Origin of the sequence: Methanosarcina sp. DH2 (assembly GCF_020804225.1) — an archaeon.
GTDB lineage: Archaea > Halobacteriota > Methanosarcinia > Methanosarcinales > Methanosarcinaceae > Methanosarcina.
Genome location: NZ_WJBI01000005.1, coordinates 129,294 through 186,964 on the forward strand (window position 1 = coordinate 129,294; position 57,671 = coordinate 186,964).

Annotated in this window: 45 protein-coding genes (1 of these 45 only partly in view); 17 read left to right on the forward strand and 28 right to left on the reverse strand. The window is 41.6% G+C overall.

Features of this window, described 5'->3' with window-relative positions; translation table 11 throughout:
- Nucleotides 1-119 precede the first annotated feature (119 nt).
- On the reverse strand, nt 120-1,979 hold the full coding sequence (locus FXV91_RS09430; protein ID WP_229390332.1) for a hypothetical protein: 1,860 nt from the start codon (nt 1,977-1,979) through the stop codon (nt 120-122).
- Between the two features lie 398 nt (nt 1,980-2,377).
- Nucleotides 2,378-2,626, reverse strand: a complete 249-nt coding sequence (locus FXV91_RS09435; protein WP_229390333.1) for a hypothetical protein — start codon at nt 2,624-2,626, stop codon at nt 2,378-2,380.
- A gap of 1,691 nt (nt 2,627-4,317) precedes the next feature.
- On the opposite strand from FXV91_RS09435, the gene FXV91_RS09440 reads away from it, so the two are divergent.
- Nucleotides 4,318-5,046, forward strand: coding sequence for a hypothetical protein (locus FXV91_RS09440; protein WP_229390334.1), 729 nt, complete (start codon nt 4,318-4,320; stop codon nt 5,044-5,046).
- 282 nt (nt 5,047-5,328) lie between these two features.
- Here FXV91_RS09440 and FXV91_RS09445 read toward each other — a convergent pair whose 3' ends face one another.
- The 6 genes from FXV91_RS09445 to hdrC form a co-directional block, all read right to left on the reverse strand.
- Complete coding sequence (locus FXV91_RS09445) at nt 5,329-6,903, reverse strand: hypothetical protein (RefSeq protein WP_229390335.1); 1,575 nt, start codon at nt 6,901-6,903, stop codon at nt 5,329-5,331.
- Complete coding sequence (locus tag FXV91_RS09450) at nt 6,894-8,123, reverse strand: Coenzyme F420 hydrogenase/dehydrogenase, beta subunit C-terminal domain (RefSeq protein WP_229390336.1); 1,230 nt, start codon at nt 8,121-8,123, stop codon at nt 6,894-6,896. Before FXV91_RS09450 ends, FXV91_RS09445 begins: the two co-directional genes overlap by 10 nt.
- Before the next feature lie 2 nt (nt 8,124-8,125).
- Nucleotides 8,126-8,572 (reverse strand): hydrogenase iron-sulfur subunit, encoded by a 447-nt coding sequence (locus tag FXV91_RS09455; protein ID WP_229390337.1) that lies wholly within the window; start codon nt 8,570-8,572, stop codon nt 8,126-8,128.
- The gene (locus tag FXV91_RS09460) at nt 8,572-11,616 is read right to left on the reverse strand and encodes a CoB--CoM heterodisulfide reductase iron-sulfur subunit A family protein (RefSeq protein ID WP_229390338.1); all 3,045 of its coding nucleotides are present in this window, start codon (nt 11,614-11,616) and stop codon (nt 8,572-8,574) included. The genes FXV91_RS09455 and FXV91_RS09460 overlap by 1 nt, the downstream gene beginning before the upstream one ends.
- Before the next feature lie 122 nt (nt 11,617-11,738).
- Nucleotides 11,739-12,722 carry a CoB--CoM heterodisulfide reductase subunit B gene (gene hdrB, locus FXV91_RS09465; protein ID WP_229390339.1) on the reverse strand — a complete coding sequence of 328 codons (984 nt, stop codon included), beginning with the start codon at nt 12,720-12,722 and terminating at the stop codon, nt 11,739-11,741.
- Nucleotides 12,723-12,753: 31 nt separating this feature from the next.
- The gene (gene hdrC, locus FXV91_RS09470) at nt 12,754-13,293 is read right to left on the reverse strand and encodes a CoB--CoM heterodisulfide reductase subunit C (RefSeq protein WP_229390340.1); all 540 of its coding nucleotides are present in this window, start codon (nt 13,291-13,293) and stop codon (nt 12,754-12,756) included.
- Nucleotides 13,294-13,728: 435 nt separating this feature from the next.
- Between hdrC and FXV91_RS09475 the strand changes: the two genes are divergently transcribed.
- A complete protein-coding gene (locus tag FXV91_RS09475; RefSeq protein WP_229390341.1) occupies nt 13,729-13,938 on the forward strand; it encodes a hypothetical protein in 210 nt (69 codons plus the stop codon).
- A 421-nt stretch (nt 13,939-14,359) separates the two neighbouring features.
- Nucleotides 14,360-14,620 (forward strand): hypothetical protein, encoded by a 261-nt coding sequence (locus FXV91_RS09480; protein ID WP_229390342.1) that lies wholly within the window; start codon nt 14,360-14,362, stop codon nt 14,618-14,620.
- Between the two features lie 949 nt (nt 14,621-15,569).
- On the opposite strand, the gene ala is transcribed toward FXV91_RS09480, so the two are convergent.
- Entirely contained in the window at nt 15,570-16,550 is a 981-nt protein-coding gene (gene ala / locus FXV91_RS09485) for an alanine dehydrogenase (protein WP_229390442.1), read from the reverse strand.
- A gap of 225 nt (nt 16,551-16,775) precedes the next feature.
- Here ala and FXV91_RS09490 point away from each other — a divergent pair, with 225 nt between their 5' ends.
- Nucleotides 16,776-17,477 carry a DUF434 domain-containing protein gene (locus tag FXV91_RS09490; RefSeq protein WP_229390343.1) on the forward strand — a complete coding sequence of 234 codons (702 nt, stop codon included), beginning with the start codon at nt 16,776-16,778 and terminating at the stop codon, nt 17,475-17,477.
- 235 nt (nt 17,478-17,712) lie between these two features.
- On the opposite strand, the gene FXV91_RS09495 is transcribed toward FXV91_RS09490, so the two are convergent.
- From FXV91_RS09495 to FXV91_RS09520, 6 genes are all read right to left on the reverse strand, one after another.
- A complete protein-coding gene (locus FXV91_RS09495) occupies nt 17,713-18,768 on the reverse strand; it encodes a tetratricopeptide repeat protein (RefSeq protein ID WP_229390344.1) in 1,056 nt (351 codons plus the stop codon).
- A 546-nt stretch (nt 18,769-19,314) separates the two neighbouring features.
- Nucleotides 19,315-20,040, reverse strand: a complete 726-nt coding sequence (locus FXV91_RS09500) for a hypothetical protein (RefSeq protein ID WP_229390345.1) — start codon at nt 20,038-20,040, stop codon at nt 19,315-19,317.
- A gap of 251 nt (nt 20,041-20,291) precedes the next feature.
- On the reverse strand, nt 20,292-21,548 hold the full coding sequence (locus FXV91_RS09505; RefSeq protein WP_229390346.1) for a YncE family protein: 1,257 nt from the start codon (nt 21,546-21,548) through the stop codon (nt 20,292-20,294).
- A gap of 367 nt (nt 21,549-21,915) precedes the next feature.
- The gene (locus FXV91_RS09510; RefSeq protein WP_229390347.1) at nt 21,916-23,127 is read right to left on the reverse strand and encodes a C39 family peptidase; all 1,212 of its coding nucleotides are present in this window, start codon (nt 23,125-23,127) and stop codon (nt 21,916-21,918) included.
- A gap of 400 nt (nt 23,128-23,527) precedes the next feature.
- Entirely contained in the window at nt 23,528-23,776 is a 249-nt protein-coding gene (locus tag FXV91_RS09515) for a hypothetical protein (protein ID WP_229390348.1), read from the reverse strand.
- Nucleotides 23,777-24,010: 234 nt separating this feature from the next.
- Nucleotides 24,011-24,364: a hypothetical protein gene (locus FXV91_RS09520; RefSeq protein ID WP_229390349.1), complete on the reverse strand. Its 354-nt coding sequence runs from the start codon at nt 24,362-24,364 to the stop codon at nt 24,011-24,013.
- A gap of 673 nt (nt 24,365-25,037) precedes the next feature.
- Here FXV91_RS09520 and FXV91_RS09525 point away from each other — a divergent pair.
- A complete protein-coding gene (locus FXV91_RS09525) occupies nt 25,038-25,721 on the forward strand; it encodes a metallophosphoesterase (RefSeq protein WP_229390350.1) in 684 nt (227 codons plus the stop codon).
- A 794-nt stretch (nt 25,722-26,515) separates the two neighbouring features.
- On the opposite strand, the gene FXV91_RS09530 is transcribed toward FXV91_RS09525, so the two are convergent.
- Nucleotides 26,516-27,703, reverse strand: a complete 1,188-nt coding sequence (locus FXV91_RS09530) for a tetratricopeptide repeat protein (RefSeq protein WP_229390351.1) — start codon at nt 27,701-27,703, stop codon at nt 26,516-26,518.
- Nucleotides 27,704-28,445: 742 nt separating this feature from the next.
- On the reverse strand, nt 28,446-28,709 hold the full coding sequence (locus FXV91_RS09535; RefSeq protein WP_229390352.1) for a hypothetical protein: 264 nt from the start codon (nt 28,707-28,709) through the stop codon (nt 28,446-28,448).
- A gap of 223 nt (nt 28,710-28,932) precedes the next feature.
- Here FXV91_RS09535 and FXV91_RS09540 point away from each other — a divergent pair, with 223 nt between their 5' ends.
- Nucleotides 28,933-29,046: a transposase gene (locus FXV91_RS09540; RefSeq protein ID WP_229390353.1), complete on the forward strand. Its 114-nt coding sequence runs from the start codon at nt 28,933-28,935 to the stop codon at nt 29,044-29,046.
- A 391-nt stretch (nt 29,047-29,437) separates the two neighbouring features.
- Here the strand turns inward: FXV91_RS09540 and FXV91_RS09545 are convergent, their stop codons facing one another.
- The 4 genes from FXV91_RS09545 to FXV91_RS09560 all read right to left on the reverse strand — a co-directional run bounded on the left by FXV91_RS09545 (nt 29,438) and on the right by FXV91_RS09560 (nt 31,611).
- Complete coding sequence (locus FXV91_RS09545; protein WP_229390354.1) at nt 29,438-29,731, reverse strand: ArsR family transcriptional regulator; 294 nt, start codon at nt 29,729-29,731, stop codon at nt 29,438-29,440.
- Between the two features lie 73 nt (nt 29,732-29,804).
- Nucleotides 29,805-30,023, reverse strand: a complete 219-nt coding sequence (locus FXV91_RS09550; protein ID WP_229390443.1) for a hypothetical protein — start codon at nt 30,021-30,023, stop codon at nt 29,805-29,807.
- 294 nt (nt 30,024-30,317) lie between these two features.
- Nucleotides 30,318-30,797, reverse strand: a complete 480-nt coding sequence (locus FXV91_RS09555; protein WP_229390355.1) for a hypothetical protein — start codon at nt 30,795-30,797, stop codon at nt 30,318-30,320.
- A 142-nt stretch (nt 30,798-30,939) separates the two neighbouring features.
- Nucleotides 30,940-31,611 carry a hypothetical protein gene (locus FXV91_RS09560; RefSeq protein ID WP_229390356.1) on the reverse strand — a complete coding sequence of 224 codons (672 nt, stop codon included), beginning with the start codon at nt 31,609-31,611 and terminating at the stop codon, nt 30,940-30,942.
- A gap of 810 nt (nt 31,612-32,421) precedes the next feature.
- On the opposite strand from FXV91_RS09560, the gene FXV91_RS09565 reads away from it, so the two are divergent.
- Nucleotides 32,422-33,237, forward strand: coding sequence for an alkaline phosphatase family protein (locus FXV91_RS09565; protein WP_229390357.1), 816 nt, complete (start codon nt 32,422-32,424; stop codon nt 33,235-33,237).
- 42 nt (nt 33,238-33,279) lie between these two features.
- On the opposite strand, the gene FXV91_RS09570 is transcribed toward FXV91_RS09565, so the two are convergent.
- Together FXV91_RS09570 and FXV91_RS09575 are read right to left on the reverse strand one after the other, a co-directional pair.
- Entirely contained in the window at nt 33,280-35,046 is a 1,767-nt protein-coding gene (locus FXV91_RS09570; protein ID WP_229390358.1) for a PKD domain-containing protein, read from the reverse strand.
- Between the two features lie 345 nt (nt 35,047-35,391).
- Nucleotides 35,392-35,550, reverse strand: coding sequence for a hypothetical protein (locus FXV91_RS09575; protein WP_229390359.1), 159 nt, complete (start codon nt 35,548-35,550; stop codon nt 35,392-35,394).
- A gap of 188 nt (nt 35,551-35,738) precedes the next feature.
- Between FXV91_RS09575 and FXV91_RS09580 the strand changes: the two genes are divergently transcribed.
- The 6 genes from FXV91_RS09580 to FXV91_RS09605 all read left to right on the forward strand — a co-directional run bounded on the left by FXV91_RS09580 (nt 35,739) and on the right by FXV91_RS09605 (nt 44,160).
- Complete coding sequence (locus FXV91_RS09580) at nt 35,739-36,293, forward strand: cupin domain-containing protein (protein ID WP_229390360.1); 555 nt, start codon at nt 35,739-35,741, stop codon at nt 36,291-36,293.
- A gap of 203 nt (nt 36,294-36,496) precedes the next feature.
- Nucleotides 36,497-38,170, forward strand: a complete 1,674-nt coding sequence (locus tag FXV91_RS09585; protein WP_229390361.1) for an AMP-binding protein — start codon at nt 36,497-36,499, stop codon at nt 38,168-38,170.
- A gap of 332 nt (nt 38,171-38,502) precedes the next feature.
- Nucleotides 38,503-38,751: a ferredoxin family protein gene (locus FXV91_RS09590; protein ID WP_229390362.1), complete on the forward strand. Its 249-nt coding sequence runs from the start codon at nt 38,503-38,505 to the stop codon at nt 38,749-38,751.
- A gap of 22 nt (nt 38,752-38,773) precedes the next feature.
- Nucleotides 38,774-39,829 carry a 3-methyl-2-oxobutanoate dehydrogenase subunit VorB gene (locus tag FXV91_RS09595; RefSeq protein ID WP_229390363.1) on the forward strand — a complete coding sequence of 352 codons (1,056 nt, stop codon included), beginning with the start codon at nt 38,774-38,776 and terminating at the stop codon, nt 39,827-39,829.
- Nucleotides 39,830-39,831: 2 nt separating this feature from the next.
- The gene (locus tag FXV91_RS09600; protein WP_229390364.1) at nt 39,832-41,277 is read left to right on the forward strand and encodes a 2-oxoacid:acceptor oxidoreductase family protein; all 1,446 of its coding nucleotides are present in this window, start codon (nt 39,832-39,834) and stop codon (nt 41,275-41,277) included.
- A gap of 1,764 nt (nt 41,278-43,041) precedes the next feature.
- Nucleotides 43,042-44,160: a cytochrome-c peroxidase gene (locus FXV91_RS09605; RefSeq protein WP_229390365.1), complete on the forward strand. Its 1,119-nt coding sequence runs from the start codon at nt 43,042-43,044 to the stop codon at nt 44,158-44,160.
- A gap of 1,918 nt (nt 44,161-46,078) precedes the next feature.
- On the opposite strand, the gene FXV91_RS09610 is transcribed toward FXV91_RS09605, so the two are convergent.
- Complete coding sequence (locus FXV91_RS09610) at nt 46,079-47,251, reverse strand: type III PLP-dependent enzyme (protein WP_229390366.1); 1,173 nt, start codon at nt 47,249-47,251, stop codon at nt 46,079-46,081.
- A 1,344-nt stretch (nt 47,252-48,595) separates the two neighbouring features.
- On the reverse strand, nt 48,596-49,891 hold the full coding sequence (locus FXV91_RS09615; RefSeq protein ID WP_229390367.1) for an APC family permease: 1,296 nt from the start codon (nt 49,889-49,891) through the stop codon (nt 48,596-48,598).
- Between the two features lie 341 nt (nt 49,892-50,232).
- Between FXV91_RS09615 and FXV91_RS09620 the strand changes: the two genes are divergently transcribed.
- A complete protein-coding gene (locus tag FXV91_RS09620; protein ID WP_229390368.1) occupies nt 50,233-51,105 on the forward strand; it encodes a hypothetical protein in 873 nt (290 codons plus the stop codon).
- Nucleotides 51,106-51,242: 137 nt separating this feature from the next.
- Here FXV91_RS09620 and FXV91_RS09625 read toward each other — a convergent pair whose 3' ends face one another.
- Nucleotides 51,243-52,424 carry an FprA family A-type flavoprotein gene (locus tag FXV91_RS09625; protein WP_229390369.1) on the reverse strand — a complete coding sequence of 394 codons (1,182 nt, stop codon included), beginning with the start codon at nt 52,422-52,424 and terminating at the stop codon, nt 51,243-51,245.
- A 377-nt stretch (nt 52,425-52,801) separates the two neighbouring features.
- Here FXV91_RS09625 and FXV91_RS09630 point away from each other — a divergent pair, with 377 nt between their 5' ends.
- Nucleotides 52,802-54,322 (forward strand): glutamine synthetase family protein, encoded by a 1,521-nt coding sequence (locus tag FXV91_RS09630; protein ID WP_229390370.1) that lies wholly within the window; start codon nt 52,802-52,804, stop codon nt 54,320-54,322.
- Between the two features lie 496 nt (nt 54,323-54,818).
- Here FXV91_RS09630 and FXV91_RS09635 read toward each other — a convergent pair whose 3' ends face one another.
- Nucleotides 54,819-55,142: a YbjQ family protein gene (locus FXV91_RS09635; protein ID WP_229390371.1), complete on the reverse strand. Its 324-nt coding sequence runs from the start codon at nt 55,140-55,142 to the stop codon at nt 54,819-54,821.
- Between the two features lie 8 nt (nt 55,143-55,150).
- On the reverse strand, nt 55,151-55,372 hold the full coding sequence (locus FXV91_RS09640) for a hypothetical protein (protein ID WP_229390372.1): 222 nt from the start codon (nt 55,370-55,372) through the stop codon (nt 55,151-55,153).
- Between the two features lie 526 nt (nt 55,373-55,898).
- Here FXV91_RS09640 and FXV91_RS09645 point away from each other — a divergent pair.
- Complete coding sequence (locus FXV91_RS09645; RefSeq protein WP_229390373.1) at nt 55,899-56,738, forward strand: ion transporter; 840 nt, start codon at nt 55,899-55,901, stop codon at nt 56,736-56,738.
- A gap of 194 nt (nt 56,739-56,932) precedes the next feature.
- Nucleotides 56,933-57,671: the 5' portion of a D-aminoacyl-tRNA deacylase gene (locus FXV91_RS09650; protein WP_229390374.1), read on the forward strand. Its footprint extends 158 nt past the window's final position; 739 of the gene's 897 nt are visible here — the first part of the coding sequence; the start codon lies at nt 56,933-56,935; the stop codon falls past the right edge of the window.

The following is a 57,671-nucleotide window of genomic DNA, read 5'->3' on the forward strand; positions in this document are numbered from 1 at the left end:
GTATTCTTAAGGTACGTGGAATAACTGAGTTAAAAAAGCATATTATGAAGAAAATAAGATAAATAATACAGTTTACGTTATTACAAAAATTCAACATTAAACAATCTTCTTCTACTATGTCAGTCCCGTTTATGTTGTAAATATTCTTCAAATCCGAAGTAGAAATCTTGGAAAGGTTTGATATAATCTGTAATGTCTTCAAATTTATCCCGTCGTTTATCATTAGCGAGAGTAAAAAATGACGTTTCTTTTCGAATATATTCACTCTCAAAAATAGACCTTATATCAGAGTTCTTTGAATGTTTAATTTGAGAAACTATCTTCTCAGTAACCCAATCGGGGTAATTTTTCATGATATAAGCACCGATGATCCATAAGTATATCAAAGAACGCTCGAACGTTTTGCCATACTTAAATGTATAAATGTATTTTTTTCTATCCTTATAATAAATCGGTAATACTTTCACACATTCTGGTTCACTTTTATGCTCCTTTCCAAAAGCGTTTATACTATAAGATCGGCGAATTAAAAGTACCTGTTTTTTTTCTTCATTAAGCTCAAAGTTGTAATTAATGCTTGAATCCCCTCTGTTAAGAATTAAAGTTTTGCCATCATCTGCCATTTCCATATTATAAACTGTATATAGCATTCGCGTATGCTCTTTGAAAAACTTATTTATTTTATCTAAGTCTTTTTTTTGGTAATAAAAACCTTTAATATCGTCCCAACAGAATAAGGGTTCCCTGTTTTCAGTTGATTTTTCAGCTATTTCTAATAACATTTGAGCTAAAGTAGGACTTTCCTGGTTACTCCAATCTCCTTCTATTAGGCTCAATTGATTAGGGAGAACCATACGTAAATCGTGAGATATAGTTTTCAAGAAAGTAGTCCTAATCTTCTGAATATACATATATCCAATATTAAATAGAATTTCACACGAAACACATACATTCGATTCATCAGAGTTTTTATCGATACTACCAACACAAAGTTCTCTAAACCCGTTTGTGATATTCCAAGCAATTGGATATTCGGGCAGACCAATATAATGATGCATTACAGGCCAAGGAACTGCATAATAACCGATATTCGTTTTTCGATCCATTGCTAGAAGACCTAAACTTTCCAATTCAATAATAGCTTTTATAGTTGATTTTTCTAAATTGTTCTCAATACTAAGATTAGCCAGATTCCTGATGCAAGTTGTAATGTCCATAACTTCATCTGGTAGTGCTTCTTTCAGTGCACTACGGCCTAATTCGCCTAATCTAGAAATGTTATCTGAAGAAACCACATCTTTTCCAGAATAAATTGCATCTTTTGCCTCGCTATATAATTTTGAGATACCCCCTTCATATTTCGCGATTCTATTAATTTTAATAGTGAATGGTATTATTCCTAGAACGCAGAAAACTGCTAAGGTTAAATCTAATGCTAATAAGTCTATGTTTCCAATAGAAGACAAATTAATTGAATGTATACCTATTTTCAGTTGTAGTAAAGGTAAATTGGTACCAATTTTTTCCAAAAATGAAAGCAAATTGATTGAATATATCCCTGTTATCAATTGCCATATAGGAAAAATTATACCTACAGAAAATAGGATAATGTACCTCTTTGTCCATTTATCCATTACTTTATCTAGTGCTGTAAATATCCCCATAGTTTGAGCACCAAAAATAGAAATTGTAAATGCAAGGGCAAAAAATGCTGCAAGGCCTTGGGAAATAGAACTGAGAAAATATTGAATGTTACTTATATTATTTTCATATGAATTTGAATACAAATGAGTCAGATAACCCACCAATAGAGCACAAATAATACAAGCAGCTACCCAGCGAGAAACATTACTGCGTAGTTCTTTTCGTATTTCCCGCCTAAGATCTATCAAGTAACCTTCTATTTTCTGTAGAGGATCTACTATCAAGAACTTAATAACTTTTAATATAATTTTTGCTGAAGATTCTAAAATATCCAATATAAGATTTATTAAGAACCCTATAATTTCCCTAAAAATGTTTCGATCAATCGTATCTATAGCCTATCCCGAAAGTTAGTATTGTATGTTGAAAAGTCGTAGGTATATAATATTAGAGTATTTGTTTCGATTCGAAAGGCTCCTAAAAAATGCAAATCATAATTTCCGTTACTTAAACTTTTTACTAGCTTTCCCATCACAGTTACCCTTGGCACCAAGACATCCACTAGGTTATTCTCGGTGGCTTCAGGTAAAAGGTTCATATTCAATTTGCTGTTTTTCCTGTATTAGGCTTTAAGAATGTACAGCTCTTGCTTTTGTATGACTCCATTTAACTGGCTTGCTTGTCCCTCATAGCCAGCTGTTCAAAAATGCCTGTAAATAAATCACTTTAGAGATTAGATTAACCCATTAGAAACCAAGTTTTCCCAAGCCTTAACCCTCTCCAAAACATGACTGTTAAGGGTAAAATGCTTGTCACTCTTGGCGTTTTGCTTCATGTAATGTAGAGTCCCCTTAGAAAACCCTAACTTTTTCCAATCTGAATAGGAAATATTCAGGATTTTTTGCCTGATTTCATAGGAATCAACCCTCTGCCCCCCAAACTCGGGGAGAACAAAATCAAGTTCTTTTGTTTTCCCTGCCAATGGGCTAACCCCCTAACCTTTAAGAGAAGGGTAAGCCTTCAAGAAATCTGTTTCTCCCCATAACCCACGGTCCCATCAGTTAGAAAACTCATTAACTATTTCCTTGGCCCCTGATTCCTTTAACCTCGTATTCTCATGGAAAAACTGGAGACTTATTAAAAGATGGGTTCTTCTGAGTTTCAATGGAAGAATAGAAACTGTTATTTATGGTTACTGTAATTTTGTAGACAAGACAAATGTCCACTTATCCTCTACGAATTTATCTCATTAAAGGAAACCTGGAAAGTTGAGGTCAATGGAATAATGTCTTAAGTAAATATTATTGAGGTTATATTATGAGCATGAAAAAAGACTGTATCCATTATATGATTATTCTAAAGCCTGATTACGAACCTGGAAGTCAAGAGGTTCAGGATAATACTGAACAACCAGCTTGCCGAAGGGAAAAATTTTTAGCAGACTCTTGTCCTCCGAATTGCGAGTTGTATGAACGTTTTGTTTTGTACGAGTGATAAAGCAATACTGTTGGCTTTTTAAAATTTACCAAAACTTCCGCCATTGTTTTTATTCGTGGTAATTTCAGGCAATAGCTTCATGTTCAATTTACTATTTTCCTGAATTAAGCTCTGAATAGGGACTGCTTGTTCATGCATATTTTCATTTAACTTTTCTATATGGTTATCTCTATCTGGCTATTCTTAGTGTGCAACTGTTCGTAAAGTGCCTGTATTTGAATTTTCAGAAATTATAGGCTTTCATAAATGTAAAAGTTTATTATTTCTGACATTTTGTTTCAAATCTTATTTTTCTTCGACCTAATACCCCAAAAAAGACAGAAAACGAGTCAAGAAGTCGATTGACGCAAAGTTACGCCGAATTACTATAGTGATTTGTGGTGGCTGGTATTGGTTTGAAGGGCTTTCATATATCGCGAGTAATAAGACAGAAGAATCTAAGAGTAATACAGGCGGAAAAAGAAGCATTACGTATTCTTTTCTAAAAGCTTTGCCTGAAAAGAGATTGTTGAGCGGTTAGAGAGGAATATGGGGAGTATTTTGGGGATAAAAATTGATACCATTTGGGGGGCTGGTATGTTTGCTCGTAGAGGGTGGATAAAACCCAGAAAGTTAGCCGCTCAACAAATATAATTTTGCTGCTAAGTATTTATGTCTTATGAATTTATCTTACTTATCTAAGGTTACTAAATTCAAGCCTCAAAGCATATAAATACCGCAAAATTTCGACATAGTTTGAGGTGAAATCCTGAAAAACGAGGAGCGATTTTTAAAAATTAGATATCATTAAAACCTGCGGAACGCAAGGATTTTTTCAATCGTTTATTTATATTCTGTTTTAATAACAGGTGCTGTTTCATTTTTGACTGCTGCCAGACCTGTAAAAGTGCTACAGATCAGGACAGGCATGATTTACCTGACCCCGGGATTCATAAAAAGCTTCCGGAATCTCCCTGATTTCCTTTCTGCATAAATGTAACGCCAAAACAAAAGGAAATATATACTCATGAGTATTACGGACAATCCAGTGTAGGGAGAAATTTTAAAACTAATAAAGTTTGATCTATCAATAAAAATGCTATTCAAAGAAAATTAAGTGAAAATATTACAACTTATCAAATATTTAGTGATAATGTATGCATGGAAAGCCAGGCACACATAACTGGAGGATTTAAATTGAGATATTCATTTCAGAGGAAGTTCCTTTTTATGATAATCCTGTTTTGTGCAGTCTCAGGAATTTTAATGAGTCCTGCATCTGCAAATGTGAAAGAATGGCAATTATCTCCGGCTTCTCCCAGTATAGGAGACAAGGTTACGATTTCCGGGACTGCAGAAAAGAATGATATTATAGATGTATCGATTTTGCATGAAGAAATGGTTCCTGTATCAGGAAAAAATTACATTTATCAGATAAACAAACTGACGATTCCAGAGTCCGTATCCGGCAATAAGAATTTCTTCGAAGTCAGTGCCACTGGTGAAAACGGTATTGTAGTCAAGGACATGCATATACGAGTTAAGAAATTTAAATGGATTTCCAGGCACACTAATGCCAAAGATGGCACTGCTACAATTTCTCAATCAAATGTCCCGTCGTGGATGAGTTATTTTGTAAAAATCGACGGAGACGTTGTCTCCAAAAAAGAAGCATCTGAAAAAAACAAGGACAAAAGTAATTCAAACAATGGGCAGGTAAAACTTACATTCGAAACTTCTTACGAAGCTGCAAAAGCTGACTTAAAGGGAAATTTCATTTGCAGCTATGATACAGACTCACTTCCTGCGGGCGATTACACAATAACTGTAGGAGGCATTGCAAAAGAGTTTACCCTTAATCCCGAAAAAGGAAAAGAGCTTCAAGAAAAAGAACTTAAAGTAAAAAAGAAGGTAAAAGGGCTTTAAGGTAACTTTCCTGATGATTGCTTATTAATGCTTAACGCATAAGCGAAAAACAGGATGAAAAAGAAAAAAGAGTATGCAGCTCAATAAAAATATCTGATCCCATGGAAGTATCTTTTACTTCCATGGAGCTATCTTTTACTTCCATGGAGCTATCTTTTACTTCCATGGGGCTTCTTTTACTTCCATGAAGCTATCTTTTACTTCCTGCATCAGCTTAAATTAACAGTTAAATTAACAGCCATATCAAATTAATATTGATACCTGTACAGAGCCTTTTTTCTTTTACCTGACTGAAAACTTCACTTCAACTCCTGGGAAACCTGTAATCGGGAGCCTTTGAGAAGAAAGCAAATAGCCATCTTCAATGCTTGATACTCTGAACTTTATATCAACGATTTTTCCTTGAGACCTGATTTTTACAGTGCCTCCCTTTACAAGCCCCAGCCTCCTGATCATACGCAGGTTCAGTTCGACAAAATCGTTCTCATCTTCAAGCCCGTGCCACATGAAAGGGGAAAGAGAATAAACGAGCGAAGCTGAGATCGAAGCTGAAGAATATTCTTGGAGGGATTCAGAAAGGAATATGGAGCAGGATTTCTGACCGGGTTCGTATTTTGAACATGGAGCTTCAGTTTCAACCGGCCCGGAGCAGGGTTCAGCAGGAGCCCGGAAGGCAAACTCACCTGCTTTCTTCAATCCGAAGTCTTCAAACACCTCTTTCCGGGCCGATTCGAAATCGAGCTGTTTTCCGAAAGCTGCCGCCAGGCTGGAAAGGGCATCGAAACTTAGAGTAGAGTCTCCACCTATTGAAAGTAGCCTTCCTTCCGCATTGAGTACTGTACCCTGTTTGCGGTAAAATGGTTCGGATGCGATCACTATGTCAGCAAGCCTGGAAAGCTCCCCCCGACTTGAAGTCTGGACTATCAGGGAATCCAGTTTCGAGAGAGCCCTTACTGCAGCCTCCCGGTCAGGAGTAAGTTCGAGAAAATCGGATTCCAGGCAGAAGAGGGTCTTTATTTTTCCGGAATCGATGCCCTCAAGCAGCTTTTCCAGTGTACACTGCTTTGTGTTCGCTGTAAGCAGCCCTGCACCTGCAGAATTTGCAAAGGGCTTGAGGATGAGGGTTTTTGAACCGGAAACCTCTGCAAGTTCCAGGACTGCTTTTATGTGCTCAGGGTCCGAGTAAGGATGAATATCGGCTACAAGCACGGAATCCTGTGAAGGAAACAGGAATTTCCCGTATTCTCCTGGTTTCAGGCAGAACTGCTCGTCAGCAACAGGCAAATGCCTGGGACCTATGCAGACAATTTTCGCTCCGTTCTCTTTCGCCCTGAGAACCCTCCGGAGGAGCAGGGGATACTGAGAATAGGGGTCAACAAAGAGAAAAACCTGTTTTGCTTTTTCGACTTCCTCCAGGGACATATTCCGGTTGAGTGCAGCGTGCATACTAACCGGAAGAGAAGAATAAACGCCCATCCCGGTCTCCACATCTTTGTCGAACGCACCTGCAAGGACTGAGAAAGCCTTCTGTTCTTCATTTGTTGCGTTCCCCACCGAAAAGAAAGCCAGACTTTTTACAGGTGCGGTTTTCAGAGCCTCAATCGATGCTGAGATAGCGGCTTCGAGTTCGGACTTCTGTCCCTTCACCATTGAGGTCTGAGGTTCAGCATAATATAGAGGAAGTTTCAGCCCGAAACTGCAGAGTTTGCCTGCGTTTACCTGCGCACTTTTCCGGAAATCCACTGATACCAAAGCCTCTCCGGTTTCGGAAACGGTTTCCCTTAAATAAAGTCCGCAAGCAAGCCCGCAGCCCGGACATATGCTTGCATACACATTCTCCCTGTTATTTACCTGCATGTGCAGCCACCTCCTTCTTTATCTTCATTATCTTCGAGTTTCAGGGCAAAAAAGGGCGGAGTCCTGTCTGACATGCCCGGGAGGTACCTGTATTCTTTCTGGACAGGCACCGCAAAACGCTGGTAAAGGCGAGTGAGCGGAATTTCCGCAGGGCAGACATCTTCACACTGCCCGCAGCCTATGCAGGAATCCGAGAGGTGCAGGAAACGCACCATGTGAAAAAGGGACATTTTGTGGCTGTCCGCAAGGGAAAAGTAAGCAGTGCATTTTGAGTCCTCCCCGCAGGTGCAAACAGGACAGACTGCTTTGCAGGCTCCACAGTGGATGCAGTTTTCAAGCTCCTTCCGGAAATACTCGAAGCGTTCTTTTCCATTTTCAATAGGGGCAAAAACTTCAGTTTTCCTTTTCTCGCTCATCCCGAGCATTACTTTGTTGACTTTTTCCCGGGCAGAAATACTTTTTCCATCAGGCTGCATAACTTCGGCAAAGCCTGCACTAACGGTATTTCTCAGGAGTTCTACCCCTTTCTCAGTCATAACTTCCACAAAGGTGACCTTTTCTGCAAGGTCACCCGGGACCCCCCAGTTCCCGCAGGCCAGGTCAGCGTTCGTCGGGATCTTTACCTGACAGTAGCGGCAGGAGTCTCTTCTTCCGAGATCTTCGGCTTCAAGGTCATCAATAGGGACCGCGTGCTCTTTACCGTCTTTTGTGAAGAAAACGAGCTTGCCTTTTACGATTTCTTCTCCCGCAATCTCTTCAGGATCGAGCCTATAGATAGTTTCAAGCATCTTCCGGACTTTTTCGGGGTGCATTGTTCCCCCACAGTTCAGGCCTATTACATAAGTATCCTCAGAGGACATGACATTCCTTTTCACCCTCTCAACGACTGCCCTTGCATCGCAGGGCTTTGCTGGCAAGGCTGTTTTTCCCGAGCAGGTCTCTGGCTTCAAGTACCTGGCAAGGTTTACGGGCACTGAATGCATGGAACCTGCTGATTCCAGAACCTCCTGAACGTCCGAAGTAAATACAGGATAAGCTTCGAATTCGCTGACCTTTTTCAGGACAAGCACCCTGTCCACAAGCCCGGTTTCAAGGGCAGCTGCGAGCACTGCAGTCACAAGCCCTCCGGAGGCTCCGCGCGATCTCACATCTTCGGATGCAGCCCAGCCGAGCAATTTATCCCCGACCTTAATGTCGGCAGCAACTTTCAGTTCTGACATTTTCAGGCCACCCCTTCGGGTTTTAAGACACTCGGACCAAGCTGCCTGACCTGTTCCGTAACCATGCGGACAACCTCAGCAAACTTTTCACCTTCCGATGCCGAGATCCAGTTAAGCTGCAGCCTTTCTTCTTCAAGGCCGAGCTCTTTCAACATCGAGCGCATAAAATTGAATTTTACAAGCGTTTTTTCGTTTCCATTTATGTAATGGCAGTCTCCAAGGTGGCATCCCGTAATTAGCACGGCATCGGCTCCTTCAAGAAAAGCGGAAAATACATGCACAGGGTCCACCCTGCTTGAACACATTACACGGATGATGCGCATGCTTGCAGGCTGCTGGAAACGCCCGATCCCGGCTCCGTCTGCGCCTGCATAGGAACACCAGTTGCAGCAGAACATTACAATCCTGGGTTCCCATGATTTAGAGATTTCAGTTTTCTCAGGTTCCATTAGCGGACCTCCTCAGAATAAGTAAAGACATCTTTTACCTGGGCAAGGAGCTGATCATTTTTGAAATGCTGCTGGTCGAGTGCCCCTGTAGGGCAGCTCATAGCACAGGCTCCGCAGCCCTTGCAGAGAGCCGGGTTGATCCCGGATTTCTTTGCTTTATAAAAAACGCCCTGCTTTTGAAGCAAAACTTCTGTTAAGCTGATTGCCCCGTAAGGGCAGACCTTCTCACAGGCTCCACACCCGACACAGAGTTCTGTATCGACTTTTGAGATAACAGCACTCGATTCCAGGGACTTTCTTGAGAGAATAGTACATGCCCGCGAAGCTGCAGCTGCAGCCTGGGCAATACTTTCGTCCACAAGTTTGGGAGCCTGGGCTGTCCCGCAGAGAAAGACCCCTTCGGTTGCAAAGTCCACAGGCCTCAACTTTATATGGACTTCCAGGAAAAAGCCGTTTGAGTCCAGAGGGACTTTAAACATAGGAGCAATCTGTCTGTTTGAAGCAGGAGCCACAAGCGGTGCACTCAGGACTATAAGGTCAGCCTCGATTTCCAGATCAAAGCCCGTAATCTCGTCGTATACTCTGACCTCATTTTCCCCTATCCAGGGCAGCCGAGTATCGGAATAGGCTATAAAGCGGACGCCTGCAGCCCTTGCCCTTGAGTAGAGTTCTTCCCATGCCCCGTAGGTGCGCATTTCCCGATACAGCACGTGTACGATAACCGAAGGGTCCCTTTCCTTGATGCGGAGGGCATTCTTAACTGCAGTTATACAGCAGACCCTGGAACAATAGGGGCGTTCTTTATTTCTGCTCCCTGCACACTGGACCATTACCACATGTTTTGCCTTGAAGTCGCCTTCGAGCTCTGCTTCAAGCTCTGACTGAGTGATAATATTCGGGAATTCACCATAGCTGAAGTATCCTGCGGGCGAAAGCTCTTCGGCTCCTGTTGCAAGGACTGCGACTGCAAACGAAACTTCCTGTTCTCTGTCTTCTCTGTCCCTTACCCGGCCTTTGAAATTTCCAACCGATCCGTTGACTTCAATCAGTTCTGAACCGGTCATAACCGTGATTAGAGGATGAGCCCTGACCTTCTCGAGAAGGGGAAGAAGGATTTTTCCGGTTTTTCTGCCGTCCTGAAGAGCTGTTATGTCCCTGAGGAGCCCTCCGAGTTCGGGTTCTTTTTCCACAAGCAAAACTTCAAACTCATTTTCTGCGATCTCGAGAGCTGCATGAAGGCCTGAAATCCCCCCTCCTAACACGAGTGCATTGTGCCCGAGAGATAGTTCCTGTTTATAAAGAGGAGCAAGGCACCTGACCCTGGAAACCCCCATCCTTACGATATCCTTTGCTTTCTCAGTGGCTTTCTCAGGCTCCTGCTGATGAATCCAGGAGCAGTGTTCCCTTATGTTCACGAGCTCAAAAAGATAGGGATTCAGCCCTGCAGCCCTGCAGCTCTCCTGGAAAAGAGGCTCGTGCGTTCGCGGGGTGCAGGAGGCTACAAGTACCCTGTTCAGCCCGTGTTCGGCAATCATTTCTTTAATCCGTTCCTGGGCGTCTTCGGAACAGGCGTACATTTCTTCTCTTGCAACAGCCACATTTTTAAGCGTGTTTGCATAGCTAACCACTTCAGGGACATTAACAAAGCCTCCTATGTTCGTGCCGCATTGGCAGACAACCACGCCGACCTTCGGTTCGCCTGCAACCGCCTTTTCCGGTGGAAACTCTTTTTTGCTCTCCAGAGTCCCGCGGGCAGGAGAGAGCAGAGCCCCGGCTTTTGCGGCAGCCCCACTTGCCTGAGCTACTGTATCAGGGATATCTTTTGGACCCTGCACAGCCCCTGCAGCGAAAATTCCAGGCCTGTTCGTGCTCATGGGATTCTCTATTGAAGTGTTTATAAATCCGGCTCCCGTAAGCCCTACCCCAGCAAGCCTGGCAAGTTCTTTGCCTGATTCGGAAGCCCCTATACCTATTGAAAGGACCACCATATCGAATTCTTCATGGGCTATGCTGCCATCCTCGTTTTCATAAGGAATTCTCAATTCTCCTTTCAATGGATTGGCTTCAACGCAGGAAGGGCGAGAACGGATAAAACGGACTTTTTTCTCATTTCTTGCGCGCTGGTAGAACTCTTCAAAGCCTTTTCCGAAGGCTCTTATATCAATATTGAAGATTGCACATTCGATCTCCGGGTCGTGCTCTTTTGCGATCACTGCCTGCTTTACCGCATACATGCAGCAGACCGAGGAGCAGTACTTTTTCGACAGCTTCTGGTTTCTCGACCCCACACACTGAATAAAAGCGATCTTTTTGGGTTCTGTTCCTTTTGAGGTCTGGAGATGCCCGTGATAGGGTCCGGATGCATTCAGAAGCCTCTCAAACTGAAGTGAGGTTACAACATCAGGATGTTCGGGCCTGTATGCTTCAAGCCCTTTCGGGTTAAAAGCCTCAAAACCCGCAGCAAGGATTACGGCTCCGGCCTTGAGAGAGAGCTTCTGATCTTTCTGAGCGTAGTCAATAGCTCCCCTTTTGCAGACCTTTGCACAGTTCCCGCATTTGCCTTTGCTCAGGTAGATGCAGTTTTCAGGGTCAATTGTCATGATCCTGGGAACAGCCTGCGGAAAGGATAAGTAAATAGCTTTCCTCGGGGCGAGCCCTTCATTGAACCCGTCCGAGACTTTTTTAGGGCATTTTTCAATGCAGTCCCCACAGCCAGTACATTTTGTCTCGTCCACGTATCTGGATTTCTTCTTGATTTTTACAGTAAAATCTCCGGCAACCCCGTCAATGGCAAGGACTTCGCTATATGTGAGTAGTTCTATATTCGGGTGCCTGCTGGCTTCCACGAGTTTGGGAGAGAGGATGCAGGCTGCGCAGTCCGAAGTAGGGAAAGTTTTGTCAAGCTGGGCCATTTTTCCGCCTATGGTCGGCCCGGATTCTATAAGGTAAACTTTATACCCGCTGTTAGCAAGGTCAAGGGAAGCCTGCACCCCGGCAATCCCTCCCCCGACGACAGCTACTGCTCCGGTTATGTCCGTTTTCATGCTTTCAGCTCCTACAGATGTTTTTCAGATAATTCTGCTTCAGTACAGTTTTTTCAGTGTTTGTCAGTGATCTTTAGTATTTGTCAGCTTTTTTCAGCTTTCACTTCAAAACGTCCTGAAACTTATGTGGGCACTCCGCCCTTTCCAAAATCTGTACCTGTACCGAGTTTTTTACCCGGAAACTTATTTTCGGCCCTTTCCCCGAGCTTTGTATAGAATTCGGTATTCTGGATGCGGTTCAAGTGAATGCCCAGTTCTTCAGGGGAATACCCGAAAGCGAGCCCGAGGAGCTGGGAATAATGCAGCACCGGGATGCTGAACTCTTTGCCCTGGAGGCCTGCAAGCTCAAACTGCCCCTGATCAAACTGAAGGTGGCAGAAAGGACAGGCGTCCACGATGCAGTCCACATCTGCTTTTTGCATGTGTTCGAGCTTTTTTTCTGTAAGTCTGAGGGCCACGTCCTGCACAGCTGAACGGGCTCCTCCCCCTGCCCCGCAACAGGCTGTTTTGTCCTCGTATTCTATACTTTGGGCTCCCGTAGCTTCTACCAGCTCGTCAAAAAAAGAAGGGTTTTCCACGCTTCCGAGTTTCCTTTCATGGGACGGTTTTATCAGGTGGCAGCCATAGTGCACTGAAACCCTGAGGTCAAGAGGTTGCGTGACTACGTCCCGGATTTTTTCGGGGCTTACTTCCCTGAAAAGATATTCTACTATATGCCTGACCTCAATCTTCCCGGAAAATCCTTTTCCGATTTCCGAAAGCTTTTCGTTGACACCGGCTTTTGCCTCGTCATCTTCTCTCAGGATCCGGTTGGTGTCTGCAAGTGTGGCATAACAGCCGTTGCACACTGTAAGGAGATCTGCATTAAGGGCTTCCGAAAGACACAGGTTTCGGCTTGCAAGGGTGAGCCAGGTCTTTTTGTCAAACGACTGAAAGACCCCTGGAGCAGGACAGCATGAAGCTCCTTCAAGTTCCTTAATGGAAATTCCAAGCCGTTCCATTACTTTCCGGGTGGCGCTTTCAATACCGGGATAACGGTTTGGGGCGATACAACCTAAAAAGAGAGAAAGGTTACGTTTTGAATTATCTGTACTGTTTTTCGTCATGTTTTTCAGCTTCTTATCGCAAATTCGTGTTTCAGGCCGGAGAAGACTGGTCAAATCCTGCAAGCCTGTCAAACCCGCAGGCTTTAACGAGCTGCCTTACTTCTTCAAGGGCCTCCGGGCAGGAGTGTACGGTTCCGGGCAGTTCATCCAGTTCAAGCTCTTTCCGCTTTTTCCTGTTCTGCTCATCAATCGGAACACCATGCCCTGTACGCATCACGGACTCAGCGATTTTTTTATGATCTGGAAGCATGAAGCCATTTTTTACGGCAATACTTCGAAGCTTAAGCATGGTGTCCACGGTTTTTACTCCTTCTGGGCATCGTTCTTGACACCTGAAGCAGGTAGTGCAGTACCAGAGGTGCTCACTGTTGAGCACGCGGTCCCGCAGCCCCATTGCAGACATGCGCAGAAGTTTTTTTATGTTGTATTGCGGTACAACATCAGTAACCGGGCAGCCTGTAGAGCAGCCCTTACAGTTAAAACACATCAGAATTTTTTCTGCTCCGGCTTCTTCTTTGATTTCTTCGAAAAAAGCAGGATCGGATTCTGAGGTTTTTATAGGGTGTTTCATAGATTCATCCCTGATACATCTCTTAGTTTTTGAGGCGAATAGACAATTTTAGGTTTTAGATAATTTTTCAAATTTTGAATAATTCCTCAAATTTCTGCCCTTTCTCGAGAAGACTCTTCTGCAATCTTGAATTGCATACATGAACCTTCATTACCCGAAAAGGAAGGTTAAACAAGCTCCTGTTCAGGAATAAGCTCAGGATGCTCGCGGGGTAATAATATAATAATATACTTAAAAGTTTCGCACATTTATCATGATAATTAATTATAAATATAGCAAACAAAAATATTTAAAAAAAGAAATACCAGTATGCTCAGGCTCATTTTACAAAAATGAAAACTAAAAAAATCAAAGGCTGAGTGAAGATAAAAGAAATATAGAGAGTAGAGATTGGAATAAGAGTGGTTCTTTTCACTGAATTCAAGAGAATAATTTATGGGCTATAGCGGTCAGCTTCACTCAAGAGAGATAAGAAAGGACAAATTTACAAATTTTGCTCCTTACAACCTTATTCGTTTTACTGAACTATTCTTGTCACGCTCGACGAAGGAGAGAGGTCTTTCAGACAAAAAAAGAAGAAAAAAGAGAATAGCTGAAAGTAAAAGCCAGAAAGTGAAAACGATAGATGAAAATAATAACGAATAGCCTCCAGATAAGCCGGCTGGGAAGCTTATATTTACCATTTACTCTCTCCTTAGACTCTGGCCGCGAGATGGAATTCCTGACTTGGCGATGAATATCCTCTCTCCCCGTCCAGTATAGACCCTGACCCCAGCACCCTTGAGATAGGTCATGCAATCGTTCCTGGTGCAGTCTTTGGGGAATGCGGCATTGAAGGCGGGAGTCTCACTGGGTTTGTTGACAGTAAAATTGCTTCTTCTCCTTACTATCTCGTGGGCTGGATCGCTTCTCACTTGTTCCGGTTGCTGGAGGTGTAGCTGATGCAAGGGATGCAGTTCAAGCTCTAATAAATGGTGACGAACTGGGAGCTGCCCTGAATGCTGCAGGTGCTTTCTCAAGCATAGTAGATGAAGGAAAAACAGGGGCAGCCGTCACCCTTTTCCTTGTGAAGTATCCTTCAAAGCTCAACGAAATCCAGAAAGTAGTGGTCCCTCTTATTAAGTACGTGCCACTCAACCAGGCTAAAAAGGTCATTTCTGATATTTTATTTGACAATGCAGCTACGAAACTGATAAATAAATATGGTGAAGCAATTATAGCTGATTTGATAGCGGTTGCCGAAAAGAACGGTAATCTGGCGAAAACTACTGGTATTGCTAAAGATGAGAACAATGTAAGGTGGTTGGAGGAAGGGGCGAGTTCATAGGGGTGGACTCATATCAAAAGCCCTCAGCGCTGGCAGCAAATCATGGATAAATTTGGACCTAAAACTCGAGCGAATTCGTTAAAACACAGAAGAAGCCTCTCCCCGAAAAAACAGTGGAGTTTCTGTTAGATGACGAAGAGCCGGACACTATTGTAATTACCAGTTTAGAGGGTGGAGCAGAAAATTTCTTGGGTATCAATAGCGAGATTGAGAAGTATTGTGGCGAAGTCAGGAAGCTGGGTGACTATCCTAATTTGAATGATTTTCAAAGGGGAAGGAGCTCTCAATATCGGGTTTGCAACTGATAAATGAGTATAAATTTGAACAGGCTCGATTTCAATCAAAGTTGAGTCTGTAATCTCTTTTTTATTTATACCCCGATACTCTTGACAACTTAGAAGAATATGAACTTGGCAGAATAGTTTAAAATCGGTTTCCGGAGTTAAGGGAAATATTCTTCTCCTGGGCTAGTGTCGTGACAATTTAATTATTGAACATAATATTTTGATAGTTTGTTATTGGTATAAAGGGATTCATAGCTTATTAGGTGATCAATAATTAAATTTCCATGACACTAGTGTCATGGCAACTTAATTAGGGGGGCATTAATATTTAGATTACCCCTCATAAGCAGTCTTTTTTCGTAATTATGATGGCTCATAAATAAATTTCCTAGACACCAGGATATTTTCTTCAGGATATTGTTTCTCTTAATTGCGGTACTGGTTCAAAATTTATTTTATAATCCGGTTGGCAGACAGGCAGGCTTCGACCCCACGTAGCGCAAGGAGAGAAAATTGAGGTATTCCCTATCTGTATTCCGTAATAGATAAACCAGTTAATCAGGAACCGCTAAAAAAATAGGAAAGGAAAAAAAAGTAGAAACAGAGCTAGAAAATTGCAAAAAATCGATACAGAAAAAGTAGAAGTGGAAAATAGGAAATAGGTTTCAGAACATGCGGACCTGTCTGCCAAGCCCCTCCCGAACAGCTCTTTCGTAGACCATGTGTGCAGTTGCAACATCCTGAATTGCAAGCCCTGTGGAATCGAAGATCGTAATCTCCTCTTCACTGGTCCTGCCGGGTTTCAGACCGACTATAACTTCTCCAAGCTGGGCATGGATATCATTCTCAGAGATATAGTGCTTGGAAAGGGGAACGTTCACTTCCCCGGAATGGAGCGCCTGTACCATATCGTCAACGACAATTTTGGAGCGGAGGAGAAGTTCGGGGTCAAGTTCTTCTTTTCCTACGGCATCTGCCCCTATTGCGTTTATATGAGTCCCTTCTTTAATCCAGCTGGCTTTTACAACTGGTTTTCTAGTAGGAGTTGTGGTAACCAGGATGTCACAGTCGCAGACCTTTTCAATGCTCTCTTCGTAATGGATTTCACAGGATACAAATTCTGACATTTCCCGAATAAACTTCTCACAGCTTTCTTTTGTCCTTGAATTGATCTTTACAATTTCGGGTTCGAAAACTTCGCAGAGGGCCTCAAGTTGGGTCCTTGCCTGGTTCCCTGCGCCTACAAGCCCGATAACTTTCGAATCTTTCCTTGCAAGGTATTTCGCGGCAATCCCTCCGGCTGCCCCTGTCCGGATATCAGTCAGGTAAGTCCCGTCCATAATTGCAACCGGAGCTCCGGTTTCAGGGGAAATAAGGATGATCAGCGCCATTACTGTAGGAAGGTCGCGCATGGGATTTCCAGGATGGACATTTACAATCTTTACACCTGTGATATCCTCTTCTTCAAGATATGCAGGCATTGTCCGCAGGTCGCCGTTGTAAGCGGTGTAATAAAGATAGGATTTAGGAGGCATCTGAACCTTGCCAAGCCCGTGCTGCCTGAAAGCTCTTTCCACTACCAGCATATCGGAATGCATATCCATAACACTTTTTACTTCTTCCTGAGCCAGCCACAATACTTCCATAACGTAACCCTCCACCGGAGCCATAGACCATCCTCACATCTTGAACGTAAGCCGACTTCCCGCTGAAAGCCATGCTTAAATTGAATAAAACCGGAATAAAAACCGGCAGACACACAGGCACATTGACTGCCGGGTAGCATAAATTGCCATTTTATTCGCGCAAATATGTATATATAACATATATCTTCACTCATTTAAAGAACTTCCTTCCTGAAAGGAGAAATTATGCAAGAGAGTTCTGCTGCTTTTCCCGGAACCGACCTGAAAGAAAAATTGCTGAAGCCTGCCAGAGATATCCGGAGTATCCTGCGCTGGGGATACCCTAAATTTGCAACCATCCGTTTTGTGGCTGATCATTCCCGGCTCAGTGTCGAAGAGCGGCATATCCTTACAAGGGTAATTATGCCTCCGGAAAAGGTAGTTTCCAGAATCAGGAAAAAAATGCCATGTGACGGCATAAGAAACAGGGATATTATTCTTGACGGTTATAACGTCTTGCTGAGCGTGGACAGTCTGTTGAAAAATGAGCTCATGTGGTTCTGTGACGACGGGTATATCAGGGACACCCGTTATTACTTCAGCAAAACGAATCAGGCTGAAGATATCGAGGAAGCCCTGGACTTAGTCCTTGAATTTCTCTCCGAAGCCCGCCCGAAGTCAGCAATCTTCCTGCTTGATTCCCAGATCAGCCGGAGCGGAGAACTTGCTGGTTTCATCCGCTACAAACTTGAAGAATACAGGATTAAGGGAGAAGCCCGGACCTCAAAAACTGCAGACTTGGACCTGAAAACCGAAGGCGGAAATCCCGAAAAAAACCTTATTGTAGCAACCTCCGACGGGATCGTAATCGATTCGGTCATTCAGGTACTCGATATCCCTGCCTGCCTGATGGAAAAAATGGAAATTGAGCCGATAAGGCTGTACTGAATCAGGGCTCTACTAACCTGAGAATATACTAACCGGATACATCAACCAGATATACTAACTGAGAATATACTAACTGAGAATATACTAACTGAAAATATACTAACTGAGAATATACTAACTGAGAATATACTAACTGAGAATGTACTAACCGGATATTCTAAACTAAGAATGTGCCTGACTGGGTAGACCAAGCTCATTAAACAGATCAGGATCATCAGGCTCGATATATTAGTAATTAATTACCAGGGACTCGTCTGGAATATTCTGCCTGCCTGTAGACCTCTTCAGCTTCCTCATACTGTCCTTTTTCTTTCAGCAAATCCCCATATCCGCACAGGCTTCCGAAATGCCCGGAATCGAGTTCAAGGGCTTTTTTGTACTGGACTTCGGCTTCGTGCCTGTGCCCGAACCTGGCAAGCAGCCTTGCATATTCGCAGTGAGCTTCCACATTACCAGGGTTAATTTTAAGCGCGTACCTGAAGTGTACCCTTGCGCCATGGACAATTCCATGCTCTGCAAGCAGGCGGGCATAAAAAATGTGAAGTTTGGAGTTTTCCGGATCTACTTTGAGAGCCTTTATATAATGTGCTTCAGCTTCAAGAGACTCCCCTTTTTCTTTAAGGAGACTGGCGTAGCGGAAATTGGACTCTACATGTCCGGGGTCAAGTTCAAGCGCCCGTATATAATGGTAGTTAGCCTCGGTTTTTTGCCCTCGCTTGTAAAGTAAAATTCCATACCCGCAGTGTGCTCCCACATGCCTCGGGTCAAGGAGAAGAGCTTTTTTGTACGCTTCTTCGGCGCCGTCCATATCCCTGAGCCTGTAAAGCAGGCAGCCGTAATTGCAGAGCGTATCAATATGGAAAGGGTGAAGCTCAAGGGCTTTTTCATACTGGACTCTTGAAGCATCAAGTTTTCCGAGCTCGGCAAGCATAGCTCCGTATCCGTAAAGAGCTTCTATATTTTCCGGGTTCTCCTCAAGCGCTTCTTCAAATTCTCTGGCAGCAAGACCTTCAAGTCCCAATAAAGAAGCTGTTTTCCCGGCCTCCATATGGGCATCTTCTCGCATTTTCCCTGAGAACAGTGAGGCACATGCCCTGGAAAACACATATTTTTCCCTGTACATCTTATCGTTGCCGAAAATAAAGGAGAGTTTCAGCAGGGTCTCCGGCGAAAGCGAGTGCTCACGTGAAAAAGAAATGACAAACTCAACGACCTCATCGAGATCACATTCATCTTCTGCAACCTTTTCGATTACATGAAAAACCAGCTTGTCTATGGCATCTATCTCCATGCCCAAAAACCTCCTGAATTAAACTTCTACAGTGAATTTATTTGGCAGGCTATAAATAAATACCCTTTTATATTCGTTTGGCTATTATACGCACAGTTGTTTGGTTTTATTTAAAAACATTATTATATTTTTAGAATACAGTATAAATAAATGTGGTTTTGCTCTATTGATTTCAAAACGAGTACGTTCAGGATTTTAAGATATGCTTATTTGTTTGCCGTCAATTGGGTGATACATCTCATTTTGCGGCTGCTGCATAACACCCACAGCACCACCCACGAATCCGCATATATACGATTTTTCTTCATCATGTAGCTTTGCAAGACCACACCAAGGTGAATCAAAAGTAGCAAATATTATAATTTTTTGAAGTCAGAATAGCATGAGATGTTAAAAATTCAATAAAAATAGATAATATGAGTTCTGAAACCTGAGGAGTAGATTCAGCAAGTAAAGCATTCGGATTAATTAGAGTATACTTGTCTGTAATAAAAACAACAGGTAATGAATCAGGAAGCCGCCTGTAAAAACAGGCGATGTTTCATATTATATATCGTACGTTCCTTCTCCTGTAAAAAGCTGACCATTTACTGTTGTCCATCCATCCTGAGATCCGGACAACTTAACTTCCATGTTTTCCCAATAGCTATTATGTAGCGCTCCTCCGATCCACCATCCATTCGTTCCACTCAAGTAGATGGAAATGCTGACGTTTGCATTCGAGGAGGTATTATAGTAGGCATATATCTTGCTGTCATAATCAAATTGCCCAGATGCCTGTGGATAAGGTCTTCTGGTGACATTATGCGTAAGGTTGTATTTGGGCATAAGAACCACTTCATTGCCCAACGGGTTCATTGTGTTTATGGTCTGGTTAGAGAATAATGTTTCGGAAAACATATTTGGACGCGGAATCTTCTTTGAATCTTTACTTCGGGTAGCGTATTTTGGCTCTATTTTCGCATTTTTTATAGAAAGCATTAATCCGTGCTCCGTATCCACCAGGGCATATTTCCATGAAGGATCATCGTCATCATTGAAACCATGCTCTATGATATCCATACCCACTGATGATGTGTTGTTTATCACTGGGAGTGGAAGATAAAGAGTAACATTGCTCAGGGTCGAGTCTGTAGTTAACTCGACATAGTAATCATAACTACTAATGCGATTCCTATCATACATTCTCTGCTTCTGGTCTTGCCACCAGAAAGACAGCAATACGACAGAAATAATTATTAATAGTACAATTATTTTGTAACGAGTCCTCATATTTCGCCACCTGATCCACTCCTGGGAAGGATCTAAATTAAACATAACTGCTTTATGGAGTTCGCCATGAGGCTTTAAGTTATGATAATTTAAACGGGATAAGAAAATAGTAATAGAAGGTAATTTATTCGATCCGGGTAATGATACAAATTACAAATTTTCCTCTCAAGCACGTTGTTTTACGAAAAAGCAATTACATATTTTAATCTGCAATTTAAATATGTGCTCAATCTGATTATCCAAGTTCTGCATTATTTTTTTCTGAACTTCCATCCACCGCCCAGGCAGACCAAGCTTCCCAATAATCCGAAGCCTGGAGTAGAGTTATTTTTGCTCGATTCATTCTCACCTGAGCGATTACCGTTATCGGATTCAGAAATATTATTGTTTAAATTATTGGATTCGACAACGTTTTTTTCTTCTGAGGATGATAAGTTAGTTTTTTCAATTCCTGCATCTTCAGTTGCATTGGAGGTTGCCTTTACGCCTTGATCAGTCATATCAGAATCTAAAATAGGCCCAATGGCAACTTTAGTAGGATAGTTTATAGTATATTTTCCTGAATTCACAGTCGCTGTAACTTTGTTTGTTGTCGTGTCAATTACGGAGACATTGTCGCTCTCGGCGTTTGTCACATATACCTTTGTTCCATCTGGGGTGATTGCAACTCCTAAAGGAATAATTCCTACAGGCACAGTGGCTGTAACATTGTTAGTTGTTGTATCAATTACAGAAATATTGTTGCTGCGAAAATTCGCCACATATGCCTTTTTTCCATCAGGACTAACTGCAATATCACTAGACCCATCTCCTACGAGTATGGTGGCTGTAACAGTGTCAGTTGCTGTATCAATTATAGAAACATTATTGCTGCGTGAATTAGTCACATACACTTTATTTCCATCTGGAGTGACTGCAACTTCATAAGGACTGTCTCCTACAGGTATAGTGGCTGTAACTTTGTTTGTAATCGCATCAATTACAGAAGTAGTGTTGTTGAAACTGTTAGTGACATAGATTTTCTTCCCATCCGGTGTAAATGCAACGTTATGAGAACTCAGCCCCACATTAACTGTATCTATAACAGTGTTTGTGGCTGTGTCAATTACAGAGATATTGGTGCTGTCACGATCTGTCACATAAACCCTTGTTCCTGCAGGGTTAACTGCAACTTCCAAAGGATAACTTCCTACATCCACTGTGGCACTAACCTTATTTGTCGCTATGTCAATTACCGAGATAGTTGGATTGAATCCTGGAGTTGCCACATATACCTTTGTTCCTGCAGGGTTGACTGCAATATCTCTAGGCCAGCCTTCTACAGGCACCAAGGCTGTAAGATTATTAGTTGCTGTGTCGATTACAAAAACAGTTTCAGTGTCGACTCCAGGACTCGTTACATATGCAAATGGAGTTGCACCTGCTATGCCCACCAGTATTAAAATCGCAAGTGCAGTTATTTCAAAAGCTCTTATGAGGGTATATCCTCTGCGTGCTTTATTAGACATTGCTGCAGATGGAAGTGGAATAGAAAAAGGGTCAATCGATATCGTTGATATATTTTTACTTTTCATCTTTTGTCCTCAAGCAATGTTTGTCTTTTATGCCAGTGCCATTATCAAAAAATTTAGGCTTCGAATATTTTTTCTATTTTTTTTAATTTAAGCCAATTTCAGGATAAAAACAAAAGAGTTACAAGATGAAATAATTTCAGAATAAAATATTTTTTAATACCTATTAGCATTTGTATCCTGAATTTAACAAACATATAAAGAATAAAGAGAAGTTTGATAAACCTCATTTTTTGGCTGGTCATATATAAAGTGTATTCTGCAACTGTTGAAACAGAGGTTTATCAAACTTCTCTGAGAAATTTTAGCGTATGTATATGCGTTCTTTTTCTAGACTGGAGCCTAATTCAATTTTTGGCGTACCATTAGACCCTTCAGGCATTGGATCATTAATATATATATAGAAATATCCGTTTTGAATTAAGTATCCTTCACAAACTCGAAAATGGTTTGGATTTGTAATCATACTGAAAAAAGGTCTATGCCTGTCAATCTCTGTAACAATTTCCGAATTAGTCATACTATTATCTATAGTTCCCGTTTTTCCCCATTTATCTTTAGCCCATTTTACTATGTCAGCAGGTGCGAGTCCAGAACGGGGTTCCGGATCTCCCCAAGGGAAATAGTAATAAATGGAGTACTGTGTCGGGGTTGGATATCCATAGTATAGAGAAATCATTTGGATACATGCTGGACCACACCAATATTCATTTTCTTGTCCACGGCAGGGAACACCAAGTCTTACACTTGTTGAAGCCGTTATCGCTGCATCGCCACTGAGTTTTTTAATATTCTCTTCAGTGACTGCCGCATTAATATTAACTCCCTTATTAGCCGCTGCTTGTTCTATAGATTTTGTGAGTTGATCACTTTTCTCCCATTCCTTTAAATTCTCTTCCACTCCATTCTCCAATATCATCTCATACATCGACCAAACACCAAACTTGGTTTCAGTTGCAGGTTTATCTTGTACTTCTTTGAGGGTGTATGCGTCTACAAATATCCTATGCTCAGTTCCAGTGGTTTTGTCTTTTACTACGGTCATTGCCCCTATACTTGGATAGCTGTATACAACCATTTTAGTTGATTTGATTTCCCCATCTGGATATTCATTTTTGGCGATTTCTTTTGACTTCTTCATGGCTTCAGCCGCTTTATAGGGTTCAGGATCAAATGCAATGTCATTGAACGAATTTCCCAGAGTTTTATTGGCATAAATGTCAATTGTACCTATCAATTTTTTTTCTTTATAGACTGAAAACTGATAAAATAACTTATGACCATTTATATCATAAAGCTCAACTGGTTTGGGATCGATAGATGCCCCTGTCCAGTTTTCAAAGCCTGGTGCATCAGCTGCTATGAAACTTATCATGTTCGCATTAGCATGTTTAAACGCTTCCTCGGCAGTTACAGAATATTTATCCTCTTCCTGTGCACTTGCAGCTGGTATCAACGCCATACCAACCAGCATTACCAAAAGAAGTATGCTTATCGTAATTTTGTTTCTACTCATTCGTCTAACTCCTAAGTTATTTTTCCCCAGGAGGCAGAGTCAGGCAAGCTTAAATACAGACAAAGCTAACATAACTCATGCCTTTAGGCGTATTTTGCGGAGTTCGGGCGGTACCTGGAAAGCACTTCTGAACTCCATAAATCACTCTTATCTAACTCCTTATAAGTTTTCTGGCCATATCATCAAACTATCTGTTTTTCATACCTGTTTTGAATCTGAAGTTATTCCCTGATCATTGATTGTTTGATGTTCTGGAGAGAGACTATATATGAATGCTCGATTGCAATCATATTTTGTATTTTTATAAAAATTAAAAGTAACACAAAATAAAATCCACTAAACCAATACTTGTATTGGTTTATAGTATTCTTGAACTACTTTGCAGCCCCTGACTGCGAGATCATGTACAGGCGGCTGGTACGATTCTCCACTTTTCCCCACAGAGCCTGTAATAATCATTCCATTTATTAAGTGCATTCAGGTAGATGGAAATGCCGACATTTGCATTCGAGGAGGTTTCATAGGAAGCATACATCCGGCTTTCATAATCAAATTGATCAGAAGTCCGTGAATAAGCTCTGTTGGCGTTGATATTATGCGTAAGATTGTATTTGGGAATGAGAACCATTTCGCTGCCCAGTGGATTCATTGTGTCTATGGTCTGGTTAGAGAATATTAGCTATATTAAATCATTAGAATAAATTAGAAAAGATGGTCTCAAAAAATAGGTGCCAGGAGAAGCAGGAAAGGTAAGAACAGAAAAACAGTCCGGAAAGTTATCTTTCACTATTCTCGTCATGTACCTCACGAGTTCTGGACCGACCTACCAGCCAGATAAAGTAACAAATTGAAAGTCAGTGCCGCAAATATCCGGGCAACTTTATTAAACCCTGTTCACATGCAAACTGTACCTTGTCTCAACATCATACATGCCCTCGAGCTCTTCTTCGGTCAGGAAACCTTTCTCTATTAGCTTACTGAGAGTCTTTCTGTCAACTGATTCGACCATATCCCAGAGTTCCCGCTCCTGAAGATAAGGCTTTAACTTGCGGACGCGCCAGAGTTTCCAATCCACCCTGTGCCGCCTGAGCTCCACATTTCCTATTCTCATGACATCAATACCTTTCTCCTTGAAGGTATTCATAATGCGGTTTCTAAGCTCTTCCCGTCTCTTTTCAAGAGTAGATATTGCAGAGACAAGCTCATCATACTCAAGCACAACATCGGTAAGATCCATCTCTTCAGGATCCTGCTCACTGATATCAAGTTCTATTGTCTCACGCCCCCATTCTTATCCTTAAACTTCGAATATCTCTTTTTCTCTAATTTTTCGCTCACTCTTTATTCTTTAAGATTTTTCCTGCTTTCGGTCTTTTTTCTTGCTGTCTTCGGTCTTGCTGTCTTTGGTCTTGCTTTATGACTTTCCGCTTGAACCGATGTTTCCTGTTTTAGTATATGCAGGTAATCAGGTTTATAGGTGTACATTCCTGCAGGAATATATCCGATACTTTCCTTGGCTTAAATATTATTACATAGTTTGAGGCTACAGTTTGAGAAGCTGATTAACACCTTGATTTTAGATTCCGGCATTTTTAAGCTTGTGCTTCAATGCCCATTTTTTTTCCATCGGATAAGAGCTGCATACTTACCTTTGCAGACTGATCTTCCTGTGGGTCCGGCTCAGAAATGCTTATCGAGTAAAAGCCCCTCTTATCTCATAAGAAAACCTTCAGTAGGCAGTCTTTAAAGCCTCTTCAGACTTATTTAGGGATTATCGGGGTGGTTCCATAACATCAGTAAATGACCTTGAGAAAGCAAGAACAAAAGAAGAACTGAGCCTTCTCCTTCCGGGGATAAATAACGTACTGGAGTCCGAACCTGCTGTACTCCGGATTGATTCTGAGTCAATCATGCTTGTCGGGGATATCCATGGGGATCTTGATGCCCTTGACTTTGTAATAAGGATGAGAGAAGAACTTAGCTGCAAACACATGCTTTTCCTGGGAGATTATGTGGACCGCGGGATGCAGGGCACAGAAGTTCTTATAAAGCTTTTCCGGCTGAAACTTGAGGAGCCTCAGAATATTTTCCTGCTCAGAGGAAACCATGAAACCTCGGATATGAACATATATTACGGTTTTTTTGAGGAAATCGGGTTTGACCAGGGTTTTCTCCTGAATATTAGCAGGACATACGACAGGCTACCGGTAGCAACAGTACTCTCGGGGCATACCTTCTGCGTGCACGGAGGAATAAACGGAATCGAAAGTGTTGATACCATTACAAAAGAAGACGCTTTTCCCTACCTCTGGAATGATCCCTCGAGACTTCCGGGGCTGAGCATTTCATCAAGAGGCTCTACAGTTAAGGGATTCGGGCCTGATATTGTTGACGGTTTTTTAGAAACAAATGGTTTGAAAAGAATTGTAAGAGGACACACAGCTCTTAAAACCGGATATGAATGGTGGTTCAACGGTAAACTGCTTTCTCTTTTTTCCTGTCCGGACTATGTGGGACTTGGAAACGATGCTGCTTTTGCCTTTATTGAAAAAGGGAAGCTAAGAATAATTAACTTTGGAAACCAGCCTCAGTAAAGCAGAAAATTTAGCTTGAGTAAGTAAAGATACAGCCTGGTGAACTACCGCTAGGCTAAAGACCTAGCGGCTTCCTGCTTCATACCTCGGAGCAACCTCCACAAGTCCACAGGCTCTACCCGAAGTCCCTTCGGTGAAATGGAATATGAGTGTGATATACTTGAGATGCTTATAGCTACCGTCTTTCCACGGCTTAATCCCAATCCCCTCAGGATGATTCTTGCCCTGTTATCCAACTCCCCGATGTTCAAACGTTACCTCACTTGGTTTTCGCTTTGTAACTTGGCAACATTCTTATGGACTGTGAGGTTGTGGTGACAGCAAAATCTAATATCAAATAAGGTTTGAAAATATTTAATAATTTGTATAATCAACAACTGTTAACAATTTGGAAGTTGACGCTTATATCCCACGAAGCTAAAGACTTCGGGGTTTTACGCTTCTTCCTATAAAGCAAAAATTAGTTAAAATAGAATAAAAATCGTTCCAGCCTGAGTCACTACTCCAGACTGGAGTTTTTATTATAGTGCCGGATCATTAATCTTTTTTATCTGAGAGCTTTTTTATCTGAGAGCTTTTTTATCTGAAGCAAAAAATATAAAAAGTTAGAATTTAAAGACGGATGTCGGATTGATGCCGTGGACATATGTTTTCCAGGATATCAAGAGATGCTTTTGAATGCCTGGATTTTTCAGTTAGATTTGTGGATTCGGACTATGGATTGTACTTGCCGGTTAAACCTTTGATTGATTGCATTGCTGTTAATTTTTAGATTATATATTCTGGTTAACTCCTTAGTCCAGAATAATCCAGGTTTCTGTCATTTTGCTCCCTATATCCGGATCGAGCTGCATTGCTTTCATATACTGCATTTTAGCTTCGTCAAAACGCCTCATTTTTCTCAAAAGCAGTCCGTAGCTGTAGTGGAGCGGAGGATAATAAGGATTGAGGACAAGTGCTTTTTTGTATTCTTCCTCTGCTTCGGGTAAGCGCCCAAGTTCCGAAAGAAGGTTTCCGTAGCTGTAATGTCCTTCAGCGCTTTCCGGGTCAAGACTGAGAGCTTTTTTGTATTCCATTTCAGCTTCATACCTTCTTCCGAAGCGGGCAAGGAGATTTGCATAATTGGAATGGACTTTTGCATCGTTCTGGTCAAGGGCAAGGGCTTCCATGTACTGTTCTTCAGCTTCTGAAACTCTGCCTTCCCTTGCAAGAAGGTTCCCGTAGTTGAAAAGAGTTCTCCTGTGCCTGGGGTTAAGGGAAAGAGCCGTCCTGTACTCAACTTCAGCTTCTGAAGAGCGGCCCAGGAAGGAGAGCAAAACGCCAAAGTTGTGGTGGAGGCTCGGGTCTTCAGGGTCAAGTTTCATTGCAAGCCTGTACTCTTTCTCGGCATCTCTGAGCCTTCCAAGCTCAAAAAGCAGGTTTGCATACCCACCTCTTGCAGGGACATAATCCGGGTTACCATCAAGTGCTCTCGAGTAACATTCCTCTGCCTCTGTCAAATATCCGTATTCAGCCAGAAGATAAGCGTACCCGGCATTTGCCTTTACATTTTCAGGAGAGGTTCTAAGTACGGTTTTATATTCATTTTCTGCTTCCTGAATCCTTCCGAGCTCTAAGAGAAGTTCAGCGTAAGCGCACCTTACATCTGCATTTTCAGGGTTTTCGTTCAGAACTTCGCAATAGCTTGCTTCGGCTTCGGGGGAAAAGCCCAGTACGTGTGCTGCAGTACCGAGTGCATAGCAGGAATCTTCACGGAGCTTTCCGGAAGCCTGCATTAAGCAGACTTTTGCAAAAACATATTCTTCCAGATGCATTTTTTGCTGCCTGCATGCGTTAGAAAGGTCAAGCAAGAGTTTTGGGGGAAAAGATTTTTCTTTTGAGCTTTCCAGAGCAAAATCGGCTGCGCAGGATAGGTTTTTCTGGTCAGATCCGATTATTCCTATTACCTCGTACATAAAGTCATCAATAGCATCAAAGTCCATATATCCGGCACCTCAGAAAAGTGAGTGTTTTAGATAGGGGGATTGTCAGTGTAACATCCGGAGTATAGTTTTACGTTTAATTGAATATATTAGTGAGTGAATAGTGCGTAAGACTATTTGACATAACATTAGTGTTTGAATAGTGCATAAGAGAACCAGTATAATATTACAATAATCATATAACACCTTATCCCTTTATAACGCAAAATAAAACAGTCAGTTGGATTGAACGACACCGTTTTCCTAATAAAATAAGTTCGGTAGGATAAAAATCAAGCGAGGTAAGGTAGGAGAAGCGATAAAAATAAATGTTTGTACATAAAAACATAAAAAATGATACGATGAACTGAAAAGAAAAAGCGAAAAATAGATTAATAAAAATACGAATGGAAAAGAAAAGCATATCGAATAATAGTATTAGAAAGAGGAGAAAGGAATTAAAAAATTTCGAATAAAGCATAAATCAAACATTGAAAAATAACTGTTAGTAGTAAGATATTGACAATAATCATTTTAAATTATCGGGTCGAAAAACAGTTTTAGATTTCAAAAATTACAGATCATTTCAAAAGAGAAACTGATAGGATGAAAATAAGATGAAAGTAAGAGGAAAAATATGAGAAAAAACGAGACAAATTACTGAAATGAAGGAAGACTCAACAAGGAAAGCAGCTGAGAATGCGGAAAATAAACAAATATACCTCAAAAAGCAAATCTGTTAGAAAATGAACCTCACAACGGTTTAGCTCTTCTTTTTCTCAGATACGGATTCCGAGTTCGATCTCGAGCCCAGTGACAATCCCATGACCAGCCCTGCACCAGCTCCCATTGACATCCCGAGAACCAGTCCTGTAACCTGGGAACCCATTGCAGGACCAAGGACAAAGTTCCCAAACAATATCCCGAGTGTCACACCAGCTCCAATTCCGGCAGGCATCCATCTTCCCTGAGGCTGTTCTCTTTTCTCGCTTTTTACTTCTTTTTTCATGCTTTTTGTTTCTTTCATTTCTCTCGCTTATTCCATTCTTTACATTCTCCAGTTAATCCATTCTCTAGTTTATCTATTCTCTAGTTTATCTATTCTCTAGTTTATTTATTCTCTAATTTATCTATTTTCTAGTGCTTCGATTCCAAAATAAATCCCTTATTTAGTGGAAAAATTGGTGACCATTGTATATATTCAAACTTCAACTTTTGTGAACATACTTCGGAATCGCAATACTAGTGTCATGAAAACTTCATCAAAGACCTGTAACGTTTGTGGATACAAATATCAAGATCTAACTGAAAAAATAAGAGAGTGGCAGTGTCCCGATTGCGGAATTAACCACGATCGTGGTTAATTCCGCTATTAACATCAAAAAATTTGCACTCTTGGGACAAGAGGTAGAGCCTGTGGACTCGCAGAGGTTGCTCTGGAGAATGAAGCAGGAAGCACCTCCCTCAAAAGCTTGAGCCATTAGGCCAGAGCTTTAGGGAGGGGTAGTTCACCTATCATAGAAGGAAATCAAGCAGCCTGCAACGACAGAAGGAAGTCAAGCAGCCCGCAACGACAGAAGCAGTTATAGAGGAAAATACTTACGATGTTTAAAAGAATGCAAGCCAATTAACCCGGAGGCACACGGTGTAAAAAAATCAAGAAGTGTAAAATGGGCCTACAGAATAAAGTAAGTCAATATCAAGAGGGCCAGTGTAACTGCTTTCAGCTAAGTTCAATGCAGATGTTTTGAAAATTCATTCGAAAAGCTTCTTTATATCATCCATTGAGAGAGAAACATCAAATTCTTTAAGCTTGAAAAACTTCTTTGCTCGCATATCATCGTCTTCGAGCCTGAGGTCGCTTTCAACAAATCCGGCTTTTTCCAGGCGTTTTAAATGCAGGTTTACTACCTGTCTCGAGAGGTCCAGATCCTTGGCGAGCTCGTATACATACCTCTCTCTCTCAGCCAGCAGGTAAAGTAGTTTTAGCCTTACAGGATGGGAGAGGGCTTCGCCAATTTCCACTATTTGCTGAAGTGATTTTTCCACCTGGTGCACCCTCATTATTATATAATTTCCTGATCTGGAATAATCCTGGAAGTCATTTCAAGGATATTAAGTTTCAGATTTCTTCCAGTTTGGATTTTATATCTTCAACTGTTTTTTTGATTTCTTCAATGTCTTTTTCAATCTTAACAAGCCGCTCGTTATCTTTGGGAGCCGTATAACCTGCCCTATTAAGCATTACTATGACTACGCCTACAATGAGAAGGATAACAAGAAGGTTCAGGAAAAAGCCCCAGAAAGAGCCATACCCCATGCCGTACCCCATACCATTCAAACCATTCACCTCGCGGAAACCAGATTTTTTATTTTATCCGTTTCTTATCCGTTTTCTTATCTGTTTTCTTATCTGTTTTCTTATCCGTTAATTCTTATCCGTTTTTCATACTTTTTTCCTTATTCTATCGATTCTCCTCAGATACTGATTTCAACCATAATTATAAAAAATGTCCGCTAGAGGGAGTCTGATATATAAAGATGAATATAAATATACGAAAAACTTAAGGAGCAACCTGAGGGGTTAAACCTGAGAGGTTAAAACAAATAAAAAAGGATGGTTTATGGTCGGAGTTTAGTTGCCATATCCCATACAGTATCCGGGGCCTCGAGCATATCCGGAACCACGGGCAAACCTGCCGCTTGTCTGAGGTCCTGCAGGAACGCTGTATCCGGTAAATACCTCACCGGTCACTGCATCAATTCTTGCCTGCGTGTAAACTCCGCTTTCATCCTCATAATAGACAATCCACCAGCGGCCCATCTGATATATGTCATCCTTGGAAACGTCATCATCAATTTCTGCCCTGGCTATTTCGAAAGCCTCATCTATGGTTTCAACTTCAAGTTCTACGGTTTCATCTGCGTTGTAGTAAGGGCAATAAGAGAAATTGCCTGCACTATACCCTGAGTCTGTATATCTGGCAGCCCACCTGTGCATGGGTCCAGAGCCGTAGTTCCTTGCATCATCCGAAGCAACTGCACTGACAACAAATGCCCCGAATGTGCCTATTAGCAGTAGGCCCAGGAGAATTGATATTATACTTTTCTTCATTTTTTCACCCTCAATTTTTTACTTTCTTTTCCCGATCTACCTGAGTAGACCGTACTCGCACCATATGTAGTATAATCACTACATATGTAGTCCTTATACGGATATATAATTTACGATCACTACTGCTATTTTTTCTTGAAATTTAGCGGTACTTCTCATTTAACCATCCAATGAGTGGCGGAACCCAGCAGAGATTTGCAGCAATAGTCTCAAGGGCTGTGAAAGTCTGTGTTGTAGGGCTGAAACCCATAATTCTTGCTCCAAGCAATCCAAGCGGGACAATTGTGATTACAAAAAGACTTGCCAGCATAACCGGGTGATGGACATATCTGGAAAAGCCGGCTCTCCATGACCCTTCGGCACGTTTGAGGAAGAGCATGCCTGAAATATTGGCTCCTATCTGATCACTGAGGGCATAGAAATATGGAATGTAGAAGCCTTCAACTCCATAAACATCGACCCCAGCCAGCCGGCTCCCGAAGTCGATTATCCAGGGAAAGGCAATCCCGAAGAACTTACCCCAGCCGTAGGCTTCTGCCATGCTCCCTTCAGCCTTCCTGAGGCGCTGACGGATAGAAAAGATCCCTTCAAAAATGCTCTCCCCTTCCCCTGCAAGAGTCCTGACAAGCCACTGCCCCACAGGGCTCCGCTGGTAGCCCTGAAAGTCCAGAAAAATCCCTGCAAGAAGTCCTAAAACATATCCTGGAATTGTATACTTTATAAGTTCGGAGAACTCTTCGCCTTCTTCAGGAAATTCTCCCTCCGGGAATTTTTCAGGAGATTCTTCAGAAAACTCTTCATTTTTTACGCCCATTTTATTCTATCCTCAAACTTATTTCCTCCAATCCAGAGTATTTTGATATTCTCTTATTAACTGATTGCTATTATTCCTTGATATCTAAAATGGTGCCTTGATAGTCATTTATTTTGCGTCTCATTAGACTGCAATCTATCTGTTAACCGGGAAAAAACAGCTCCCGAATGCGGTATTGTCCAGAAACAATCCTTCTGGTCCCGAAAGCCGTTATTTAATCCAGCTTTATAAAGTGCCTTTATCAGCCTATCTGGCAGCCTGTCAAAAAAAAGGAAATAAAATAGACATGAAAAAAGCTTGCAGAAAAAAACAATCTCTTTGCTTTCTTCTTTTTCTTCTTTTTTATGGGAAAAGCCACTCTCCTTCATCGAGCGTGACAGGAACGACTAAGTTTGGTGAATAAGGTTGTACCATTCAGAAATAAGGTTGTACCAGTCAGAAATAAGGTTGTACGAGTCCGAAATATTTGTAATTTAGTCCTTTTTCAGGACTCTTAAGAAAAGCTCACTCTAAAATTCATAAATTAGTCCTCTTGAGCGAAACGAAGTGGAGCGAAAAGGACAGCGCACTGCAGAGCCGCAACTCTGCCGTGACAAAAATAGTTAGTTACAGTGAATAGGCTGTACTGGTTAGAAATATTTAGAATTCAGTCATTTTCAGTAAAGTTCACTACTATAAACCATAAATTAGTCCTCTTGAGCGAAACGGAGTGGAGCGAAAAGGACCGCGTACTCCCGAGGCGCAATTCGGGCGAGGCACAATTCGGGAAACGAATATAAACTGTCATACCAGATAATACAAGGGAGAGATATGAAAGTTTTAGAATGCAGCACTATTGATATTGCGCCTACAATCTCGAGATTGTTGAAAGTTCCTATGGTTCCGCCGTCGGGAAGGCCAATCCGTGAAGTCGAAAATTATGCAAAGGAAAGAGGCTGCAAAAGAGCAGTAATTATAGTAGTTGACAGCCTTGGCTACTCTCTTTATTGGCACCTTTCTCCGGTAATGAAAAATTTGCATGAAATTGTCGAAAAAGGTCTTTTGTTTAAGTGCAGATCTCCGGCAACTATCACATCTCCTGCAATCGCTTCAATCTTTACGGGCTATCTCCCTGAAGAGCATAATATTTACTCAACAGCAGACATCTATGCTCAAACAGCGAAAGATTCTGAAAATCCAAGGCTGAAAAGCATCATGGAATGGGCTTACAGGGCAGGAATGAAAGCTTCGGCTGTGATAGAGTCCGAAGGAGCCGAGAGTTTTAGGGGTAGAATAAAAGACTTCTATGGGGTTCCTAACTCCGAAGATATACTTGATTATGACCGCCAGATAACAGAGTATGCTTTACATGCTCTCAGGGAAAAGCCCGATATCCTGTCCGTACATCTTAGAGCCCTTGACCGTTACTCTCACAGGGTAGAGACCTGGAAAGAAATGAAAAAAGCCGCAAAAGCCATCGATAAAAATCTTGAAGAGATCTTTCAAAATGCAGAAGAAGGTACAATTTTCTTTATATGCGGGGACCATGCTGTTCACGGTGGAAAAAAATGGTTAAAAAACGCCACGCACGAAGAAATCAAAAACCATGAAGATAACTGTGTTGCCCTTATCGTGGGTTGCTGTTGATAATGTCAGCTCCTTTCCTCAGGTTTCTTTCTTCACGGGACGTCATTCTCGTTTCCTTCTGCTTCTTTTCAGCACGGAAATCATGAAAACTATCCCGGCAAGTCCAATAAACGATGGAATCCATGGGGTGATTCTCTTCTCCATTCCAGGCAAGGAATCCTCTACAGACCCGGACAAGGAATTCCCTGCAGACCCGGGTAAGGGATCATCTACAAAATCTTCGATATTTTTCTGAACCTTGAGGGTTTCGTTTTCCAGGGAAAGTCTAGTTTCCATAAGAATCTTTGAGCTGGCAGTTGAAACAACGGAATCTTTTATAGATTCAAGTTCCTCTCTGTTGATAATCCTTACACTACCTGTCTTCTCGCCTTCGATTTTAGAGTTTGATTCTGAGTTTTCAGTTGCTTCTGCATCAATACTATCGACATCTGTGGGTTCACCAGTATTGCTGGTATACATTGTAACGGAGTTTCTTGTAATGGAGTTTTTCAGACCACCTGTATTTTGTGTATTAGCAATAACTTCCGGGTCACCAATACTTTCTGTTGCATCTGTTCTGTTCTCTTCTGCACTAGATATGTCGTTTTTATTTGAGATACTATCCACATTTGCAGAGTTTTCCGTTCCATCCGAACTCCCTGTATCGTCGGCAGCCTCAACCTCTCCCTTGCCAGCTTTCAGGACGGTTATGACTACAGATGTCGAAGAGGTTCCGTTTTCATTTATAGCTTCAAGGGAGATAGTATAATTTCCGGGACAACAGAAAACATGCTCAGGTTCTGAACAGCAGGATGTCTTGCCGTCCCCAAAGTTCCACGTAACGCAATCTGCGTTCTCGGAAATATCAACAAATTTTATGACAAGGGGAACGTGTCCGCCTGTGGTGTTATAAATAAATTGAGCTTTAGGAAGTATAGGACCGGACATTTCTGAGGTGTTTATAACATATATGGTTATAGATGCTGAATCACTACCGTTCTTGTTGCTGGCAGTAAGAGAAACTACATACTCTCCCGCACTTGAATAAGTATGCACAGGATTCGGATAGCTTGAAACTTTTCCGTCCCCGAAGTCCCATAACCGGGATGTGGCATTTTTGGAAAAGTCCTTAAACCTGACAGAGAAAGGGGCATAGCCTTCTGTCACATCTGAAGTGAAACGCGCTCTAGGCAGTATCGGAGGAGCTGGAGCGTATTTCATTAAAGGCATGTAATCCATACTTCCGGCTTCAGAGTTAACGGCATATGCAGAATCCCCTATACCGTCTTCGTTTTCATCCGTTCCTTCATAATCACTCCAATAATTGCCTGTACTCCCATTCCAGACGTTGAACTTATAGTCCCTGGCATTATCTTCGTTGTCGAAGTAATTGCCGTGGATTACGTTATTAGAAGAAGCCAGCAGTTTGATACCACAGTCCAGGTTTGAATATATCATATTGTTACTCAACAGGTTATTTCTGGAGTTGAACAGGTAAATTCCTGCTTCCTGGTTTGAAATTTTGTTCCCGCTTATGGTGCAGTTTTCAGCATTATTAAGGAAAATTCCACATCTACCTTCAACTATCGAAAAACCGCTGACCTTTACATTACTGGTAACTATTTCAAAAATATAACTTCCCTGGGTCTCCCCCAAAACAAAGGTATCATCAGGATTCCCGGATGCCGACTTTATAGTTAAATTTTCTTTGTTAACGTGGATACTTTCATTAAATTTCCCAGGTTCTACAAGGATAATATCTCCAGGAAACGATTCGTCTACTGCATCCTGGATGGATTCCCCTGGCCAAACACGAAATTCCGACGCCATTCCAGTCTCAGAAACTGAAATCAAAATTAATATTGCCAGTAAAAAGCAGGTTCGCCTGAAAGTTTGCGTTTGTGCCATCTTAACCCCTATATAGATCCAGGAATTTACTTAATAAGTTTTTATAAGGAAAGGATATAAAATTGTTGGTTTAAAGAAATATTAGAAAAAAGAGATTAAAATTAAAATCAATAAAAAATTAAAGTGAATACAAAATCTAATCAGATAGAAGATGGCAAATAGTAATATATAAAGAAGAACCTGTTTTTTGATTACACTAATGTATGAAAGTGTACATAGTCGCTTACTTCGGGATTAAAGTTTCCAGCATGATTAATGCTCTCACATTCATTCACACGCAAATCGGACCTCATCATTCTCTTTTTCCCATCTTTCCCACCTTTCCCATCTTTCCCATCTTTCCCATCTTTCCCACCTTTCCCACCTTTCCCACCTTTCCCAGTCTTTTCGTATTTCTTCCCGTTTTTTCCCTTTCTTTTTACGCATTTTATTTTTCTTTAATACAAATGCGTTTCAAAGTCTCTGAATGGTAATGTATATTAATTATAATTCTCAATGGTTCTGGAAGAATTTTTTTCTAACAGGTTCAGGTAAGCCTGGATGGAGCGCAAAGGTTTTTAAGTAAATATTCAAGTTAGGTTTCTTAAATGAATACAGCTGGAGAAGGTTTGATTATGCAGGAAAAAATAAAGGAAATTGCATCCCGCGTACGTGAACTGCGGGAGCTATCAGATATTTCTGTTGAAAAAATGGCAGAGTATCTTCAGGTCTCATCCGAAATCTACGAGAAATACGAAAGCGGAACAGAGGATATTCCGGCAAGTATACTTTTTGAAATTGCACACCGGCTGCAGGTAGATATGGCTACTCTTCTGACAGGAGAAGAGCCTCGCATGAACATTTTTACAGTTACAAGGGGCGGAAAAGGAGTAAGTGTTGAGAGAAGAATACAGTACAGGTATCAGAACCTGGCTGAAAAGTTTATTCATAAAAAAGCGGAGTTCTTCATTGTTACAGTCGAACCCAAACCTCAAGGAACAAAACCTGACACAAACTCCCATCCGGGGCAGGAATTCAATTATGTGCTTGAGGGAAGCCTGAAGGTCTACATCCATAATAATGAAATCACCCTTAATGAAGGAGACTCCATTTATTTTGATTCCAATTATGAACATGCCATGGAAGCTCTGGATGGAGAACCCGCTAAGTTCCTGGCAGTTATTTTGTAACCCGGATTAAATGCAACCCTGAGTAACCCATTCTTAATAACTCACGCAAACTCGCATAAAAATCCGCATAAAAAACTCGAATACAGGAAAAATTCGAAACAAAGGAAAAAACTCTGAGAGTTTTTTTAGAATTTAAATTCAGCCTCTCGAAGCCTGAATAAGTATCGGAATATAGAAAAATTCAAATAAAACGGGTGTCCAGAATGACTTCCTTGCTGAGCCAATTTGTTTCCAAAACCGATTTTGAATCCTACGAGGATTTCCAGGAAAACTTCAAAATCCTGGTCCCTGAAAATTTCAACTTTGCCTATGACGTGGTCGATGCCTATGCAAGAGATTCTCCTGAGAAACTTGCCATGATCTGGTGTGATGATAATGGGGAAGAGAGGAGCTTTACTTTCAAAGACATGAAGTATTACAGCGATAAGGCTGCAAATTTCTTTGCAAAACACGGCATTGGAAAAGGCGACTATGTAATGCTTACCTTAAAGAGCCGTTACGAATTCTGGTACTGCATCCTGGGGCTACACAAGCTCGGAGCAATAGCAGTGCCTGCAACTCACATGCTGAAAACCCGGGATATTGTATATAGAATTGAAAAAGCCGGGTTGAAGATGATTGTCTGCATTTCCGAAGATGACGTTCCGGAACAGGTAGATGAAGCCCATGCCGAATGTGGGGATATCCCTCTCAAAAAAGCCGTGGTAGGAGTAGAAGCCCGGGAAGGCTGGATTGATTTCAGAAAGGAACTTGAGGAAGTTCCCTCGATTTTCGAACGCCCCACAGGCGAGGCTGCGACAAAGAATGAAGACATCTGCCTTGTCTATTTCTCCTCCGGAACCGCTGGTTTCCCTAAAATGGTAGAGCATGACAACACCTACCCCCTCGGACATATTCTCACTGCAAAATACTGGCAGAATGTGGAGGATGACGGGCTGCACTACACCGTTGCAGACAGCGGCTGGGGTAAATGTGTATGGGGTAAGCTTTACGGGCAGTGGATTGCCGGCTGCGCGGTTTTTGTCTACGACTATGACCGGTTTGAAGCCAAAAACATGCTTGAAAAAGCCTCCAGATATGGGGTTACGACCTTCTGCGCCCCGCCCACTATCTATCGCTTCCTGATAAAAGAGGACCTTACTCACTATAACTTCAGTACTCTGCAGTATGCAGTTGTTGCAGGCGAACCCCTGAACCCTGAGGTCTTTAACCGCTTCCTTGAGTTTACAGGGATTAAACTTATGGAAGGGTTCGGGCAGACTGAAACCGTTGTTACCATTGCGACTTTTCCCTGGATGGAACCCAAACCCGGGTCAATCGGAAGACCCACCCCTGGATATAAGATTGAACTCATGGACAGGGACGGCAGGCTCTGTGAGGTAGGAGAGGAAGGGGAAATCGTCATCAACACAAAGGACGAAAAACCAGTAGGCCTCTTTGTCCACTATGGAAAAGACCCTGAAAGGACAGAAGAAACCTGGCATGACGGCTACTACCATACCGGAGATATGGCCTGGATGGATGAAGACGGGTACCTATGGTTTGTGGGAAGGGCTGACGATATCATCAAGACCTCAGGATACAAAGTTGGGCCCTTTGAAGTGGAAAGTGCCCTCATCCAGCATCCGGCTGTGCTCGAGTGTGCAATCACTGGAGTTCCCGACCCAGTCAGAGGCCAGGTCATCAAAGCCACCGTTGTGCTTACAAAAGACTATACTGCAAGCGATGCCATTAAGAAAGAGCTGCAGGAACATGTAAAAAATGTCACGGCTCCTTATAAGTATCCCAGGATTGTGGAATTCGTTCCCGAACTCCCGAAGACCATCAGCGGAAAAATCCGCAGGGTGGAGATCCGGGATAAAGACCAGACTCAGTAACAGGATTTTTAGAGTACTGCACCCAATCAAATATATTCGATCAAATCCGAAAAAGGAAAAAGAAAGGAAAGAGATAAGTACCTTAAACTTTTTCTGAAAAGTTTGCCTAAGGTAGAGATAATTCGGATTTACTCTCAAAAGGATACTGTAATTCAAGAGATACTACAATTCAAGAGATACTACAAATCAAGAAATACTATAGTTCAAGAAGAGAAGAGAATTCAAGAGCATATAAGGATTCAGAAAGCCCCTTAAAAATGATAGGCTCCTGTCTGCCATATAATACCGGCCGGAGAAAAACAGGGACTGGAAGAATAGCGTGAGGATTCTATATGGTAAAAAATGATAAAAAAGAACCGTACCCTGTTATCAATATTCTGGAATGCAAGGCATGTGGGCGCTGTCTTCTTGCCTGCCCGAAGGAAGTGCTTTTCATGAGTGAGAGCCTGAACGCGCGGGGTTACCATTACATAGAGTATAAAGGAGAAGGCTGCTCAGGCTGTGCAAGCTGCTATTATACCTGCCCTGAGCCCCTGGCACTGGAAATCCATATTCCCCTGAAAGAGGAGGAAGCCGAATAAGGCAGGATAAGGAGGAAAAAAGATGGCAACACAACTCGTAAAAGGTAACTCTGCAGTAATCGTCGGCGCACTCTATGCCGGCTGTGACTGTTTCTTTGGATACCCCATTACTCCGGCAAGTGAGATCCTGCACGATGCTTCCAGTTACTTCCCGAAAATTGGCAGGAAATTTGTTCAGGCTGAATCTGAGGAAGCTGCAATCAACATGGTCTATGGAGGGGCATCGGCCGGGCACAGGGTCATGACATCCTCTTCAGGTCCCGGAATTAGCCTGATGCAGGAGGGAGTTTCTTACCTTGCAGGTGCAGAACTTCCCTGTGTGCTTATAGATGTCATGAGGGCAGGTCCAGGGCTTGGAAACATCGGGCCCGAACAGGCAGACTACAACCAGGTCGTAAAAGGTGGAGGGCACGGAAATTACAGGGCCATTGTACTTGCTCCCAATTCAGTGCAGGAAATGTGTGACTTTACCATGAAAGCTTTTGATCTGGCTTTCAAATATAGGAACCCTGCAGTCGTGCTTGCTGACGGAGTGCTCGGGCAAATGATCGAGTCCCTGGAGTTCCCTGATAAAGCCCTTACCCCGGAAACCGACACCAGCTGGGCGGTCAATGGGACAGCAGAAACCAGAGCCAATCTTATAACTTCAATCTTCCTGGACTTCAACGAACTAGGAATGTTCAATGAGAAACTGCAGGCAAAGTACGAGCTGATAAAGCAGAATGAGGTAGATTACGAAGAACACATGACCGAAGATGCCTCAATAGTGCTTGTCTCTTATGGCATAAGCAGCAGGATCTGCAGGTCAGCAGTGGATCTTGCCAGGCAGGAAGGAATTAAAGTAGGGCTTTTCAGGCCAAAGACACTTTTCCCATTCCCTGAAGCGCAGTTGAAAACCCTTGCTGATAAGGGATGCTCTTTCATCTCCGTTGAGATGAGCAACGGGCAGATGATAGACGACATTAGACTTGCTATCAGCTGTTCACGGCCTGTGGAACTGGTAAACCGCATGGGAGGAAACCTGATAACCCTCGACCAGATTATGGACAAAATCAGAAAAGTTGCAGGGGAGGCATGAAAATGGCAGCAGAAATCACCAACGGAGAAAAGGTTATCAGAAAGCCAAAAGCCCTGTACACGGACTATCCGCGCAAAGGAGGAGCAGCCTCAACTGCCACTCACTACTGCCCAGGCTGCGGACACGGGGTTTTGCACAAGCTTATCGCTGAAGCAATTGATGACCTCGGAATCCAGGACAGGACAGTTATGATTAGCCCTGTGGGCTGTGCAGTCTTTGCTTATTATTACTTTGACGCAGGCAATATCCAGGTAGCTCACGGCCGTGCCCCTGCAGTTGGGACAGGCGTCTCAAGGGCTGAAGAAAATGCTGTGGTCATCTCCTACCAGGGTGACGGAGACCTTGCTTCAATCGGCCTGAACGAGACTCTGCAGGCAGCAAACAGGGGGGAAAAACTGGCAGTCTTTTTCGTAAATAATACCGTGTACGGTATGACAGGCGGACAGATGGCTCCTACGACCCTTATAGGGGAAAAGACAACTACGACTCCTGAAGGCCGTGACCCCCGTTTTGCAGGCTACCCGCTGCACATGTGTGAACTCATATCCAACCTGAAAGCTCCTGTATTCATCGAAAGGGTTTCGGTTTCGGATATCTCTCATATAAGGAAAGCCAGAAAAGCTATCAGGAAAGCGATGGAGATCCAGCGCGATGGCAAAGGCTATGCCTTTGTGGAAGTCCTTGCCGCCTGCCCGACAAATTTGAGGATGGATGCCGAACAGGCTGTAAAGTTCATTAACGAAGAAATGGAATCGGAATTCCCGCTTAAGAACTTCAGGGATAACTCTGCAGAAGCCGAAATCCTTCACAGGGGCGTAAGCGACTTCACAACGGAAGCCCTGGAAAAACTTTACGGGATTGAATCCGGAGCTGAGGAAAAACCTTCCAGGACCGACTTTGCCCCGATCCAGACCAAGATTGCAGGTTTCGGAGGGCAGGGAGTCCTGAGCATGGGCATTATCCTTGCACAGGCAGGAGTAAAAGCAAACCTCAATGCTTCATGGTTCCCTTCATACGGCCCGGAACAGCGCGGAGGAACCTCGAACTGTTCGGTCGTGATTTCAGGTCAGTCCATAGGCTCTCCTACAGTCTATACCCCTGACATCCTTGTAGCCATGAATCGTCCTTCCCTTGAAAGGTTTGAAGGAGCGGTAAGAAAAGGAGGTTTTATCCTCTATGACTCGACCATAGGCGAAGCCGAGACTCCAGCAGGCGTAAAAGCCGTTGCGGTTCCGGCAACCGAAAAAGCCAAGGAAGCAGGCGATGAGAGAGCTGCAAATTCCTTTATGCTCGGTGCTTTGCTGGGGCTAAATGCAACCGGACTTGAAGAAGAAGCCTTCAAAGAAGCTCTTGCCGAAAATTTCGCAGGCAAACCCAAAGTCATTGAGTTCAATCAACAGGTGCTTGAAGCCGGTGCAAAATGGGCAAGAGAGAACTTTAAGGTATGAAATTAACTGGATTTCAGTATAAACCACAACAGGCGAAAGGAGAGGTTCTAACTCGCCTGTAAATACTTTTTTCAGACTTACCGATCTGGATTTTTAAAGAGCAGGCTTTTCCTTATATAAATATATTGGATTTATTGGAGACTATTTGTATTTTAATCTGACTCTTTTCATTTGACTTTTTAACTTAATACTTAATCTTCCTGCCAACAATAAAGCCGAAGGAAACATTAAAATAGTTGTGAAAAGTCGTAATTTATGTAGAACGGCAAAACTCAATTCATCACCTCTCCAGCTTGACTTTGCCGTTCTTTAATCAACTTGTGTTGCATGCTTTTTTATCTTCTCTTTACACAGGGCAGAGTCTTAATAGGAGCCATAGCTGGAAAGTTACAGCTGGAAAGTTGCAGCTGAAAAGCCCCATGCTGAAAAGCCCCATGCTGAAATAAAGGATTGCTTACAGCTGCGGATGCACTAATTAAAGAAAATCAGAGATTTAGGAACGGTCATAAGGTTTATTTAAAATAAAGACATTATAAAAAAGAGTTAGGCTTACTGAAAATTAATTTGAAAGTAATTGTGTTTGAGAATTAAGTTAAAAATCAATTATTAATTTAGAAGTAGATGGTAGGGTTCGAGTCCCTATTCTCGAGATCCCTACCTGCGATCCAACCCTGGATTGAGAGGAAACCCTATTACTCTCAATCTACACACTCATAATGGCATGGAGATATATATCATAACCGATTCAAAAAAGTTTTTGTAATCTTAAATTTATCTGGATTACATATTTTTATCGTCACTAAAACTTTTAATGGCATTGAAATCTTTTCCATTAATTATTATAAATTTCAATGTATTAATTTAGTTTATATCTACAAAGATCTCCTTTAATCGATTCGCAATTTCTCCTGGAAAGTAACAAACCCAGAAACAGGACCTCAAGAGTGAGAACTTTTATTCTTAGACGTTTGGGTGAGAGGCAAACTCAGAGAATCTGTAATCTTTGAGGTAGCTTCTTTTAACATATTCGCCATGAATATCCGTTCAGCTAGATACAATAATCAGGTTAGTATAAACTAATGTGGAATGATAAGGTTTATTAAAAATAAAGACATTATAAAAAAGTGAGATTCAATCTCAAAATTAGTTTAGAAGTAGATGGTAGAGTTCGAGTCCCTATTCTCGATGTCCCTACCTGCGATCCAACCCTGGATTGAGAGGAAACCCTAATACTCTCAATCTACTATCTTTTATAACGATCCGGTAATATATCCTAACCGGCCCAAAAAACTTTTTTTAATTCAAATTGTTAAATTGGATATACACTTTTGTTATGATTAAATTTTTAATCTCGCTATAATCCTGATTTAATTATAAAAATAGGATTATTATATTATCTTTGATTATTATATTATCTTTATAAATATTAAGTTTTTAATCCAAAGTTTTCGAGCCTAACTTATATTAGAATTTCCGATATTATTAAATATGAAAAATATGCTATTTAATATAGATTTTATATGGCCTGATCGCTGTATCAGATCTATCTGGGGAATGAAGGAGCTTGAGGATTACCGATATTTTTTTAATTGCAGTTATAGTGTAAAGTTAGTACATGTTATGGAACCGGTGGATATAATCAGTGATAAGGGCAAATCCGGGCATAATTACATGGAACTCAGGACATAATCATAGAGAGCAAATCCTCATTCTCAGTTTTTTCTCCGGGAAATTTCTACGGAAATAACAAAAGAGGGATTTATATTGATTAAGATAACATGGGTTGGGATAACAACATTAATTTTAATGTTGTTTTTAACAGCATTAGTTGCAACTGCTTCAGCAGAAGAAGTTCAACTGAGTCCGGAAGAGGAACTAGGGAAGCTTCTATACTTTGATACAGAGCTATCAACACCCAGGGGGCAGTCCTGTGCAAGTTGCCATGATCCTGAATTTGGTTTTGCTGAGCCTCATCAAAATCTTCCAGTTTCACAGGGAGTACTGCCAAACATGTTCGGAAATCGAAACTCACCAAGTGCCGCATATGCGTCTTATAGCCCGGATTTCAGTTATACATATGATGACGAGGGCCAGATACTCTATTCTGGAGGCCAGTTCTGGGACGGCAGGGCAGACAATCTGATCGAGCAGGCGAAAGGCCCATTCCTGAACCCTCTGGAAATGCATAACCCGAATAAAATAACTGTAATCCAGAACATCCGGATTTCAGATTATGCAGGTCTCTTTGAAGAAGTCTACGGACCGGGTGCCCTGGATAATGTAGATACAGCTTATGATTATACAGCTGAAGCGATTGCAGCTTACGAAAGTTCTGCGGAAGTAAATAAGTTCAGTTCCAGATACGATAAATATCTTGCAGGAGAGTACACCCTATCAGAAGAAGAAAAATTGGGACTTGATCTATTTAATGAAAAAGCCCTGTGTTCAGAGTGCCATCCAAGCAGTGGGAATGAACCGGTATTTACGGACTTCACGTATGACAACCTGGGTGTGCCCAGAAATCCAGATAACCTGTTTTATAGTTTGCCAAAAGCATTCAACCCTCAGAAGAGTGCATATATAGACCTTGGGCTGGGTGGCAACGGCCGTACTGAGATAGTTACTCCAGAGAATGAAGAGGGAAAAATGAAAGTCCCTACTCTGCGAAACATTGGGAAAACGGCCCCTTATACGCATAATGGATATTTCGATAGTCTCGAAGAACTTGTACGCTTCTATAATACGAGAGATGTGGAGTCAGAGGGATGGCCAGCTCCTGAAGTTGCTGCGAACGTTAATACCGAAGAACTGGGCAACCTCGAACTTAGTGATGCCGAAGAAAAAGCAATTGTTGCCTTCTTGAGGACGCTGGATGATGAGTAATCGGAAAAAAAGTATATGCAGAACGGTTGGAACGGCATAATTTGCATCACTAATTCTTGCCTTTGCTAAAAAGTGAGTTACATAGCCTTCCTTACATATGTCCTGCAAAAGTAAAAGAAAATATTCCTATATAGTTTACTTTAAAGGAAATAATTCCTGAAGGAAATAATTCCTGAAGGAAATAATTCCTGAAGGAAACGAGCAGGCTCGAGGAATTTTCGTAATTTAGCCAATTTTCTATCCAGACCAGAACGGTTTTGTCGAGCCTGAACATAATTTTTTGTATTTTACCTGTCCCTTACCTGTGTAAAGTTATATTAAGGCATTAAGGCACCTGAAAGAAACAAACTCCAGGATTATTGACTAAATTCAAATTAAATATACTAACTATTGGATTATCCAGCACCTCTGTTGTCAAGTATGTCTAATGCACCTGAATTTTATAGTATGATAGCAATCATAACCTTTATCTAACTTCGGAACATTATAAAAAAGAATTGACGATATATAAAAATAATTGAAAAGTAAATGTTCGATAAAAGACATTTTTTAATAAAATAGGAAATAGTAGTTAAAGGATAATTAATGTTAAAAAATGATTATTTGATCCAGAAGTAGTTGGTAGGGTTCGAGTCCCTATTCTCGAGGTCCCTACCTGCGATCCAACCCTGGACTGAGAGGAAACCCTATTACTCTCAATCTACATTTGTTTTATAATCAGGTGGACATATATATCATAACCGATTAAAAAAATCCGTTATGAAATGTTTTTTTGAACTCGTTAAAAATTTCTATCACAAACAAATTTTCAACAGCGTAAAAAACGGGTAAATATACCTTGCTTAAACAGGGCAAATATCTTTTGCTTAAGAGCCTATCCGAAAAGTGGTTACCTGCTATAACTTTTACAATATGCAATATGCAAAACCGGAACGGATACTCTGACATTATAGACCTATTGTGACTTTTCAACATGCATTACTGACTTTTCGGATAGGCTCTAAGTAGAATGATATTTATTTTTCTGGAAAAACTCTCGTTTTAGTATAGTTTAATATGTTTAATTGAATGCCATATTATATCCAGCTGATTTTGTATTCTATCTTCACTGTGATTAAAATAATTAAACATGGAAATTTATACTGCCATTACCAGACATGAGAAATATTCATTTTTATTTTTTAATCAGGAAATACAAAATTGATAGAGCAGACATCGAGACAGGTAATTTTAATAACCTGGCAAAAAAGAATTCATATATATCATTACATGGATTTCATGGACATAATATACAATAAATTTAGGAATTTAGTAATTTAGAAACGGTCATAAGGTTTATTTAAAATAAAGACATTATAAAAAAGAATTAGGCTTACTGAAAATTAATTTGAAAGTAATTACGTTTTGAGAATTAAGTTAAAAATCAATTATTAATTTAGAAGTAGATGGTAGGGTTCGAGTCCCTATTCTCGAGGTCCCTACCTGCGATCCAACCCTGGATTGAGAGGAAACCCTATTACTCTCAATCTACTATCTTTTATAACGATCCGGTAATATATATCATAATCGACCTAAAAAACCTTTTTTAATTCAAATTTTCAAATTGACTATACATTTCTGTTATGATTAAACTTTTAATGTCATTGAAAATTTTAATGCAAATATAATAAAAAAGTATTTTTGCAAATAATTTGCAAATATAATTTAAAGAGTTTGCATCATTTTATAGGCAGATTGCAGTTTATTTAATTACTTAGTTTATTTAATTACTTAGTTTATTTAATTACTTAGTTTATTTAATTACTTAGTTTATTTAATTACTTAGTTTATTTAATTACTTTAATCTAGCAGCCTGTTTTCACATAAATGGTTCCCGACTTGCTTTGAAAAATTAAAAAACAGAAAGGGCAGATGCCCTTCAGATAATGTAGGATTTGAGAGGCGGAAAACCGTTAAAATTCACGGAACTATAACTCTGGGTGTAAGCTCCGGTTGTGAAGATATATACACGATTGCCTTCTCTCATTGTATGGGGAAAGGAATACTTATGGTGCTCATAAAGGATGTCCATGCTGTCGCACGTGGGACCTGCAAGGATGACCTCTTCTGCACAGCCTTTTTTATCACAGAAAATCGGATATTTTATGCACTCGTCAAGGGTTTCTATAAGCCCGCCGAACTTTCCGATATCTAGATAGACCCATTTGTACTGGTTAAACCTGGCTTTTTTAGAGATCATAACAACTTCGCTTACGATTATGCCGGCATCGGCGACCAGAGACCGACCTGGCTCGATAAGGATCTCAGGAAGCTCTTCTCCGAAGTCATCATGTAGAAAGCGGCGGATTTCCCGGGCATATGTCTCAAGGTCATGAGCCTGAGCCTGGTATTTTGCAGGAAAACCCCCACCAAGGTTGATCATTTTCAGCCGGATTCCTTTTTCAGCCACTGCTTCAAAAAGATATTTGCACTTGGAAATTGCATTGTCCCATTGCCCGATATCCCTTTGCTGGGAACCTACGTGAAAAGAAAGTCCATAAGGCTCAAGCCCAAGCTTTTCGGCTTTTAGAATCAATTTGTATATCAGGTCAGGGTGGGAGCCGAATTTTCTGGAAAGTGGCCAGTCAGCGCCGTCACTTTCTGTAAGGATCCTAAAAAAAACCCTGGAACCCGGAGCTCTTCTTGACAGCTTCTTTAAATCACTCTCAGAATCCGTAACAAAGAGCCTTACTCCGTTCTCATAGGCATAAGCTATGTCCATTTCTTTTTTGATCGTATTGCCGTAACTTATCCTCTCAGGCTCTACCCCGAGCCTTAGCAGTTGATCAAGTTCGTAGACCGTTGCCACATCAAAACTGGAACCTTTTTTCTTCAGGGCGAGCACTACCTTATCCATAGGATTAGCCTTAACAGCATAATGAATTTTTGCAAAAGGCATATGCTCTACCAGTTCGTCGTAACTTCGCTCTATCTTTTGAAGATCAACGATCAAAAACGGTGTTTCTTTATCCCGCGAGAATTTTTTAATTTTATTAAACTCCTCTCTTGAAATATAATCTTCCAGCGGGAACTCATAAGGCTCTTTTCTCATATCTACTCCCTTTTTTAACCTGATTAATTGGTAACCAAAACTAACGATAGTTCTGATTTATATTTAGGTAGTTCTGTTTATAAATTTTTAGTACATTACGGATTTATTTTAATGGGAGAATTTATAATTAATAATATAGATAATCCCTGAAATAAAACGAATCAAATAGGGTTTTATGTATATAAAATTAATTCTTGTTGAATATCAAGATCCAAAAACAACTAAAATCCAAAAATATTCAATATAAATCGTCTGATTTTAAAAAAAAGTTTCATTAAGCTTTTTTAAGCTATTAAAGATTTATATTAGCTCTTTTTTCTCATTAAAAGCACTAAAAGCTAATATATTGCCATAGAAAGTTCCAGAAACGTTAATCTGCCCCTAAAAAATACAGACGCCGTTTAAACCTGAAAAAAGGGCTTTAGTATAGAATAAAGCTAAAGAGCCGTTTTTTAGCGAATAAATGCAAATCAGGGGGTTTTTAGATATCTATAACATTTGTAAGGTCATAAAAAGCCAGATCTTTAATTAGCTTACATGCTGTTTTTTGAACTTACTCTCTAAATAATCTTTATGCCAGTGCAGAATTAATTGTAAGAAAGCTGCAATGAAAAGTAACTTACTAAACCCTGAATTAAGATTCGCCCTAGTTGCGCCATCCGAGTTTCGCTTCCCGAGTTTCGCTTCGGGAGCACGAGGTCTGTTTCACTCGCTTCGCTCGCTCAAGCAGACTAATTTATAAAAATAACAGATTTTACTTCCCGAGTTTCGCTTCGGGATCACAGGAAATCGAAGATTTCCAGGGAGTTGCACTGCAAGTACAACAGCACGAGGTCCTCTTCGCCCCGAATTGCGCCTCGCCCGAATTGCGACTCGGGAGTACGCGGTCCTTTCGCTCCTTGTTTCGTTCAAGAGGACTGATTTATAGACTAATTTATAGACTAATTTATAGACTAATTTATAGATTAACAGCAGTGGGCTTTGCTCAGGAGGACTAAATTTGAGCATAGATTGTAATAATGAATGAAGGTATTTTTTAAGTCCTCCGCCACTTTATCAAGTCTTTTTTCTTTTCTCTTTTGATGTGCTGTCAGACAGGCTGGCGTAGGACTCTATAATCTGTGAATTGAAATAAGACACGGATTATGAGAAATATTGAACTGTTTCGGATAAGCGGGTATTGTAGATCCTTTTCCATATTTTTTTATCCGGGCAGAACCGGTTGCAGGGTTCTTGTAAAGGGAAATAAAGCCGGAAAATGGTATCTTGTATATGTCTGAATAAGCCATCAAGTAACTGAGAATTACCAGTTATTCGGAGAAAGTTATTTAGAGCTCAAACAGATCAGATACCTGAGGCTTCAGCAGGCTTTTTTCTTGTTCTGAGCAGCACTATAAGTATGCCTATTGCTACAAGGGAAAAACCGTAAACCATGATTTCCATGCTGATCTGGGAAAAAAGAAAAACAGCAGATAAGGCGCCAAGAGATGGAAAAAGGGGCAAACGGCCGATGCTAAAGGGAACCCTGAAAGGTCGTTCTCTTCCGGGGTCAGTATAACGGAGTTTTATAAGGGAGATATTGACCATAAAAAATACAATAAAGATCATAAAATTCGCAATATTTGCTACGATTGTTATGTCTCCTAGAAGGGCAAAAAGGCTTGAAACGCATGCAATTCCAAAAATTGCAGTCCAGGGAGTCTGGAAACGGGGGTGTACGCTTGAAAGGGCTTTAGGAAGCGAACCTGCATCTGCCATACCGTAGACGATTCTCGACCCTCCAAGCATAACCACAAGTACGGTATTCATTGTGGAAAAAAGAGCAATCCAGGACAGAAGGACAAAAGCGTCATTTCCAAAGGCAACAGCTGCGACGTCTGCGAGCGGGACTTCCGAAACTCCAAGGGTCCTGAAATCAAGCACGCTCACAGCAGCTACAGCCACGCAAATATATAGGAAAACAGTGACTGATATGGCAATAAGCAGGGCTTTGGGAGTTGTTTTCTCTGCATCTTTCGTTTCCTGGGAAAGCCTTACAATATCCTCAAAACCGAGAAACGCAAAAAATATCAGGGCAGAAGACTCAAATACCCCTGTAAGATCAGGAGCTTCAAAATAATTTACCGTTCCAAAGTAAGGGAGCCCAGCGTAAATAATTAACAGAAGCCCTGAAATCTCTATCAACGTAATAAGGACAGCCAGACGGGCCGATTCTTTGATCCCGTAGACCATAATAAGGCTGAGAAAAAGAAACAAACCTATTACTCCGCCTAAATTTCCAAACCCGAAAAGGTTACTGAAGTATCTTCCAAAACCGAGGGCAACCGCAGAGCTGGTTATTACCACAAAGTAGACAACAAGCAGCCCCGCAAATAGGCCCACACGTTCTCCAAAGGCTCTCTTCACAAACTCATACTCAGCGCCTGCCCTGGGGAACATGGAAGAAAGTTCCATATAGCTGAAAGCAGAAAGTGCGGCAGTAACTCCTGCAAACAGAAAGGAAAACCAGACGAAATTGCCTGCAAGCCCCGCAGCCTTTCCCATAAGCACGTAAATCCCGGCTCCGAGGATATTGCCGATTCCTGTGAGTGTGATCTCCACCAAACTCAGTTCTTTCTTTAATTCGAATTTTTCTTCCATTAAAAACTCCCCACCCTTAACTGAAGCCCAGCACCATAAGAATAACTTTAAGAAACCTTCAGTCATCTGGAAAGGGTATAATTAGATTATACCGTAAACCGCTCTACATTATTTTCTCGTCACATGTTTTCTTATCACATTATTTTTTTACTACACATATTTTTCATCACACATTATTTATCCAGAAAATTTTTTCATACTTGGTTATTGTAAAGTACTTTGCTCTATTAACCAGGTTTTAAGTTTAAAAAATGATATACCACAAGAAACAGCATTTATTATGTATTTTTGAATTTCAATAAAAACATAATAATTAAACTGGTTTAGCTCCGGAAGTAAAGATGAAGGCAAAAAGCTTAAGTTCAGTTACTCGTTCCATAGACCTTACCTACCCAACAAACAGGGCAATTACAGTAGTTACCCTGTTATTTTTCTTTGTAACGGCAGGTTTCCAGTTTGCTTCAGGAAAAGATGTTTTTCCAGCCCTATATTCAGGGTTAAGGGCAGGAATTTCGGTATTTTTTGCCTGGGCTTTTGCAAGAGAAATAGATCCTGACAATGAGCTCTCAGCTTTTGTCGCGGCTTTTACTGGCTGTATCGGATTCATGTTTTTTTCATCTCCTCTCCTGCTTGCCCTTCTTCTTGAGCTTATGATCATCCGTATTATAAACAGAAGCAAGGGACTGCCCGCCAGAACCATGGATTCTCTTGTTGTACTCCTTCTTTCAAGCTGGATTTTGCTGCAGGGAGGCTGGATTTTTTGCGTCCTTGCCTTTCTGGCTTTTGTCCTGGATGCTTTCCTGCCTGAACCAAACCGCAGCCCTCAGATTTTTGCAGGGGCCCTATTTCTCGCTTTGTCACTTTCAGTCAGATTTCTCTTTTTCTCAGGAAATGAAAGAGAAAAAATCATCATTCAAGGTACAGGGCTGCCAATCTTTATACTTACTGCGGTTCTCCTCTTTATCCCCCTCATCTTTAATTCGCGAACAGTAACATCAAAAGGGGATCTGATAGGGATTCCTTTAAACCCCTTAAGGGTCCAGACCGCTCAAATGATGGCTCTTTTAAGTATTGTTTTACCTGCAGTTCTGCAGGGGTGGTCGGGGGTTGAGAGCCTTATACCTTTATGGGGGGCAGTTTTTGGAGTCTCTATTTATGGAGACTCAAAGCTATTGTTTAAAAAATTAATCATGGTGCTTGTCCGTCAACGCTAACATTTCAGCAAACTCGGAATTCTCAGCACCGATTTTTAACACGTAGTTTCACAGGAATAAATGAATGAATGAATGAATGAATGATCTCTGAGTAATCTCTGAATGACCCATGGCACGAGCTTAAGACTATGTCGGAATTAATCCTTCATTTTTTGAGCAAGTTGCATGCCAATCTCCTCAACTTTTTTCAGGTCTTCCATTCTTGGCTTGCCTTTAACCTGGAGGGTTCCCACAACCTCCATTTTCGAAGGAGTGAGGATATCTCCTGCCTGCCTCAATGCACCTCCTCCCCAGCCAAATGACCCGAGAACAACTCCATACCTGGCCGGGGGGTTGAGCGCTTTTACAAGGTAAGTGCCGTAAAGGGCAAGCGGGTGCATGCCTGCAAGGACTGTAGGGGCTCCAAGGATAATGGCTCGCGAATCAACCAGTTCTCTGGCAACATCCCCTATGTCTGAGACTGTAAGGTCATACATTCTAACATCTACACCTTCTTTTAGCAGAGTCTCTGCGATTGTATTGACCATCTCCCTGGTAGAGCCCCACATGCTCACATAGACAATAAGAGCTTTATTTTCAGTTTCTCCTGCAGTCCATTTCGCGTAGGGTTCAAGTATTCGCTCCGGGTTTTTGTAAATCGGCCCGTGGCTCGGGGCAATAATTTCGATATCAAGATCCTTTATCTTTTCAAGAGCTTTTGCCCCCATTTTCCCGAAAGGCATCATGATCTCACCATAGTAGCGTTTTGCCAGAGGAATAAGGTCATCCAGGTCTTCGTCATACACCCCCTGGGCAGTATGGGCTCCGAAAAAGTCACACGGGAAAAGGACCCTATCTTCAGGCAGGTATGTGAACATAGTTTCAGGCCAGTGGAGCCAGGGTGCTTCTATAAAGCGGAGAGTCTTTCCTCCCAGGTCAAGGCTATCTCCTTCGGCAACAACCTTTATTCGACCTTCAGGCAGCTCATGATAGAGGCTTGCCATTTTTACTCCTCTCTCAGTCGTGACAAGCACGGAGTTCGGAGCCCTATCCATGATATAACGAATTGCACTGGCATGATCAGGTTCTGCATGATTCATGATCAGATAGTCCAGTTTTTCCAGGTTGGAAACAAGATTTATTTTTTCTTCAAATTCCTCTTCAAAGCCGGGATTCACGGTATCAATGAGAACTGTTTTCTCTTCCCCTTTCACAAGGTAAGCGTTATAGCTTGTCCCCTGAGGCAGAGGAATCAAAGCATCAAACATTCTGCGGTTCCAGTCCTTTGCCCCAACCCAGAACACGTTCTGGGCTATTTCAGGAATATTATAATTTTCCATATTTCCGTTCCCCTCTCAATGTCGGTAGAATAGAAGCAAAACAGGCAATTAAAAACCCTGATTATAGCTCCCAACCAACAGTTTTTATAATCTGTCTATATGTATTCGTCCAATATATGTATTAGGTACGTTTCTAAAAATGGTGTTTAAGCAACACGAAACGTATAGCCTGCCGATTTCATTTTTTAGCGTACTACTCCTACGGAGCACAGGGTGAAAAGAAAAGTTTATATAGACAGCAGTAAGTTATCTTCTTCCTAGCAGGCTAGAATTCACAAATTTATGACTAATGTGGGAACAAGAGAGCCTGAAAATATTCGGTATTGAAATGAGGCTTTGAATACTCGAATATTACAACCAAAAAAGAAGGGATACTTATGAAAACATCATCTATAGAACTTAATCCGAACAAACTGGTACAGTACCTCAATAAACCAGCAAGCGAATTCACCAAAGAGGACATTATAAAATTCATCAAGGAAAACGGTATTAAGATGCTCAATTTCCGCTATGTTGGCGGAGATGGAAGACTTAAAGCCCTCACCTTCGTGATCAGAGACGAAGAACACCTTGACAACTTACTTTCCGCTGGTGAGAGAGTCGATGGATCAAGCCTTTTTACGTACATTGAGGCAGACTCAAGCGACCTCTACGTCCTCCCTAAATACAGGACTGCCTTCATAAATCCTTTTGAAGAAATCCCCACTCTGGATATCCTCTGTTCCTACTTCGACAAGGACGGAACCCCCCTCAAAAGCGCATCTGAAACCGTCATGAAGAAGGCTACCCAGACTCTTACCGAGAAGACAGGCTACGAGCTCCAGGCAATGGGCGAACTCGAATACTACATTATCGCCAATAAAGATGAAGTCAACATGAATTTCCCGGCTGTTGACCAGAGAGGATATCACGAATCTAATCCCTTTACCAAATTCGATCAGCTCAGGAAGGAAGCAATGATGTACGTTTCCGAAGCTGGCGGAAAAATCAAATACGGGCACTCTGAAGTCGGGAACTTCACTGATGACAAGTACTACTACGAGCAAAACGAAATCGAATTCGAGACTGACACACCTGAAAACAGTGTAGACAGTCTGCTTATTGCAAAATGGATGCTCAGGATGCTTGCTGACCAGTACGGTGTAATTGTTAGCTTTGCCCCTAAGATCACTGTCGGAAAAGCCGGAAGCGGGCTGCACGTCCATATGAAGCTCCTGAAAGACGGAAAGAGCGTTATGGTCGAGAACGGTAATGTCAGTGATATTGCAAAGCGTGCAATGGCTGGTCTCCTTGATATTGCATCCGGAATTACTGCCTTTGGAAACAGGATCCCAACATCCTACCTGCGCCTTGTTCCTCATCAGGAAGCTCCTACCAACATCTGCTGGGGAGACAGGAACCGCTCTGCTCTGGTCCGTGTGCCCCTTGGCTGGTTCGCTGAAGAATCCAGCAGAATGATAGCCACTGCAAATCCGAATTACAGTGATGAGTTCAAGAGCCACAGCTACAAATCTACCTTCGAATTCCGTGCTGCAGACCCTTCGGCTGATCTTTACCTTCTCCTTGCAGCCTTTGCTGTAGGTATCCGCCACGGGTTTGAAATGGCCAACGCTCTTGAGGTTGCAAAGGACCTCTACATCGGTGTCAACATTTTCAAGGAAGAGCACAAGGACAGGCTCGCCCAGCTTGAACACCTTCCTGCTTCCTGCTACGAGTCCGCTCAGGCCCTGAAGAAACTGAAGGATGTTTTCATAGAGTACGATGTTTTCACCGAAGGTATGATTAACGACACCGTAAAATACCTTGAAGGTCTTGACGACAACAAACTCAGTGAGAGACTCTACGGCAAGAACGAAGAAATCAGGAAACTTGTGAACTCTTACATCCACGTCGGATGATATCGTAACGACTTTAAACAACTCTTTTTTTCTTTTTTCCTACCGGAAAAAAACGCAGGGTCTCCTGCTCTCAGAGGACGAGGCCCTGCAAAAAACGAATTTTTTCCTTAATTTTGCAATTTTTCTAACATGTTGATGGTATTTGAGATTCTGCCCGAAACACAAAAAGAGATCCGATGATATTTTGGCTAAAAGAAAACAGCTGCTGGGTTGAGAATTCCCTAACTCAGACCGGGACGATCTTAAATAGTTTCCCAAACTGTTCCTGAACTAAAACCAAACCAACCGGAATTAACCTTATTGAATCGTCGTTTTTGTCTCGAAAGAAATCCGGTTTTCCTTGAATAAAAATTAGAAAGATGAGCAGGAAGTAAAAAGGATAAATCAAAACAGCAGATAACTGCCACTATACTGCAAAAATTGAACGGGATGAACAGGTCGAGATATCATACCTGCACAGCACTGAATACTCCCTGACTTGATCACTTATCCTTGATTATTCCTTATTCCTTATCTTAACAGCTGTTCCGTATGCAAGTATCTCGGCTGCCCCTGCCATTACCATGGAAGTCATGAACCTTACATTTACCACGGCATCAGCCCTCATCTTCTCGGCATCCTCCACCATACGGTTGATTGCCTTCTCCCTTGCTTCTTCAAGCATCTCGGAGTATTCTGTCAGTTCGCCCCCTACGACACTGCGCAGCCCTGACATGATATCCTTGCCAATATGCTTGGCCTGAATAGTACTGCCGCGAGCCATTCCAAGGGTTTGTGTAATCTCCTTTCCTGCTATTGTATCCGTGGTTGCAATTATCATGTTCTCACCTAGTATTTTCTTTCAGTTTCTTTATCCTCAACACTCAATTTTTCCTTTATTAAAATCAATAAAACTATTGCTATACCTGCTACAATTGCTCCTATAGACACTTTAAGTACCGGGCTGGACTCCAAGGTGAAAAAGTTATAAAGGCCATATCCCAGCAGCAAGACGAATCCAATGACTGTCAGTCCAGTGCCAAGACTTTTCAGTGCTATGTTGCTATTCATAAGAACATCTCTAAACACATTTTTTCAAACAAAACTGGAAATAATCATGAACTCAAGTTGCTCGAGATATTATATAAGTACAGGATAATATATCACTTTCGTTTATTAATAAATATGTTTCATTCAGGTAACTTTTCCTTTAAGGGATAATGACAGAACAGAAAAACCCACAAAAAAGAAAAAGAAGAAAAAAGGAAATTCGAGTTAAGAAAAAGAAGAAAAAAGGAAATTCGAGTTGTTCCAAATTATGAGAACGGATCAAAGACTCATTATTTAACTATTGCATCGATTCCAAAACAAGCCCCTTGTTCAGTAGTGGGAAATTCGTTGACCTATAGGTCTATTCAAAATTCAGGATTGTGAATATACTTTGGAATCACAGTACTATAATATTAGCTACTGCAAGAAAATACTTATTACCTTTTGAAACATAGATTGAAGTGGCTGTTTTGTAAGATGCTGCGTCATAACCACATCTTCGGAAACTTAGATTGCAAATCAAACGCTTGCTGCGTGGATGTTAACTATGGCTGCTTCATTAGAAAATAAACCCCAAAATAGGCCACCTGATGATAGTTGGCGAAATACTTTATATACTATCATATTTGAAGCAGACACACCCGCTGGAAAGCTTTTTGATGAAGTCCTGATCCTTACCATCCTGCTGAGTGTTATTGTCGTTATGCTTGATAGCGTACGCAGTATCGAGGCTTTATATGGGAACCTGTTCAATTTTCTGGAATTGGCATTCACGATACTATTTACAATAGAGTATTTTTTGCGCTTGATCTGTGTTGGTCGGCCCTCCCGATATGCCAGAAGTTTCTTTGGTATCGTAGATTTGATAGCAATTCTCCCAACATATTTTAGCCTGCTGTTGCCAGGCAGCGAGTTTCTGCTGGTGATCCGGAGTTTACGGTTACTCAGGATTTTCAGGGTGCTCAAACTTGCCCAGTATCTTGGTGAAGCTGATTTATTGATAAAAGCTTTGCGTGCAAGCCGGCGGAAGATAACCCTATTCCTATTTACTGTTTCGAATCTGGTGATAATAATGGGCTCCCTGATGTACGTTATTGAAGGTACAGATAACGGGTTTACCAGTATACCCAGGAGCATTTACTGGGCAATTATAACACTTACAACCGTAGGATACGGGGATATAGTTCCTGAGACGAACCTCGGACAGGCACTGGCGTCAGTTATCATGATAATAGGTTATAGCATCATAGCGGTTCCAACTGGTATTGTCACATCCGAGATTACATATGCAAGCAGATACTCTAAAGGAAGGGTGTGTCAAAATTGCAGTTTTGAAGGACACGACATCGACGCTAAATTCTGTAAGCGATGCGGAGCAGAATTATAAGCCTCATTATTTGATTGGTTGACCCGTCTTTTCATAATTTTTTATATGGCGTGGTTGCATTGTTCCAGTCGATTTGTTCTATTTTTGGGGTTGGTTTTATCTATCTTTACGAATTTTAAAGGCACAACTGTTTCTGTACGAAAGTTCCAGAAAAATTCAGGATAAATTCAGAAGAAAACCGGACTGATCCGACAATGACAGATATAAGTAATCCAGAAAATGTGAATAATTCAAAAATCACCATTATCTGTTCTGCCCCTGACCTTGCCAGCCAGAACATCAAAACTCATCTTTTGAACCTGAGAGAATGGAAAAAACTCGAACTTCCGCCTGAATCCGGATTTTCGGCAGCCCGAGAATCCGCGGATGGAAAATTCAGGCTTGTAGATATTGAAGAAATCCACGTTTTTCAGGACGGGCTCGATAGGAAACTGGAGGATGCAGGATTTCCAGCTTCCCTGATAATTTTTGCCTCCAAACACAGGAGTAAAGAGGAAATCAATTCCCTAACCGTGCACTGTACCGGAAACCCCTCGGATGAAGCAAGGCTCGGAGGCCGCCCCAGGTCTCTTGCTGTTTCCTCCCCTGCTGCAATGAAATCGATCCTGAGCGAAATGAAACGACTTGCAGGAGAAAAAGGGCTGAAGTACGACGTGACCCTCGAAGTGACCCACCACGGCCCGACAGAACTCTCAGTACCTTCTATCTATGCGGAGATCGGCAGTACTGAAGTACAGTGGATAGATCCCGAAGCCGGGGAAGTTGCTGCAAAAGCTATTCTTTCAGTCTCCCTTGAAAAAGTACCTGTAGCCCTTGGTTTCGGAGGCGGGCATTACGCCATGCGCCAGACAGGGCTTTTGCTTGAAACCGCGATCTCTTTTGGACACAACTTCCCCAAATACCAGTTAGAATTCGTGGACGAAGACCTGATAA

What these genes read in the sequence shown, in the direction of transcription:
- FXV91_RS09590 (WP_229390362.1), top strand. Translation starts at nt 38,503, where the DNA reads ATGGTAAAAAATGATAAAAAAGAACCGTACCCTGTTATCAATATTCTG.
- FXV91_RS09600 (WP_229390364.1), top strand. Translation starts at nt 39,832, where the DNA reads ATGGCAGCAGAAATCACCAACGGAGAAAAGGTTATCAGAAAGCCAAAA.
- FXV91_RS09560 (WP_229390356.1), bottom strand. Translation starts at nt 31,611, where the DNA reads ATGGGCGTAAAAAATGAAGAGTTTTCTGAAGAATCTCCTGAAAAATTC.
- FXV91_RS09565 (WP_229390357.1), top strand. Translation starts at nt 32,422, where the DNA reads ATGAAAGTTTTAGAATGCAGCACTATTGATATTGCGCCTACAATCTCG.
- FXV91_RS09535 (WP_229390352.1), bottom strand. Translation starts at nt 28,709, where the DNA reads ATGAAAGAAACAAAAAGCATGAAAAAAGAAGTAAAAAGCGAGAAAAGA.
- FXV91_RS09525 (WP_229390350.1), top strand. Translation starts at nt 25,038, where the DNA reads ATGCTTGTCGGGGATATCCATGGGGATCTTGATGCCCTTGACTTTGTA.
- FXV91_RS09500 (WP_229390345.1), bottom strand. Translation starts at nt 20,040, where the DNA reads ATGAGGACTCGTTACAAAATAATTGTACTATTAATAATTATTTCTGTC.
- hdrB (WP_229390339.1), bottom strand. Translation starts at nt 12,722, where the DNA reads ATGACGAAAAACAGTACAGATAATTCAAAACGTAACCTTTCTCTCTTT.
- FXV91_RS09570 (WP_229390358.1), bottom strand. Translation starts at nt 35,046, where the DNA reads ATGGCGTCGGAATTTCGTGTTTGGCCAGGGGAATCCATCCAGGATGCA.
- FXV91_RS09610 (WP_229390366.1), bottom strand. Translation starts at nt 47,251, where the DNA reads ATGAGAAAAGAGCCTTATGAGTTCCCGCTGGAAGATTATATTTCAAGA.
- FXV91_RS09645 (WP_229390373.1), top strand. Translation starts at nt 55,899, where the DNA reads ATGGCTGCTTCATTAGAAAATAAACCCCAAAATAGGCCACCTGATGAT.
- FXV91_RS09510 (WP_229390347.1), bottom strand. Translation starts at nt 23,127, where the DNA reads ATGAGTAGAAACAAAATTACGATAAGCATACTTCTTTTGGTAATGCTG.
- FXV91_RS09505 (WP_229390346.1), bottom strand. Translation starts at nt 21,548, where the DNA reads ATGTCTAATAAAGCACGCAGAGGATATACCCTCATAAGAGCTTTTGAA.
- FXV91_RS09625 (WP_229390369.1), bottom strand. Translation starts at nt 52,424, where the DNA reads ATGGAAAATTATAATATTCCTGAAATAGCCCAGAACGTGTTCTGGGTT.
- FXV91_RS09640 (WP_229390372.1), bottom strand. Translation starts at nt 55,372, where the DNA reads ATGAATAGCAACATAGCACTGAAAAGTCTTGGCACTGGACTGACAGTC.
- FXV91_RS09580 (WP_229390360.1), top strand. Translation starts at nt 35,739, where the DNA reads ATGCAGGAAAAAATAAAGGAAATTGCATCCCGCGTACGTGAACTGCGG.
- FXV91_RS09445 (WP_229390335.1), bottom strand. Translation starts at nt 6,903, where the DNA reads ATGCAGGTAAATAACAGGGAGAATGTGTATGCAAGCATATGTCCGGGC.
- FXV91_RS09495 (WP_229390344.1), bottom strand. Translation starts at nt 18,768, where the DNA reads ATGGAGATAGATGCCATAGACAAGCTGGTTTTTCATGTAATCGAAAAG.
- FXV91_RS09615 (WP_229390367.1), bottom strand. Translation starts at nt 49,891, where the DNA reads ATGGAAGAAAAATTCGAATTAAAGAAAGAACTGAGTTTGGTGGAGATC.
- FXV91_RS09540 (WP_229390353.1), top strand. Translation starts at nt 28,933, where the DNA reads ATGAAAACTTCATCAAAGACCTGTAACGTTTGTGGATACAAATATCAA.
- FXV91_RS09460 (WP_229390338.1), bottom strand. Translation starts at nt 11,616, where the DNA reads ATGAAAACGGACATAACCGGAGCAGTAGCTGTCGTCGGGGGAGGGATT.
- FXV91_RS09620 (WP_229390368.1), top strand. Translation starts at nt 50,233, where the DNA reads ATGAAGGCAAAAAGCTTAAGTTCAGTTACTCGTTCCATAGACCTTACC.
- FXV91_RS09595 (WP_229390363.1), top strand. Translation starts at nt 38,774, where the DNA reads ATGGCAACACAACTCGTAAAAGGTAACTCTGCAGTAATCGTCGGCGCA.
- hdrC (WP_229390340.1), bottom strand. Translation starts at nt 13,293, where the DNA reads ATGAAACACCCTATAAAAACCTCAGAATCCGATCCTGCTTTTTTCGAA.
- FXV91_RS09450 (WP_229390336.1), bottom strand. Translation starts at nt 8,123, where the DNA reads ATGTCAGAACTGAAAGTTGCTGCCGACATTAAGGTCGGGGATAAATTG.
- FXV91_RS09515 (WP_229390348.1), bottom strand. Translation starts at nt 23,776, where the DNA reads ATGAATCCACTGGGCAGCGAAATGGTTCTCATTCCCAAATACAATCTT.
- FXV91_RS09635 (WP_229390371.1), bottom strand. Translation starts at nt 55,142, where the DNA reads ATGATAATTGCAACCACGGATACAATAGCAGGAAAGGAGATTACACAA.
- ala (WP_229390442.1), bottom strand. Translation starts at nt 16,550, where the DNA reads ATGGAAGTATTGTGGCTGGCTCAGGAAGAAGTAAAAAGTGTTATGGAT.
- FXV91_RS09585 (WP_229390361.1), top strand. Translation starts at nt 36,497, where the DNA reads ATGACTTCCTTGCTGAGCCAATTTGTTTCCAAAACCGATTTTGAATCC.
- FXV91_RS09530 (WP_229390351.1), bottom strand. Translation starts at nt 27,703, where the DNA reads ATGGACTTTGATGCTATTGATGACTTTATGTACGAGGTAATAGGAATA.
- FXV91_RS09555 (WP_229390355.1), bottom strand. Translation starts at nt 30,797, where the DNA reads ATGAAGAAAAGTATAATATCAATTCTCCTGGGCCTACTGCTAATAGGC.
- FXV91_RS09490 (WP_229390343.1), top strand. Translation starts at nt 16,776, where the DNA reads ATGCAAGAGAGTTCTGCTGCTTTTCCCGGAACCGACCTGAAAGAAAAA.
- FXV91_RS09630 (WP_229390370.1), top strand. Translation starts at nt 52,802, where the DNA reads ATGAAAACATCATCTATAGAACTTAATCCGAACAAACTGGTACAGTAC.
- FXV91_RS09475 (WP_229390341.1), top strand. Translation starts at nt 13,729, where the DNA reads ATGGGCTATAGCGGTCAGCTTCACTCAAGAGAGATAAGAAAGGACAAA.
- FXV91_RS09455 (WP_229390337.1), bottom strand. Translation starts at nt 8,572, where the DNA reads ATGGAACCTGAGAAAACTGAAATCTCTAAATCATGGGAACCCAGGATT.
- FXV91_RS09520 (WP_229390349.1), bottom strand. Translation starts at nt 24,364, where the DNA reads ATGGATCTTACCGATGTTGTGCTTGAGTATGATGAGCTTGTCTCTGCA.
- FXV91_RS09575 (WP_229390359.1), bottom strand. Translation starts at nt 35,550, where the DNA reads ATGCGTAAAAAGAAAGGGAAAAAACGGGAAGAAATACGAAAAGACTGG.